We start from the raw sequence: 48,162 nt of genomic DNA, 5'->3' as shown, positions 1-48,162 counted from the left end.
TTCATTTTCGTGTCGGCCAACTGTTGTTCGAGCTGTTTAATACGTTGTTCCGGCGTCAACTCTGTTTCTTGCTCGCTCATGGTTGCTCCCCGTTTAAAAAACCTGGGTGTGCCTAAGGACCAATCTAGACGACCATGCCTGCGAAGCCAAACTAAAACTGTCGAACTACCCTGAATACCATACTTGTATTGAGCTTGTTGATACGTCAACTCTCCCTTTTCTACCTGATCAACAACTGCCAATTTAAAAGCGAGGGAATAATCACGCTGAGTTCGTCTATTTATTGAATGCATTACACTCTCCAAAAAAGGTTGGAAAAGTGTCAACGCTATTTAGGACGGGTCATCAGACACAAAAAAGGAGCGATAATCGCTCCTTTTTGACAACTCTCTGATGCTTAGTTGAACACTCTTACATCCGCGCGCGAGCGCATTGAGTCGATCATGTCGCTATACAAAGCCTGACTGCGGCTAGAGGCTAAACGCTGCTGCAGTGACGCCAGCGCATCATCCTGCGGCATATCAGCCTGATTAACGGCAGTGACCTGCACCAGTCCCACATCGCCAGAGCCAAGTTCAACGACCTGAGTATCTTGTCCTGCACCCGGCGCAAGCGTGAACAATGCTTCACTGAGGTTTGGCGGCAGCTGTCCTGAATAGCGCGCGACAGCACTTTGTTCCTGCCACTCGAGAGACTGCTGTTGCAGCAGTTCGCCGACGTCCTGCTGTTCATCAAGCTTGGCTTTAAGCTCCTGAGCCCAGGTTTTGGCGGCCTGCTGCGCTTTTTCTGCGATAAGCGTGGCGGTAATTTTCTCTGACACCTCATCCAATGTGCGTGTACGCTGTGGCTTATGCTCTACCACGCGGATAACAATCACATGCTCATCGTCAAGTTCAATCAGATCGCTGTTCAGGCCACCTTCCAGCACGTCATCAGAAAATGCCGCGGACAGCAATAACGGGTTATTCACCTGATTGGGTGGGGATTGTCTTGAGAACAGAGGCGTAGTCTGGATCTCTTTGTTTGCAACCGCAGCCACTTCGTTAAGGCTATCCGGCACTTCAAATGCGACCTCAGCCATGCGCTGCTGAATGTTATAGAACTCTTCTACCGCTTTGTTGGTCACAATGCGCTCGCGCAGCTCTGCGGCCACCTCTTCAAGCGGCGTGATCTGTTCGGGTTTCAGGTCAGTCAGTTTGATAATGTGAAAACCAAACTCACTGCGCACGACGTCAGTGATATCACCCACGTTTGACAATGCAAACGCTGCCGCTTCGAACGCAGGATCCATCATGCCTTCTGTCAACCATTCCAGGTCACCGCCATTTTCGGCACTGAAGGTGTCATCTGATTCAGCAGCAGCTACGTCAGCAAAATCTTCACCAGCAGTGATACGTTGCAACAATGCTTCAGCTTCAGACTGCGCAGCGTCTTCATCTTCACCAAATTCAACCAGAATATGTGATACACGGCGCTCCTCATCAGTGCGGAATTCTGCACCGTTAAGTTGGTAATACTCTTCAACTTCCTGCTCTGAAACCGTTTGATTCGGTTTCAGGTCGTCAGCGCGCAGTTCAACAAACGCCAGGCTCACCTGTTCCTGAGTATCAAACTGACTGATATTGTTCTGATAGTAGGCATTACGTTCTTCATCAGATACGTCCACCGATGCTGCAAACGGATCCGCAGGCACGATGACAAATCGTGCATCGCGAGTCTGCTGTTCAAGTGCGTGGGCACGTTTTGCCTCACCAGGCAACGTAAACTCACTGGCTGCCACCGCTCTTGCCACCTGCTCACGGGTCATTTGCGCACGTAAATAATCTCTGAATGCGCTAGGCTGATAACCTGCCTGACGTAAAATTGCCAGGTATCTCTCATTATTGAACTGACCGCCCAATTGAAATTCTGGCATTTGCAAAATGGCATCACGGATCTGCTCATCACTGACACGCATTCCGGCATCAGCCGCATATTGCTCCAGCAGTTTATCGGCGATCAGTCTATCCAATACGCCAGCCCGGAACGTCGCAAGATAATCTTCCTCGGCAAACAGTGCCGCAAAGCTCTCACCAAACTGCGATTCCATTCTGGCCCGCTCATTCTGATAGGCTCGCTCCAACTCGGATAAAGGAATCGGCTCACCGTTTACTTCTGCTGCTGCATCGTTACCGGAAGCAGTAAGGTATCCGCCAACGCCGGTAAAAATAAAGCTCAATATCACGAGCCCAAGCACTGCCAATGCCCAAAAACCCTTCGAGCCTTCTCTGATTTGTTCCAACATTATCGTTTAATAACTCCGTACGAATGTTTGCCAGTGGGTGGTAAAATTTTTGTCGCGGGATTATAGCGTATGCGAGGGCCCTATTACCATCTCGGCAAGCCCTTTAATACCATCGAGGAACCCCTAAGGAATCGAGTGCTGAGCGCGTCATGCTCAGATTATTACGCGGCAAACAGAAACAAAAAAGGCGATGCATGCATCGCCTCTTTCATGTTAGGACGTAATTAAGACATGGGTCTTAGTTACAGGCATCCTTTAGTGCTTTACCAGCTTTAAAAGAAGGTACTTTTGCAGCTGAGATTTGAATTGTCTCACCAGTCTGTGGGTTACGACCGCTACGAGCTGAGCGTTCGCGAACAGAAAATGTACCGAAACCGACAAGTGCAACTTGGTCACCATCCTTCAACGCTGCAGTTACTGCGTCAGTAAAGGCGTCAAGTGCTCTACCCGCAGCCGCCTTAGAAATGTCTGCACTCGCAGCAATTGTATCGATGAGTTGAGACTTGTTCACAATATGATCCCCTTCAATTGTTATTATATTGCGTGGCACGCAATGTTATTGTGCGCGACCGTTATAACAAGCTTGAAATTTAACTTCAAGCTAAGATTTACAATTTTTTAACTTCGTGTGAATCGCCGCCACCCCTTTACCGTCAATGGCTGGAAGCCTTGACACAAGTGCAATGAGAGAGCGAATCTGGTTTAAAGGCTACCACAACTATGCAGACTTGGAAGCCCCTAAATCTAAAAAAATGTGTTTTTTTAGTTAATCAGAACAATTTTTAACCAACTTGGCGCAAAAGCCCACAGGACGTGGGCTTTACGCACAATATGCGTGCAATTAACTGGCCAGATCTGACTTCACTGGTGCAAAACCTTCAGGCGGCTCCTGAAGTGCGATTTCCAGTACTTCATCAATCCACTGCACAGGATGGATTGCTAAGTCCTGCTTCACGTTGTCTGGAATTTCCTCCAAATCTCTCTCGTTATCCTTAGGAATAACAACCGTGGTAATGCCACCACGATGTGCCGCAAGCAGCTTCTCTTTCAGGCCGCCGATTGCCAACACTTCGCCTCGCAGGGTGATTTCGCCGGTCATGGCCACTTCACATCGCACAGGATTGCCGGTCAGACAGGACACCAGAGCCGTACACATGGCAATACCTGCACTAGGGCCGTCTTTAGGCGTAGCGCCCTCAGGGACGTGCACGTGGATATCGCGCTTCTCATAAAAATCGGCATTGATGCGCAACTTGTCGGCGCGACTACGCACGACTGTCATTGCCGTTTTGATGGACTCCTGCATGACGTCGCCAAGCGAGCCAGTGAAGGTTGTTTTACCTTTACCTGGTACCGCAGTGGTCTCGATAGTCAGCAGGTCTCCGCCAACCTGAGTCCACGCTAGTCCGGTAACTTGACCAATCTGGTTGTTCTTATCGGCTTTGCCATAATCATGGCGCTGTACACCAAGAAATTCTTTAAGATTGTCCTGTGTGACAACCACCTGTTGCGTAGAGCTTTTTAACAGAATTTGCTTGACCGCCTTGCGACAGATCTTGGAAATTTCACGTTCCAGACTCCGCACCCCAGCTTCACGGGTGTAATAACGAATAATACCGATGATGGCCGATTCCTGTATATCCAGCTCACCTTTCTTCAGTCCATTTCGCTCCATCTGCTTGCCGATCAGATGACGTTTGGCAATGTTCAGCTTCTCATCTTCGGTGTAGCCGGCCAGACGAATTACTTCCATTCTGTCTAACAAAGGACCCGGAATATTCATGCTGTTTGATGTCGCGACGAACATGACATCGGACAGATCATAATCGACTTCCAGGTAGTGATCGCTGAACGAGCTATTTTGCTCTGGATCTAATACTTCCAACAGCGCAGAAGCAGGATCGCCGCGCATATCGGATGACATTTTGTCAATTTCATCGAGCAGGAACAGCGGATTTTTCACGCCTACCTTAGCCATTTTTTGGATCAACTTACCCGGCAAAGAACCAATATAAGTACGACGGTGCCCTCTGATCTCGGCTTCATCGCGCACGCCGCCAAGTGCCATACGCACGTATTTACGCCCCGTTGCCTTAGCAACAGATTGCCCCAATGATGTTTTACCCACGCCTGGCGGACCAACAAGACACAAAATTGGCCCTTTAAGCTTCTTCACGCGCTGTTGCACGGCCAGATATTCAATGATGCGTTCTTTGACCTTCTCCAGACCATAGTGGTCGGCATCCAGAATCTGCTCTGCCTTAGCCAAATCTTTTTTAACCGCACTACGCTTCGTCCATGGCACGTTGGTCAGCCAATCGATATAGCTGCGCACCACCGTCGCTTCAGCCGACATTGGCGACATCATTTTCAGCTTTTGCAGTTCGGCCTCGGCCTTTTCTCTGGCTTCCTGAGGCATTTTGGCATCGGCGATTTTTTTCTTCAGCGTTTCGAACTCATCTGGTGCTTCGTCTAACTCGCCCAATTCTTTCTGAATCGCTTTCATCTGCTCATTCAGATAGTATTCTCGCTGACTTTTCTCCATCTGCTTTTTGACGCGAGTGCGAATTTTCTTTTCTACCTGCAGCAGATCGATTTCGCCTTCCATCAGCGCCATCAGATATTCAATGCGTTCGTTAACGTCGAGCATTTCCAGCACTTTTTGCTTCTCGGTTAATTTGAGAGGCATATGTGCAGCCATCGTATCAGCCAGACGAGCGGCGTCTTCGATACCACTTAACGAGGTTAAGACTTCCGGTGGTATCTTCTTGTTGAGTTTTACGTAACCTTCAAACTGTGAGATAGCCGACCGGATCAGGACTTCCTGCTCCTGCTCTGGCAGAGGCACATCGTCCTGACTATTGACCAGACCGACGAAATACTCTTCAGTTTGCAAAAACTTCTCTACCTGACCTCTTACGCTACCCTCGACCAACACTTTTACTGTGCCATCAGGTAGCTTCAAGAGCTGCAGAATGGTGGCGATGGTACCCACTTGATAAATGTCGTCAGTGGTAGGTTCGTCCACGCCTGCGTCTTTTTGTGCGACCAGACAAATTTGCTTGTCATTCTCCATTGCTGCTTCAAGACAGCGGATTGATTTTTCCCTGCCGACAAACAGCGGGATGACCATATGCGGATATACCACAACATCGCGCAGCGCCAACACCGGCATTTCAGCCTGGTGTGCACCGCTTTCAGATTGCTGAGCCTGTTGCTCTTTGCTCATACTTTTCTCTTTAGCCTGTCCGAATTAGGTTGTATATGGGGCTGAGCCGTCAAAGTTCAATCAGCAGATTACACGACTCAAAAATTGCGTCTGTTGACGCTAACGGAAAGAGGCCCGTGCGGGCCTCTTTGGATATTACTCTGAAGCAGCTTTTTTATCGCTGCTGTTATCGTAAATGAGAATGGGCTTGGACTCTCCCTTGATCACCGTTTCGTCAATGACCACCTTACTTACGTCTGTCATCGACGGTAAGTCGTACATGATGTCCAATAACACCGCCTCAACGATTGAACGCAGTCCACGAGCGCCGGTTTTGCGCTGCATTGCCTTGCGCGCTATTGCATGCAGAGCATCATCACGGAATTCAAGCTCTGTGTCTTCCATCGCAAATAACGCTGCATACTGTTTAGTGATAGCGTTCTTGGGTTCACGCAAAATCTGGATCAGCGCATCTTCGTTGAGCTCCTCAAGACAGGTTACCACCGGCAAACGTCCAATGAACTCAGGGATCAGGCCATACTTGACCAAATCTTCCGGCTCGACCTTTTTGAATAACTCACTGAGCGCTTCGCGATTGCTGCTGTTCTTCACTTCAGCACCAAAACCGATGCCTGTGCCGGTTTGAGCACGTTGCTCGATGACCTTATCCAAACCTGCAAATGCGCCGCCACAGACAAACAGGATCTTAGAGGTATCCACCTGCAGGAATTCCTGCTGAGGGTGCTTGCGACCACCTTGAGGAGGTACCGATGCGACCGTACCTTCAATCAGTTTAAGCAGTGCCTGCTGCACGCCTTCACCGGATACGTCCCGCGTGATTGACGGGTTATCTGACTTACGGCTGATTTTGTCTATCTCGTCGATATACACAATGCCGCGCTGCGCTTTCTCAACGTCGTAATCGCATTTCTGCAGCAGCTTTTGAATGATGTTTTCGACGTCTTCCCCGACATAACCGGCTTCAGTCAGCGTCGTGGCATCGGCCATAGTAAAGGGTACATCCAACAGACGTGCCAGCGTTTCGGCCAGCAATGTCTTACCACTACCGGTGGGGCCGATTAACAGAATATTACTTTTGCCCAGCTCAACGCCGTCATGCACATCGCCGTTTCTGAGCCGCTTATAATGGTTATATACCGCAACGGATAGTACTTTTTTCGCATGTTCCTGACCGATGACATAGTCATCTAGGTGACGATGGATTTCATGCGGTCTGGGTAGCGCGTCCTGCTTCTGCTTCGGCGCAATTTCTTTGACTTCTTCTCTGATGATGTCGTTACACAACTCAACGCACTCATCACAAATGAATACCGAAGGACCCGCGATCAACTTGCGCACTTCATGCTGACTTTTGCCACAGAACGAGCAATAGAGCAATTTGTTGTCGCCGTCGCTGCCTTGTTTATCAGTCATCTACACTTGCCTCATTACAACATTCGGGATTCAGATTTCACTACTACAGTGTTGACCCAAATGTGTTACTTCTCAACTTAATTGCTAGTTAGTTACCGCATCCAGGCGGCTAGTGAGTACCTGATCGATTAGACCATACTCTTTTGCCTCTGTCGCCGACAGAAAGTTATCTCTGTCTGTATCTTGCGCGACTTTTTCATAAGGCTGACCAGTATGTTCTGATAATAATCTGTTCAGCTTTTCTTTTATCGACAAAATTTCACGAGCATGAATCTCAAAATCGGAAGCCTGCCCCTGAAAACCACCTAATGGCTGGTGGATCATCACTCTGGCGTTGGGTAAACAATAGCGCTTACCTTTGGCACCACCGGACAGCAGGAATGCTCCCATGCTGGCAGCCTGACCTACACACACGGTGCTGACGTCCGGCTTGATAAACTTCATGGTGTCATAAATCGCCATCCCGGCAGTCACAGAACCACCTGGTGAGTTTATATACAGAAAAATATCCTTTTCTGGATTTTCCGCTTCCAAAAAAAGCATCTGTGCGACGATAAGGTTGGCCATATGATCTTCAACCTGACCGACCAGAAATATGACGTTTTCTTTTAATAAACGCGAATAGATATCATATGAACGTTCACCCTTGGCGGTCTGCTCAACGACCATTGGTACCAAGGCACTTTGTGGATCTAGTAATGAATGACTCATAGAAATGATGATGTTCCAAAAAAAATGCTCGGGGGATACCCGAGCATTTAATCAGTAGCTGACCCGTGAAGTCAATCAGCTTGGGCGCATTTACGCCTTTTTGTTCATGATATCGTCAAACGCTTTTGACACCTCGTTAACCTTGGCCTGAGTTAGTACCCATTCGATAGCCTGGTCTTCAAGCGCAACGTTTTGCATCTGCTGCATCATTTCCTGATTTGACTTGTAGTAGTCGATTACTTCCTGCGGATCTTCGTATGCTGAAGCCATACTTTCAATCAGCTCGTTAACCGCTTTTTCGTCCGGCTTAAGCTCGTTTTGCTTGATCACTTCACCGAGCAACAAACCGACCGATACGCGACGCTTGGCGTTGTCTTCAAACAGGTCAGCAGGCAGGTCAGGTACATCTTTACCACTCTGCTGAGAGAAACGCTGCTTCGCCTGTTCGCGAAGTTGATTAACTTCCTGCTCGACCAGCGCTTGTGGCAGGTCAATCGCATTCTTTTCAAGAAGACCAGCAATAACCTGCTCTTTCACGTTTGACTTTAACGTTTGATCAAGCTCGCGCTGCATGTTTTTGCGTACTTCTGCTTTCAGCTTTTCAACGTCACCGTCTTCGATACCGAACTGCTTGGCAAATTCTTCGTCCAGTTTAGGCAGAGCTTGTCCCTCTACCTTCTTAACTGTGATGGCAAACTTGGCTTCTTTACCCTTTAACGCTTCTGCGTGGTAATCTTCAGGGAACGTCACCTCTGCGACCACTTCTTCACCTTTTTTAAGACCAACGATTGGGTCTTCGAAACCGGGGATCATGCGATCTTTGCCCAGTTCCAGGGGGAAGTCTTCCGCTTTACCACCGTCGAACTCTTCTCCGTCGATAGTACCAACGAAGTCGATGGTCACACGGTCGTCTTTCTTCGCTTTGCGCTTTGCTTCTTTCCAGCTTGCATGCTGTTTACGCAGCGTTTCCAGCATGTTATCGAGGTCTTTATCAGAGATTTCAACAACGGGTTTTTCTACTTCGATCTTATCCAGGTCTTTCAACTCGACTTCTGGGTAGATTTCGAATTTAGCGACAAACTCTAAATCTTCACCGTCTTTATCTTTAGTGAGTTCAAAGCTCGGCATGCCTGCAGGTGTAATTTTTTCCTGAACGATCGCTTCGTAGAAGTTACGTTGCATCACATCGCCAGCGACTTCCTGACGTACGGCTTCGCCGAAACGCTTTTTGATAACGCTAACAGGGACTTTACCGGGGCGGAAGCCATTGATGCGCTGTGTCTTAGCCAACTGCTGGAGACGGCCTTTTACCGCAGTGTCAACTGATTCAGCGGGGACGGTAATCGTAAGACGGCGTTCTAGACCTTGAGTCGTCTCGATTGAAACTTGCATTTTATTACCTCAAATTGGACGCGCCCGGGCGCTTGTTTTAGGCGGATTGCTTTTAAAGGACGCCGGATTATACAGGTTGTATAAATGTGAGTCGAGCGCTTATGAAGAAAATACACACCCAACAGCGCTTGTGAATGCCAGAAACACACAACCGAACAGAAAAAAGTGCTGATTTATAGGGAGAAGAGAAAATGGGGTGGACGATGGGATTTGAACCCACGACAACCGGAATCACAATCCGGGGCTCTACCAACTGAGCTACGCCCACCATAGAAATGGTGCAAATCGTTAAACTACAACAATTCGGATACGTTGATTCGCTTACTACGGTGGACCTGTATTATGTGCTGACACATAACGGTTCTATTCCTGTCCGTCGCTGGCGCGTCCGGCAGGATTCGAACCTGCGACCCACGGCTTAGAAGGCCGTTGCTCTATCCAGCTGAGCTACGGACGCTCGGCGAATCCGACGTCAAGTGAAGTGGTCGGTGAGACAGGATTTGAACCTGCGACCCCTTGGACCCAAACCAAGTGCGCTACCAAGCTGCGCCACTCACCGAATTTCACTTTGTGCCGTAACGTGTGTACATCTCTGTACCGCTACGGGGGGCGCATATTAAAGAGTTTCCCTACCCTCGTCAAACACTTTTTCAGGGCATTTTTTTTACTTGCCGATTTTTGCAGCAGTACGGAATTACAGGCGTACATTTGTTCAACAATTATCGCTCAATTCCTCGACCGAACACCTTGTAATTGAATCAACGCTAAACCTTGTGGGACAATACCCCATTGTCCACTACTTCAATCAATCTGCCTCATGTCAGCACTACAGATCGACGGAAAGCTCATCGCACGTCAAGTCCGACAAAACGTTGCCACCCATGTTGAATCACTCATTCGCTCAGGAAAACGGGCCCCCGGTCTGGCGGTGATCCTGGTTGGCGGTGATCCTGCATCGCAGGTTTATGTGAAAAACAAGCGTAAGGCCTGCGAAGAAGTCGGCTTCGTTGACAAGTCATTTGACCTGCCTCCTTCTGTCACTCAGGAAGAGCTGCTGGGTTTGGTGGATGACCTAAATAATGACCCGACAATCGATGGGATTCTGGTTCAGTTGCCCTTGCCAGCCGGACTGAATGCCGAGCAGATATTGGAACGCATTCATCCGCATAAAGACGTCGACGGCTTTCATCCATACAACATCGGCAGATTGGCTCAGCGTATGCCTTCGCTAAGGCCCTGCACGCCGAAGGGCATTATGACGCTGATTGAGTCCACCAAGCGGCCAATTAAAGGCATGGATGCAGTCATCGTTGGTGCATCAAACATTGTTGGCCGCCCGATGTCACTGGAGCTGTTGCTGGCAGGCTGCACGGTAACAACATGTCACAAATTTACCCGCGAGTTACGTGCCCATGTCGAGCGCGCTGATTTGCTCGTGGTAGCGGTTGGTAAACCGAAGTTTATTCCGGGAGAGTGGATCAAGCCCGGTGCGATAGTGATTGATGTTGGCATCAACCGCAACGACAAAGGCAATCTGGTCGGTGACGTCGATTTTGATACGGCGGTCGAGAGAGCCGGTTGGATCACACCTGTACCAGGTGGTGTCGGGCCCATGACCGTCGCGACGCTGATTGAAAATACCCTCGAAGCCTACGTTAAATTTCATTCCTGAGGCGATCTTTTTGCATTCTGACGACAACATTCGCAAGGCTATCAATCGCTGGCTGGACGATGTTGTCGTGGGGCTAAATTTTTGTCCTTTCGCCAAAAAAGAAATCGTCAGCCAACGTGTGCGTACTGCCCTGGTCAAGATGACCGGTACTAAAGACGTACTGCATGCTCTGCTTGAGGAGATCTACCTACTTGATAACGATCCGCAGATTGCGACCAGTTTATTGGTGCTTTGCGAAGGTTTTGACTACTTCGATGATTATTTAGATGTACTGAGTATCGCAGAGCAGTTACTTGAGCAGAGTGGTTATCGGGGCGTCTACCAGCTCGCCTCTTTCCATCCGGACTATGTGTTTGCCGACTGTGATGAAGACGATGCAGCGAATTACACTAACCGTGCACCCTATCCCATATTACATGTGCTGCGAGAGCGGCAATTAAGTGACGTACTGGATCGTTATTTAGAGCCGGAACGCATTCCAGAGACGAATATTAAAAAAGCCAGAGAGCTTGGCGCGCAGCATCTTCAAACCTTACTACGCGCCTGTTTTGATGATTAGTTAGCTTGTGTATCGTCGCTACCTTGCTCGACTGGCTCGGCCAAAAAATCTTCTATTGATTTACTCAACTGCTGAGCAGTGAATGAGCTGATGGTGTACTGCCATTGCTGCCAGTATTCATTGCCAGTTGCCGAGGTCAGCTGCAAAAAGTGATTTTCTGCATCGTCTGTGGCAACCTCAACGGTGACTGACTGCCCATCAGAAAGGCTAACGTTAAGCGATGATTGCAGCGTGTAAGTCTGCCACATTGCGGGTTCAAACACAGCAAGCTCGGTAAATCGCAATGACGCCAATGTTGAGCTGACACCGTCAAGCACCGAATCGTATACAAGCTCTCGATTGGCTGGCATGTTCTGCAAGGCAAAACCGCCTTCCTCTGTGCGTTCCAACACCCAACCTTGATCTCCGGCACGTTCGATGCGAGTTATCGTTTCAGGCTCAACAGACCAGATAGGCTGTTGTAACCAGTCTACGCTGTCCTCAGGCAACGATAATGTACGATCAAGCAGCCAGCTCTGCAGCTTTTGTGGTTGTCGTACAAAATGACCGCTGCCATTGCTGGCACGATTGCCTACCAACAGATGCCAGTAGGCGTTACCTGCGGTCAATTCGATGCGCACTGACTGACTGTCTTGCGCATCGAGTCCTTCAACGCCAAGACGGGCATAGTTTTCCGCCCGTGCGGTTTTCATTTCATACAGTTTCGCATCAAGCAGCCCTTGCAGAAGTTCAGACAATTTTTGTTCAGCGACCGGGAAGCCATTGGATGACTGAGCAATGGATTGCCATTGGCCATTCTTTTGCTTGGCATGCAGAATGATGCCATTGGCATCGGCAATACGAATTTCATCCAGCTGTTGCGCGTTTTGTCTAAAGTCGCCCATCAGTTGTTCTGACTGCGTCTGTTCAGGTTGCTGCTGAAAAATAACGTAGGTGCCTGCCGCGACAGCAACAATGGTTGCTAATAATAACCAGGTTAATCGGTTACTCATGCTTTATTCTCCCCCATATTTCCCGCACGCAGACGAGTTAAACGGGCCAGTCCCATCAAAAGCAGTACCAGGATAATCGGTGCAGCGGCAATATTGATGAACTTAATCAGATTTCCCAGTGCATCAATATCCTTATCGAGCTGATAACGCACTTCGCGCAGCTCTTTGCGAATATCGATACGCTTCTGGATAAAGGCATCAATGGCCGCCTGCTGCTCATCTGATAATACCAGCGCGCCGCCCTCGCCCGGCTGTCCCTGCAATTGTGCAAGCTGTGCTTCGGTGTCACTGAGCTGCTGTTGCAGTACCTGCTCCTGTTCACGGAAAGCCTGCTCAGCGGCGACTTCCAGCTGTTGAACAACGGTGAATGGACGGGCAAAAGTACCACGACTGCGAACGCTGATTAGCGCATTGTTGCCGCCCAGGTTCTCTACCGCGTTAGTAAAAAAGTCACCATTGTTAGCAAACGGCGTGAATATTGTCTGGCCGAAGAAGTTTGCCTGTTGTACCCAGAAACGGTCAGCCAGCATATCAACATCGGCAACCACGATGACGTTGAGCTCACCAGTCTGCTGGATATGCTCAACCCCCTCAGCGAGTTCACCCGGGGCACTTTCAAACGCTGAATTGGCACCGCCTGACAAACGTGCTGCCAGCGTATATACCGTGTTGCTGTTCTGGTAGCTACGCGACAATTCTTCTGGGTCACGCATCATGGCATAGGCTGATGCATCCATCATGTCAGTATTCTCGGTCGATACGATCAGCGGCGTGAATTCCACTACGCTGTCAGCTTGCTTGCTAAGATGACCGAAACTTGCTCCATTGATAATCTCCAGGCTGGCACTGGTGACATCGTCACGATCCAGCTGCTCAGCTGCTAGTCCAAGGAAACCAAAGTGTCGGGTAACGCCACCAGCCTGAGTACGAATATCCAGTCCAGCTTGCGCATCTAGCACAATATTACTCAGGTCGAGGTCTACCCCCCAGCCGGATAACAGGTTACCGAGGTCTGAGGCATTGGGTCCCATTCCTCCCATCATCGCCATCTGGTCTGATTCGTAATGCGGGTCAACAAAGGCCAGCACACGACCGCCCTGCATAGCATACTGGTCGATATCATAGAGTAATGACTCGCTCAGGTTTTGTGGGTGAACCAGGATCAGTACATCAGTTTCCTGAGGTAGTTCTGCGGCATCGCTGCCAATCTGCTGTACCTCATAAAGCTGTTGCAACTGAGTGAAGAACGTCATGGGTGGGTCAAAACGTCCGGTCATCGGATTTTGCCCGCCAGACAGCGATAGGTCAGTCAGTAATGTAACGCGCACCGGCTCAGGATCGGTGAGCTGGTAAATCAACTTGCTGACTTCATATTCCAGAAAGCTCTCTTTCTGTGGGTCAAAGAAGCCAATAGTGAGCTGGTCATCCAGCGCATTTGTGCCTGCCAGTCCAAGATAAATAGCATCGCCAGCTGGTCCTATTGTCGCTGCTGTCAGGCCGAACTCTGTGGCCTGGTCCTCTGCCTCAGAGAAAGGCTCAGGGTCGATCAGATGCAGACGAATCTTGCCGTCAGCGGCTTTGCTGTATTCCTGCAACAGACTTTCAACTCTGTTCGCATAATTGCGTAAACTGGTCATCCCTTTAGATGCATCATCAGAGAAGAAAAAGTACAGATTGATAGGTTCGTCAATCTCATTGAGGATTTGTTCGCTGCCAGATGACAGTGAGTAAACCTGATTCTCAGTCAAATCCAGTCGCACGCCATCAAGAAACTGGTTATTCAAAAATACCAGGGCAAAAAACAATACGGCCAAAAGCAGACCGCCAAACCAAGCGATTGTTTTATTATTCATTCTTAGTCCGCCTTCTTTTGCTCAATGATCAGCAAGCCGGCATACAGCCAGGTTGCCATCACCAGTAAAAAGTACACTACGTCATTGGCTGCCAGCACACCTTTGGCCATCGATTCAAAATGGGTCAGGAAACTAAACGAGGCGATGGTGTCGAGCAGCACTGAAGGCGCCCAATCCTGAAACGCATCCAGCACAATATTGCTGCCGCTGACGACAAACAGGAAGCACACCACGATTGCCAGAATGAAAGCGACAACCTGATTTTTTGTGAGCGCTGACATGCACATTGAGATTGCCAGAAAGGCGCCAGACATCAGCCAGCTGGCCAGATACGCCGCAATGATAATGCCGTTATCCGGATTGCCCAGATAGTTCACCGTTAACCATAAAGGGAAGGTCAGTGTCAGTGCCAGACCCAGTACCAGCCATGCCGCCAGGAACTTTCCTAAGGTAGCTTGCCAGGTCGTGATGGGCAGTGTCATCAACAGCTCAATGGTGCCTGACTTACGCTCCTCAGACCAACTGCGCATGGCAATGGCCGGAACCAGAAACAGATATAGCCAGGGGTGAAAGTTAAAGAACGGCAGCAAGTCAGCCTGACCCCGTTCAAACAGTCCACCGATAAAAAAGCTAAAAATGCCGGATAAAATTAAAAAGATGGCGATAAATACATAGGCCACTGGGGTGGCAAAGAAACTGGAAAATTCTCGTTTGAAAACAATACTGGTCATGTTCATTAGCGCTGTCCCTCCTGCGTAATCTCTCTAAACACTTCGTCCAGCCTACCTTGTTCAATAAATAATGTATCCACCGGTAATTTGTGTCGCTGCACATGTTCTGTGACATGATGCAGGATCTCTTTGCCGGGCTCTGGAAATAACGTCACCTGGCCGCTTTCCTGCTCGACCTGCATATCGGCCACCCCATCCAGCTCAGCCAGACCGGTAATGTCGGCGCTATAGCTGAGTCGTAGCGACACCGCGCGGTAGTAGCGGGATTTCTGTAGCAGTGCATCAGGCGTACTATCAAACAGCAATTTGCCTTGGGCAATAATCATCACCCGGTTACACACTGCGGTCACTTCTTCGAGAATATGTGTTGAGATGATCACAATTTTGTCTTTCGCCAGATGGCGAATGAGCTCTCGCACCTGATGCTTTTGATTGGGATCCAGGCCATCAGTCGGCTCGTCCATAATCAGGATATCAGGGTCATGAATAATCGCCTGAGCTAGCCCCACCCGGCGTTTGAAGCCTTTCGACAGGTTTTCAATCGGTCTGTCGAGCACGCTATGCAATTCGACCTTAGCCACCACATCAGCAATGCGCTTTTGTTTTTCTTCCCCCTTGAGGCCTCTCACTTCAGCAATAAAGTTCAGAAACTGCAGCGGTGTCATATCACCATAGGCAGGTGCGCCTTCAGGCAGGTAACCGATTTTTTCCTGTATCTGCTTAGCAGACTGATCAATCGCCATATCGGCAACCCGTATCTCGCCGGCTGAAGGGTTGAGAAATCCGGTCAGCATTTTCATCGTAGTCGACTTACCAGCGCCGTTGGGGCCAAGAAATCCCACTACGTCGCCGGGCCTGATATCAAAACTCAGATTGTCCACGGCGACAAATTCACCGAAAGACTTAGACAGATTTTTTACCGAGATCATAGTATTCCCGTTATGATTCAGAGGTTGTTAGCGTTTAATTAAACCAGGGCATGTCCTGGTTACATCTGCGTGGGTATGGATATAGTGCCCTAATCCGCAATTTCAATAAGTATAAAATCGACAAACGACAAAATGTTTGTGAATCTTATTGCTAATCATCGACAATAGCGCATCAGGCAAGTTCCAAGATACACCGTGACAATTAGCATTCAACCCATCGGCCACATATCGACGCCGTTTGACCAGAAATTTGCCATTCCACGACAGGCCAATGCGCTCAGCTGTGCACGGGGCATTATTCATTTTGCTGATGACTACGCCGACCCTAACACCTGCCGGGGATTGGAGCAGTTCAGCCACCTGTGGTTGCTGTTTCAGTTTCACCACACCGTCGAAAAAGGCTGGACGCCGACAGTAAGACCCCCGCGCCTTGGAGGCAATCAGCGCATAGGGGTATTTGCCAGTCGCAGCACCCACCGTCCCAACGGATTAGGCATGTCAGCAGTGAAGTTGTGCCATATCGACCACCGTAACGGGCGCCCTGTCATTCATGTACAGGGAGTAGACCTGCTCAACGGTACCCCCATTATTGATATCAAGCCTTATATTCCCTATGCCGACGCCATCAGCGAAGCGAGTGGCGGTTTTGCACAAACCCCGCCTGAACACATTCCCACTGTATTTACAGACCACGCCAGTGCGCAGCTGCACAAATTGTGTAAAACCTTTGCAGACGCGCAAGATCTTATATGCAATGTGCTGGGACAAGATCCCCGCCCCGCCTACCGAAAAGCATCTCAGGACGACCGGGAATATGGTGTAAGTCTGTACAATCATGATGTTCGCTGGGTGGTAAAAGATAACTGCAATGTCGTGATCAGCATTACACCTAACGATTAGAGCGCGTTTGTTGCTTTAGCCCACGCAGATGTGCTGATAGAATGTCGCCCGCTGAAATTTAACCACAGGAAACTCCTCACTAATGCGTACCAGTCAATACCTGCTGTCTACCCAAAAGGAAACGCCCGCAGATGCGGAAGTTGTCAGCCACCAGCTGATGCTTCGCGCCGGCATGATCAGAAAATTGGCATCCGGGTTATATAACTGGCTGCCAACCGGTCTGAGAGTGGTCAATCGCGTGGCAGCTATCGTACGCGAGGAAATGAATAAAGCTGGCGCGATTGAAGTGTCTATGCCTGTTGTCCAGCCTGCCGACTTGTGGCAGGAGTCAGGAAGATGGGAAGAATACGGACCCGAGCTTTTACGCATAAAAGACCGCCACCAGCGTGATTTTGTACTCGGTCCGACTCACGAAGAAGTGATCACCGGGATCGTCAGAAACGAAATCAGCAGTTATAAACAACTGCCTATCAACCTGTACCAGATACAAACCAAATTTCGCGATGAAGTGAGACCTCGCTTTGGGATCATGCGCAGCCGCGAATTCATCATGAAAGACGCTTACTCATTTCACCTGACGCAGAAAAGTCTGGAAGAGACCTATCAGGCCATGTACCAGGCGTATTCGAATATCTTTGATCGCATCGGGCTGGAGTATCGCGCGGTTATAGCTGATACCGGTTCAATTGGCGGCAGTGCATCCCATGAATTTCACGTGTTGGCCGAATCCGGTGAGGACGCCATTGCCTTCAGTACCGAGTCGGAATATGCCGCCAACGTCGAGATGGCTGAAGCCGTCACTTTAGGTAACAAAGCTGACGCCACTGCTACTCAGCAAAAGGTGGCAACACCTGAGGTGCACAGCATTGACGAAGTATGTGACTTTCTAAACGTGACGCCTGAACAATGCGTGAAAACCTTGCTGGTGCTTGGCGAGGCGGATGAAAACGGCCAGCAAGGTCTGGTCGCACTGGTAGTACGTGGCGATCATCAGCTCAACGCCATTAAAGCGGAAAAGCTGCCCGGCGTATTTGCCCCACTGACCATGGCCACGGATGAGCAGATCCGCAACGCGGTCAATTGTTCGGTTGGCTCACTCGGTCCTATCGACCTGCCTTGTCCGGTGTTTATTGATCGCAGCGCGGCTATATTGAGCGACTTCGTTTGCGGTGCGAATGATGACGGTTACCACTTTACTGGCGCCAACTGGCCGGCAGAGTTGACAGACAATATTGTCGATATTCGTAACGTTGAGGCCGGCGATCCGTCGCCTGACGGTAACGGCGTGCTGGAGATTAAACGCGGTATCGAAGTAGGACATATCTTCCAGCTCGGCGATAAATATTCTAAGGCCATGAACTGTGGCGTACTGACCGAATCAGGTAAGCATCAAAACCTGACTATGGGTTGTTACGGTATCGGCGTTACCCGCATTGTCGCGGCGGCTATTGAGCAAAACCACGATAAATACGGCATTATCTGGCCAGACGCTATTGCCCCTTTCACGTTAGCCATCATCCCGATGAATATGCACAAATCCCATCGCGTTCAGGAAGTCGCCGAAGCCATTTATGCCAAAGCGCAATCACTGGGTATTGATGTGCTGTTTGACGATCGTAAAGAGCGTCCGGGCGTGATGTTCAATGACATGGAGTTGATTGGTATCCCGCATACCATCGTGATCGGTGAGCGCAATCTGGATAACAAACAGGTGGAGTATAAGTCACGTCGCAGCGGTGAAAAGCAGCTTCTTGATATTGATAATCTGGACGTTGCGCTGCCCGATTTGCTTGGCCTGACTGCATAAGTATGCGATCCGATTGCCGGATATTATTCGGCAATCGCTTTGTAGGGTGTAAAAAGTTGTATTTGCCGTTATGCTTGTAGCAGTGTCATAGAACTGATGGCCGTTACGGGCTAATGCAAATTACATGCAACTAACATTTTTTGGTGTCAGAGGGTCTATCCCTTCTCCAGGTCCCGAGTATGTACGCTATGGCGGTAACACCGCTTGTGCGCATATCGTCCTGAATGATGGCACTGATATTATTTTAGATGCGGGCACGGGGATCAAAAACCTCGGCCATGAGTTGCTTAAAAAACACACTGATATCCATCTGTTACTGTCCCACAATCACTGGGATCACATTCAGGGTTTCCCGTTTTTCTTACCCATTTATCAGCAAGGTAGAAAGATCATTATCACCCCAGGCGTGACCGATGCCGATGAGCCAGACGCCGTGCTTAAGCAAATGTCTGGCAGTGTGTTCCCTGTCGACTATAAAACCCTGCAGTCAGACGTAAAAGTCAATATCGTGCCACAGGGTACAGACAGCTGGACACTGAACAGTGCTAAAGTCAGCCGCTTCGCCATGAATCACCCCGGCGGCGGCAGTGCCTATCTGATCGAAGCGGATGGTGCGAGTATTGCCTACATCACTGATAACGAGCTATATCCGCCGTATGAAAAAGCCACGGATTTTCAGGAGTGGGTGACTTTCGCGCAAAATGTCGACCTGCTTATTCACGACGCGCAATATGTGAAGCAGGATATGCCACGCAAACTCGGCTGGGGACACTCAGTCGCAGAGGAAACCATAAAGCTTGCCATGGCCTGCAATGCCAAACAGCTGGCGCTATACAGTCACGATCACAATCGCACCGATGAAGAAATCGACGAAATCGTCGCTCACTGCGAAGAGTATGCAGATATTGTCGGCGCTACGGTGGATGTGTTCGGCGCCCGGGAGGGGCAGACCATTACCTTTTGAAGATAATGGTCTTTACGCACTTACTCCCACTCAACAAAATCAAATACCTAAATTGTTGTTTTTATTAGGTATTTTTTTGACTGTGAAACCAATGTGAAAATCCAACATCATTGTTAGTGCTCTAAACTCTTAATTAAACTTCGGATTTTTCACACTGTGAAGCACATGTGACACACGACTTTTTAGAGTATTCCCGTACGTCTTGGTATGTTTTAGAATAGAAATCACCGTCTCCTTGATTTTCTTCTTTTACTCAACAGCACAACAGACAACCCTAGCGCAGTAATGCTTCCGCTCTGATTGCGAAGCTCTTGAAGTCCATTACAAATCTCAATCAAAGCTCTACTGACATTATTTAACTGGTCCGGAATATCACCATTATTCCGGTGCAGGTAACTTTTTGCATTATTAAAGTGCTTGTTAGCCGCATCCCCATGCTTTTTGCTTTGCGAAGCATAAGCTATAGCTGCCCCTGTTCGGATAGTTCTTTCCTCTAATCGCTCTGAATTACCAAACTGCATTCTAAGTTGATTAAATGTTTTCATTACCAGTTGATGTCCACACCTGACTGATAAAAGAAGGGAGTGGGAGGTTCAATTTCATTATTCAATTTCTCAACCTTGGGGAATACTTCCGAGTTGAGATACGCGATGTATTCTCTTATTGCAGTTTCAATAAATTTTTTCTTGGAGATGCCATCAGCATGTAGCAGACCGACACCTTTTGTGCGGGCTTTCTCAATGTCTCTCCATAACCCCTCATCCAGCTTCAGAGTATATGCTATGAGCTTTTGCTCTCGGTTTATTTTCATTTTTTCTCCTACGCCAAATATAGTTCTAATATTTTTTGGCGATTCAATTTTTCTTGACGAACAACTGAGAGCAACCACTCGCGCTCTGTGTCATTCAGCCCTTCTTCGGCAGATAGAGCTGTACGAAGCGCTTTGTATTTAAGAACTTCCTCTCTGAACAATTCATTTGAGTCAGTTTCCACTAATGAAACCTCCTATTCTGTTAAGTTGCAGGCTAATCCAAGATAATGATTGTTAAGTTTTTATTTTGACGAATCAGCCGTTCTATCTGCTTTTGGGTTTCTTTTGCTTCCTTTAGCCTGACCGATAAGATTTCATCACTTGAAAAGTGAATAGCGTCAATGGCGTTACGCGACTTCAGTTTTAGTAGCGCTGCATGTTTTGTAAGCTGCATTATTGGATGCTCCGCCTGTTAGTTTGGTCTTTCTTCCGGGATGATTGAAAACAAGCGCAGTTAACGCTTCTTGTGAATCGTTTGAACCTAACTGCACTTGCTTAAGACAATAAGAGCTCCAACGATATTCGTCTGTGATTTTTCTGATACATACGCTACCAATTACGTTATTAAGACTGGTCAAACATTTTTCTCTGAATGCACATGTCGGTAACAAGAAATCTCCAGACGATTCTGCTTCAAAGCATGAAAGAAATTTATCTTGCCAATCATGGTGTATAGCAAGAGTCGCATGTATATGAGGAACGCATAGCTCGCGGACTTCACGTGACATGTGTTCAATCACGCCCCAAGACTTAATTCGCTGCTTATCGTAGGTATTCCTCTTGTAGTTCGGGCATATATAACTGCTAAGTCGGTGAATAAACGAGCTGTAATAATCACTACACAGTTCATTTCTAGCGTCATCGTCAAACCATATTCCCTCTTTATGAACGAATGATTCATTTGCGGTGAGCGTCAGAGCATAAAGTGAATGCTCATCAGGATGACGTTCAAGAGCCTGATGAAATTCTTTAGTCACTTCAGCGACAAGCTTTTTCTCCATCTCATCAATGAAATAACTCTTAGAAGTTTCAGCTAATAACCTATTAATTTCTTTCATGTAGACACACTAATCCTATTACTCATTACACTGAGCAAAACAAATTGGGTTTACGGAGTATCAAAGACATTGCTACCTGACCTTGTTGGTCTGGTGTTTGTATCTTTATCCACTTTTATTTATATCTTGAGGAGTCCCTGGACATACTTTTTTCACAAAAATATTTATATTTTTCATATTGTTGTGCGCCCCTCAAAGACAGGAGTATTATCTCACCAACAGGAAGGGGTATCATTTTAAAGATTTACACGACATATAATTTGCTACCCTTTAAAAATGAAAAAATTAATCCCTTTGAGCGAAGCTTCGTCTTATGAAACGCTCTACACACACAAGTTCTATTCCATCAACGATATTCAGCTTGAGTTTTCAAAGCCGATTAAGAAAGGTGAGCTGAGAGGTATTTATCCAGAACTAGGACGGGATAGTTCTTATTCTTCACGCGTCGGGGAAACGGGAGGTCTTCCCAAAGCTATTCAATATTACAGAATGTGGTTTTTATATCTAAAACTGGCTCTAGAATGTGAACAAAAGCAGATAGAAGTTGTAATCAAACCGAATACCTACACTAAGCGCGCAGGTGGACGAACTACGTTTCACGTACCTCGTGAGACAAAATATCTAACTGTAGACCGGGAGTTTTATAAGGATTGGAGTTTAGACGAGGTCTTGGTTCGCAGCTTTGACAGCTGGTGGAAAGATCATCGGTATCTATTTGAAGCATCAATTCCTGAAGTCATAACTGATAAGACAGTAGAAACTGATGACGATCACGTCTATCTAAAAATTGACAAGCGATTTAATTGGGATGATTTACACATTTTCTTAAACAAAGAAATTCGCCGTCGTATCAATCAACCACACAAATATCAAGTTGTTGGAAAAGCTCGTTATATTCAGCTTCTGAATAGATATAACGCCGTTGTGTGTTGTATGCATGGAATGAGTGCAAAACAGATTTTTACTGACAGAGCTTGCTATATGAGAGCGCCAGACGAAGCGGGTACGAGAGTTGACGTTGGCGGGTCACTCGCAGTCAGTGAAACGAAATCTGGGAAATTAAAATATTCAGGAGCATTTCGGAGGCAATACGACGGCGGTATTTTTCATCTTCTTGAAGTCTGTGAAGGTCGTTTTGGAGCGGGCTTCTCTAAACAAAACAAAACTGATTAGATAATCTGTGTTTCATAACGAGTTTGCGTAACTCATTGTTTTATATGGATTTATTTTTACTCTTGGTATTGACCTATAAATTGACTAATTATATTTTGTAAGTATTTGATGAAAACATAATGAGTTGTGAGTCATGGCACTGCAAAGACAAAGCAAAATACTAACACCAGCACAGGAAAAAGCGGTTCTGCACTACATAAGCGAAAAGCGGAACGCTATCCGAAATAGAGTTATCTTCCTACTGTCTGCCAAAGCGGGCTTAAGAGCGAAAGAGATTGCTTCCCTCACATGGGAAATGGTAGTTGACGCTAACGGAGAAGTAGGTGACTGCTTGCATCTTACCAATACAGCATCAAAGGGTAAAAACGGTGGCAGGGTAATTGCGCTTCATAGTCTTTTGAAAGCAGCTCTCAAAGAGCTACTAGCTAGACAGCGAAAGCAATACTCTTTCTCCTTTAGTTCGTCAGTAATAATGACCGAGCGTTCTAGGTCTACATCCCCTCAAGTAATCGTAAATACATTTTCGCGCTGGTATGGTGAATTAAGCTTTGTAGGTTGTTCATCTCACTCAGGAAGAAGAACATTCATCACGAATGCAGCAAAGAAAATCAGTGCAGTTGGCGGTTCTTTGAGAGATGTACAGTATTTGGCAGGTCATTCTTCGTTGCATACCACCCAGCGATATATTGAAGCTGATTCTGAAGCTAAAAAGAATGTAATCAGACTACTCTAGAGAGTGATGAATCGTCCCCAGTGCATGTGCATCATCCGTGCAATGCTCATTATGCTTCTTTACACTAGATTGCATGTGATTGCTTTAATGTGAGCAGAGAGCCTAATGAAAATTAAAATGCACGTTCTTTTTATATCTTTTATCTCATCTATTTTGTTGACTGGATGCGGCGGAGAAACTGGTGAAAAGCCTTGGCATCCATATTCATACAGTGACTCATATGGTGATTTTTATATATGGCTTGCATCTGAATCATATGAGGACAAGGATACTTGCATAAAAGCAGCAAAATATGCTCTTTCCGACTCTGAAGACCCCTCATTGGAAGACCCTCATGGGTGTATCTTTTACAGCAATAATTACATCTTAGCCGCTTACAACTATTGGTTTAACACCGACAGAGAACATATTTACTGTCTTTTTGAAACTTATAACCCTGACGCTGTTGAGAACAAATCCAGATATTACCCTCTACTTAAATCTACGAAGAGAGAAGATATCAAACCAGGAAGCGGAGAATGCATTACTGAGCCAGATACTTCTTCATTTTTGTAACGAGGGAATATTTTGAACTTTCTAGAATCGTTAACAGCAGAGTGGTATGGGTATCAAGGATACTTTGTCCGTACAAACATCAAAGCCAACCGGCGAAGTAATGGTGGTTACAACAACGAAATAGATATTCTTGCTTATATGCCCTCAACAGGTGAACTGGTGCATGCAGAAACATCATGGGATGCGATGACTTGGGAAAGGCGAGAAGAGCGATACATTTCAAAGAAGTTTATCTTCACCAATGAGCAATATGCCGAGATAGTTGGATCTGTTCCTTCAACAATTAAGAAAAGAGCAATAATTGGAACATCCAGAACGCAACCGAAGGAGATTTGGGGTGATGATATTGAAGTTACTACAGTACCAAACTTCATTTCAGAAATAACCAACGGATTAAAAGGGAAGCATCCAATGCGCGAAGTCATACCTGAGACATATCCGTGCTTGCGGTCATTTCAGTTTGTTTTGGCTTATGGTTGACGTAATTAAAGTTGCAATAATCAGAGATCAGCAAAGACATTTATAGTTTGCAAAAAGGTGCAATTATGCCTGCTAATGTTCAATCAACGATTTATAGATATCTAGACCTCGGAAATGCAGCGCATACCATTGAGCAGTTACTCTACGAACCCGATAGTATGATAAGGAATGACGAGGTAATCGCCGGACAAGGTAACCTTCGTTTTGCTGCTCTTTTGCTTTATATGTTTGAGTTTGATGGGTTTATCAACTGCGCATTACAAGAAAAAACAGGAGATGACAGCGCAGCGGACGAAAAACTTACCTTGAAAGAAAGAATTAAAAAGTTATATGAACTTAGTAACTTAAGTGCAAACGTTTGTGGTGAAGCCCCGTTTCAAAATATTTTAAATCTCTTCAAATTGAGAGATTCGCTAGTACACCCCAAGATTGAATACAGCGCATTTACTGACGAGCAATGTGATGGTCCTGTCTCAAATGAACAGCTAAGTGAATACTTAACTACGCAGTTACTCCAACTGGGGGAACCCTCAAGTTTCGCAATGCATAAAAAGTTGCTTGAAGATGCCAAAAACAAAATAGTAGAAGAATGTGACGTAAGCTCAGCTCATGCTAGCTATGTGACAGTTTCAAGCGGATAGATATGAAAGAGTCGGAGAGATGGTGTAACAATATTTCGCTCGGTTGGGCGCAATCCCATATGACAACATTCATCACGAATTAGATTGAATCTGACGAGCCGTTCTGCTCGTCAGGTATACCTTTGCACAATGCTATCGCCACATTCAAGATGAAGCGACTAACCTGTCTTAATGAAAAAATAGAGGAGAGAGCAAAATTAAAGTTCTATTTTGTTTATTGTCTTAATGTCATTTTGTGATGAAGCACTTCCCTATTGCCATCGTCGTCATAAAATCGCCGCCGCTAACAAGGTAAGCATCGTATATTTCGTCAAGCTCGGTTTCGTATAAATCAAGTAAATCACTAGAATCTCCGACTAGATTTAACTTCCCAGCAGCCCAAGGACCTCTATTCAACAAATACCAATTTTCGCTATTTGTCGCTCTCTCTATATCTGAACTCACTCCCGTTTTATCTGTCGTTTTACCATCTACAATTTCCAAATAAGCTCTTGTGTTTATCCATTCACTATTATTCTCTTGTAGATGCAACCAGCGATTATACTTCGTAAACTCGCACCTGAGGTCAGGAACTTTTGATAATGCGCCTCCAGCAAAAAAGAAGAAAATAAGAAAGAAATTTAGTCTCATCATGCTTAAACGTCCGTTACCATGTTACCCACTGGTAGCAAAACTCTAACAGCGCTGTTTTCATCAAAAAAGCTGACAGTCGCACCACATTCAAAACATGTTACCGCACGCCCCTTATCTAGACCCTCCTACCAGGTGATGCTTGAGTCCATTCTTCTAAGTGGTAGATCAGATATACGCCACTGCAATTTAACTGTTTTAATTTTGATACCGCTTTACGTCATTGTATTGATTTCTGAAGCTAGTCATTTCCTCTTTACTGAAAAAGCCTAAGCGTTGAATTTCATTTAAAGCTATTGAACCATCAAACACTCTTTTCCCGAAATGAACATCAGTCAATTCCTTCTCACAAGCATAAACGTCCTCCCCTAAATCATCAGGTTTGTATCCGTTTGCAATATCAAGCATACACTTATATGCACAGGCTTCTTCTGCCGATAAATGCGGATTATTTAGAAGAGGCATTGCCCACTTTTTTGACTCTTCAGTAAGGAATTCTCTCTTGACTGAAATCGGATCAAATAGCGCAGAGAGAATTCCATAAAGAAAAAACAAAACGCCTAACCATGATGTAAGAGACACCAGAATATTAAGCAGCATTATCTTCAGATGCCTGACAAAAAACGAATGCCCGTCACCAAGATACGGAGATACTTTTCTCAGGTTCTGATAATACGTATACACTCCACCTATTCGCTGGATAGCAGTTTCGGAAATTCTCTTTACATAAAACATGACAAAGCATGCGGCAACGCCTAGTAAATATAATTCCATCACCCTAACCTTAAAAATCAAATCAACTACTTGAGCTGTTTTGCACTCTCATCAACTTTAGAAAAGTTTTTAAGTGCACTGCGATACATGACCTCATCGTCAATATGTCTGTAATGAGTTTCAATGTACGCCACACTAGTTCCAGCAATAGCTGCAACATCAGCAATTGGAACCTCGCTTTTCATTCTCATAGTTATTCCGAAGTGACGAAGCGAGTAATAAGAAAGCTTTCTTTGCCTGTGATCAGGAATGCCAATTGCTTTCATTATTACGTCCCAATGTTTGTAAAGTTCACGAGTTCCAAGTGGATGTGTGCCTGACTTGTTCGTAAAAAGTAGATCATGGTCGTCTGTGAACGGTGAATAGGATTTCAGTCTTTTAATGTAGTCGCCACCACGAACCCAAATTGTTCTTCCTGATCGTACCTTACTGGTTTCTTTGCGTACTCTTAACTTCACAAGACAGACTTTTAGACCGTTTGCGTCAACACGGTCATCAAATTCAAGAACATCACCATAAGTTAGCTGGCGCAGCTCACCAGTTCGTAACAGCGTATTCGCTAATATTAAAATGTAATCACGAATTTTTTTTCTCTCTAACCTTTCTTCATCATCTGGACAATGCTTTTTACTTGTATAACTTCTGAGAAATTTGACCATTGCATCATATTCGTCAATCTCAAAAGTATCCCTTCTGCTTATCTCGTAACGGGACATTTTGGTCGGGCGAAAAAATAATTTTGGTATATGAGAAAATCCGTTTCTGTAGGCAAAATCAAAAAGCTGAGCTATGGTCGCTGTTTCGTTTCTGATTGTCACAAGCGAGATTGAGGGGTTGTCTTTAAGCCTCATCTGACGCCAATCATAGAAACTATTTTCATCTAGCTCCGATATTTTTGTAGTGGGAGATTTTACTCTCAAAAGAGCTTTACATTGAGACTTGATGGTTCCGTGACGAGCTTTTGTAATGCCACCCTCAACTCCAACATCACGCTCGCGCCACGCAAGGTATTTTTCCACCAGCTCCCCCAGGTTAATGCCAAACAGTTTCCTGCCAGATTTAACATCAGAATATGTTTTAAAAATTAGCTCTTCACCTCTGAGCTTTGCAGTTTCATAGTCTGACGTTTTAAGGGACCGGCGAAGATACTTTCTCTCGTCAGGAATCCAGATACGGCATTGATAGACAGAACCGCTTCTAGTCATTCTGTATATTTCGCCCTTACCACCTAAGAGCGATTCTGAATCGGTTTTCTTGTTAACAGACACAATAGTTCCTTACGACACGTAGTAGTGACGCTGGTGTGAAACTTTTTGTGAAAGTTTAGCCCCTAGCTGCTTAACAGACAAGGGGCTACAAAAAAGTGTGAAGGATGTGTGAAAGTGTTAAGATATTGATTTATATATTTTTTATGATTTGTTTTTACTCCCACTCGATCGTTGCGGGCGGCTTACCAGAGATATCGTACACAACCCGCGAAATACCATCGATTTCATTGATAATGCGATTAGACACTTTACCTAAGAAATCATAAGGCAGGTGCGCCCAATGCGCGGTCATAAAGTCGATGGTTTCCACTGCGCGCAGTGATACCACCCAGTCGTATTTGCGGGCATCGCCCATCACGCCGACCGAGCGGACAGGCAGGAACACGGTGAATGCCTGACTGACTTTATGATAAAGATCGGCAGCATGAAGTTCGTCGATAAAGATCGCATCGGCACGACGCAGCAGATCACAATACTCTTTCTTGATTTCGCCAAGCACGCGCACACCCAGACCCGGTCCCGGGAACGGATGACGATAAAGCATGTCATACGGCAAGCCTAATTCCAGGCCGATTTTGCGTACTTCATCTTTGAAAAGTTCACGCAGTGGCTCAACCAGTCCCATCTCCATATCCTCTGGCAGCCCGCCAACGTTGTGGTGTGACTTGATCACATGCGCCTTACCGGTTTTTGAGCCTGCTGACTCAATCACGTCAGGGTAGATAGTGCCCTGAGCCAACCATTTAGCATTGCTCAACTTGCCCGCTTCTTCATCGAATACTTCAACAAATACACGGCCGATAGTCTTACGCTTGGCTTCCGGCTCATCAATACCCGCCAACGCGTTAAGAAAGCGGTCTTCCGCGTCCACTTTGATGATATTCAGACCAAAGTGGTTGCCGAACATATCCATTACCTGCTTACCTTCGTTGAGGCGCAGCAGGCCATTATCGACGAATACACAGGTCAGCTGGTCGCCAATAGCGCGGTGCAGCAACATCGCCGTGACTGAAGAATCCACACCGCCGGACAGCCCGAGAATCACCTCATCACTGCCCACCTGCTGTTTGATGCGGCTCACTGCGTCGTCGATGATCGAAGCCGGCGTCCACAGCTTTTCGCATCCACAGATGTCGAATGCAAAATGCTCGAGGATGCGCTGGCCCTGGCGGGTATGGGTCACTTCGGGGTGGAACTGCACGCCATAAAAACGACGGGATTCATCAAACATCGCTGCGTACGGGCAGCTGGTAGTGCGAGCACCGGTCGTAAAACCTTCAGGCAGCGCCGATACTTTGTCTCCGTGGCTCATCCACACGTCCAACAGACCATTGCCATTATCGCCAATATGATCTTCGATATTGTTGAGCAGCGCCATATCTGCCACCACTTCAACCTGCGCATAGCCAAACTCGCGCTTGTCAGACCCTTGTACCGCGCCACCAAGCTGCGCAGCCATAGTTTGCATACCATAGCAAATACCCAGCACCGGCACGCCAGCTTCAAACACATAGTCTGGTGCACGAGGTGAACCAGGCTCAGGTACGGATTCCGGACCGCCTGATAATATGATCCCATTGGGGTTAAATTCGCGGATTTGCTCTTCCGTTACGTCCCACGCCCATAGTTCACAGTACACGCCAATTTCACGAATACGTCGTGCAATCAGCTGGGTATATTGCGAACCAAAGTCGAGGATCAATATGCGTTGGTCATGTATGTTTGCGGTCATGGAAGTGTTCCGTTTATCAAAACAACACAGGCTGACCACCAGGCCAGCCCGTTAAATAAGTGCAAAGCCTTAACCCAGACGGTAGTTAGGCGCTTCTTTTGTGATGCTCACATCATGGACATGAGATTCCCCCATGCCTGCCGCGGTCACTTTGACAAACTGCGGCTTGGTACGTAGCTCATCAATCGTCGCGCAGCCCGTCAGCCCCATCGCTGAGCGCAAGCCACCAACCTGCTGATGAATGATCGTGGCAATTGGGCCTTTGTAAGCAACACGCCCTTCAATGCCTTCTGGTACCAGTTTTTCAGCGCTGTTTGGATCCTGGAAATAACGATCTGATGAACCGTGGGCCTGATTCATCGCCCCCAAAGACCCCATGCCGCGGTACGATTTATAGTAACGCCCCTGATAAAGCTCTACTTCACCCGGCGCTTCTTCAGTACCCGCCAGCATGCTGCCAACCATCACGCAGCTTGCACCTGCGACTAGCGCTTTGGCAATGTCGCCACTAAAGCGGATACCGCCATCGGCAATAACGGGAATATCCCGGTCTTTTAATGCTTCGACAGCATCAGCGATGGCGGTGATTTGTGGCACGCCACAGCCTGTCACGATACGCGTAGTACATATTGAACCGGGGCCAATCCCAACCTTCACCGCATCAACGCCGGCGTCAGCCAGTGCAAGCGCGCCTTCTGCAGTCGCTACATTTCCAGCGATAAGCTGAACATCAGGATAGGCAGCACGAACCGCTTTCACGCGATCAATAACGCCTTGTGAGTGACCATGTGAAGTATCAATCAACAGCACATCGACGCCCGCTTCAACCAGCAACGCGACGCGTTCGTCAGTGCCTGGCCCAACGCCCACAGCGGCACCGACGCGCAGACGACCGAGGCTGTCTTTACATGCATTCGGCTTACTGGCTGCTTTTTTGAAGTCTTTCGATGTGATCAGTCCGGCCAGTTTAAACTCATCGTCAACGACCAGAATCTTTTCAATACGATGCTCATGCATCAGCTCCAGCACTTGTTCAGAGCTGGCGCCTTCTTTGACTGTCACCAGTCTCTCTTTCGGCGTCATAATCTGTGCAATGGGCTGATTGAGACGGCTTTCGAAGCGCAGATCGCGACCGGTAACGATACCGACAAGGTTATTGTCTTCATCCACCACCGGGAATCCTGAGTAGCCAAGACGCTGACCCAGCGCATTCACTTCGCCAATAGTGGAATTAACGGGTACTGTAACAGGGTCGGAGACCACGCCAGATTCGTACTTTTTAACCTGACGTACGTGTTCTGCCTGCTGTTCAGGTGTCATGTTTTTATGGATAAAACCGATACCGCCTTCCTGCGCTAATGCAATAGCCAGGCGCGCCTCAGTGACGGTATCCATTGCGGCTGATACCATGGGGATATTCAAACTGACGTTACGGGTCAGACGGGTTTTCAAGTCTGCCGTATGAGGGAGCACGGTCGAGTGACCGGGGACGAGTAGTACGTCGTCAAAGGTCAGGGCTTCTTTCGCGATTCGGAGCATGCAACAACACCTATGTATGGGGCCTTAGTTGCGGCGCAATTGTAGTGGTTTTTGGTTATCAGGTAAACTTAATCAATCAACAATTTTCAGGTCTTTTCATGTTTGGCAATTCGTCACATTCTCGTAACATTCTCAGCGTCTCCAAACTCAACCGATTGGCGCGTTCTGTATTGGAATCAGAAGTCGGTGCAGTGTGGTTGTCGGCAGAAATTTCGAACTTTGTGGCAGCCGCATCAGGGCACTGGTATTTCACGCTGAAAGACGAGCGCGCGCAAATTCGTGCCGCCATGTTTAAAGGAGCCAACCGACGTGTGCAAAAACGTCCGAAAGAAGGCGACAAGGTGCTGGTACATGGCAGCCTGGGACTGTATGAGCCTCGAGGCGATTATCAGCTCATCGTTGACAGCCTTGAACCTGAAGGAGATGGCCTGCTCAAGCAGCAGTTCGAACAACTGAAAATAAAACTGTCAGCCGAAGGTCTATTTTCCAACGAACGTAAAAAGCCCCTTCCACAACATATCAGACGCATCGGCATCGTCACCTCCCCAACCGGTGCGGCAGTGCACGACATTCTGACCGTACTCAAGCGGCGCAATCCAGCCATCAGCGTCATCATTTACCCAAGCCAGGTGCAGGGCGACATGGCAGAGCAACAACTCTGCCGTGCCATTGAAACAGCCAATCGTCGTAATGAAGTCGATGTATTAATTGTTGGACGCGGCGGCGGCTCACTCGAGGATTTATGGAGTTTTAATCTGGAGTCGGTGGCCCGCAGCATTGCCAACTCGGCGATCCCCTTGGTCAGCGCCGTCGGTCATGAAATTGATGTCAGCATCGCCGATTTTGTAGCCGATGTCAGGGCGCCGACCCCATCAGCCGCTGCAGAGTTGGTAAGTACAGACAGTGCGCAGTTGTCCGACGCGCTGCAGCAGACGCTGGTCAAGCTACAGACTCTGATGCAAAAAATCAGCAGAGAACACCACTATCGCCAGCAAGTGGCGTTTCATCGTTTACAGCAAAATCATCCACGCAGCCAACTCAACCAGCAAAGTCAACGTCTGGACAGACAGTTCTACGCGCTGAAGTCGGAAATGGCCAGAGTGATGACGACATATCAGAACGGTATTAACGCGTTTACGGCACGTCTGACAAAACAAGAGCCGTCACAAAGATTGGCATCGGCTCAGCAACATCAAACCTCACTTCTTAATAATCTGAGTCGTGCAATGCAATCCGTGCTTAAAACCCGTCAGGCTGAGCTCGGCGCCAAAAGCCAACTGCTGGATAGCGTCAGCCCTCTGGCGACGATGGCAAGAGGCTACAGTATTACCTTTCAGGACGGCAATATTGTGCGCTCTGTTACTGAGGTAAAATCTGGTCAGCAACTCACGACTCGCGTAGCGGATGGTGAGATCCATAGCAAGATAATGTAGTGCATCGCAAAATCATTGCATCCACTAACAATGTGCCCCAAAATAGCGCAGTTTTGATAGGGGGGCTGTGATGAGAGCAGTAAAACATGGTGCCAGTGCATCAGTCGGTGCAATTGCTTGCATCCTTGCACCCTTAATGCTGCTTGGCTGCTCTACGTCTCCCACTCTTGTTCACCAGCAGGATAACCCATCCATCGCAGTCAAGGCTGACTTACCGCCAATCAGCTTTTTTACTTCTTATCTGACTGATGAACAGCAGCAACAATGCGACGCCGTCAGGGCAGAGCATAGCGAGCAAGCTTGCCTGGAAGACCCCGTCGATCCGACTCTGTTATTACAGGCGCTGGAAAACGCCGGACGTTTTAATAAAGTGGCATTATCAGCAGACGGTTTTGATTACGAGTTACTGGTCTCGTCGAAGGCGACCCGCAATCAGTCTCTGGCCTCGTCTCTGCAAAACCTGCTGCATACATTATCGTTAGGCACGATTGCAGCGCCGCCGGCAAACTTCGATGCGCAGGTCAGCGTGACATGGCGCGGAATCGAACTTGGCAATGTGCAATATCAGACACAGCTGGAATTGGATAACCCATCTCAGCAGGCAGCATTGGCAGCACAGTTCAGTGAACATATCGTCGATGCGTTGACGACTAATGACGTATTTAGCGCAGAGCACTTGTACGCCACGCTGCAGGCCAGTGACTATCACCACGAAATGCAGCTTCCCAATAACATCGATGAATTTCAGATGTACGATATGCAACTTTTTCGTGACCCGTTTCAGGGCGCAATGGTGCGTTACTGGCACCCTTTGTATGCGGAAGAGAATATCGACGTATTCGTGTATCCCGTTGCACAGCAAGACCTAACCAATCAGGAAGGCTTGCTGTTGAATGAACTGGAACGTGAAAAGCGAGATATTACTTTGCTGGCCGAAGCCCGTAACATTGGCGAATTGAACATCAGCGACGTGCAGCCAATACAGTGGCAGACCGAAGACAAGAAGTTCAGCGGTTTCTATCAGGGGGTAGATGCCAGTCAGGACAGCGGCACTTTGTATGCCAGTACTTATCTGTTCCTGCTTGAGGATAAATTTGTCAAAGTCAGTGCGAACTTCCCGCCGCGTATCGCCACGCAGTTGGTTAAACAGGCCATCCCACAAATCAAGGTACCGAGCGAATCCAAACTGATGGCACAGTTACGAGGCGGCTGAGCCACCGAAGACTAAGCCCCACAGAACTGAGCGCACTACTTTTTCTTATTCTTTTTGTGGAAAGACAGCAGACGTTTACGCTTACGTTCCTGTGATAGCGTCAGCTGATTTTTCTTGCCTTCATAAGGATTATGACTTTCCTTAAACTCAATCTTGATTGGCGTGCCCATGGTTTTCAGCGACTTACGGAAGTAATTCATCAGATAGCGCTTATAGGCGTCCGATAGCTCTTCCACCTGATTACCATGAATGATGATCACCGGAGGATTGTAGCCACCCGCGTGGGCGTACTTCATTTTAACCCTGCGGCCACGCACCAGGGGAGGTTGGTGGTCTTCCTGGGCCATTTCCATAATGCGCGTCAGCATCGACGTATTGATGCGCCTGGTAGCCGATTCATAGGCTTCTTGCACCGACTCGAACAAATGCCCGACGCCAGTACCGTGTAAGGCGGATATGAAATGTAATCTGGCAAAGTCAATAAAGCCGAGACGTCGGTCCAACTCCCGCTTAATCTCGTCCTTCACGTCTTTATCCAGACCATCCCATTTATTGACCGCAACCACCAGCGAGCGGCCAGAGTTGAGGACAAACCCCAGCAAGCTGAGGTCCTGATCGGCAATCCCTTCCCTGGCATCAATCACCAGCAACACCACATTGGATTCTTCAATGGCCTGTAAGGTTTTTACAATAGAGAACTTTTCTACCGCATCAGAGACTTTCTTGCGCTTACGTACCCCTGCAGTATCAATCAATACATAGTCGCGCTCATCACGCTGCATGGGAATATAGATACTGTCTCTGGTGGTACCCGGCATATCAAACACAACCACCCGCTCTTCACCAAGAATACGGTTAGTGAGTGTTGACTTACCGACGTTAGGTTTACCGACAATGGCGAGTTTTATGGGCAAGGATTGCAGACGCTCACGATGGGCTTCGGCGCCCGCTTCGTCCATCTCATCTTCATGTTCATCCTGAGCCTGCATATCCGGAAAATCATGCTGAAGGGGCAACAGGCTGTTTGTCAGTAGCTGGCTAACACCACGTCCATGGGCCGCGGCGATTTGGTGCACATCGCCCAAACCTAATTTATAGAACTCGGCGCTCTCGCTGTCACCATCAATACCATCGACCTTATTGGCCACAAGATAAACACGTTTGTCCTGCTTACGTAAATGATTGGCAATACCTTCATCGGCAGGCGTCAGACCGGCACGCGCATCGACCAGGAACAACACCACATCCGCTTCTTCAATCGCCAGTAATGACTGTTCAGCCATTGCTGCATCGATACCCTGCTCATCGCCACTGATACCACCGGTATCAACAACGATAAAGTGCAGCTCATCGTAGCGTGCCTGTCCGTATTTGCGGTCACGCGTCAATCCTGGATAGTCTGCTACCAGCGCATCGCGGCTGTTGGTCAGTCTGTTAAAAAGCGTCGATTTACCCACATTGGGGCGTCCGACCAAAGCCACTACCGGCAACATAATCGTAAATTCCAGTTAACGTAGGTCAAGCTGATTAAATAGGTCAGCCTGACCATGGTGTTATTAGTTTGGCGTGTCAATTGCCACAAGTTTACCGTCACGAGTCTGCGTGTAGACGGTATTCCCATTCACAACCGGACCAGTAAAGATCGCTTCATCTTCATCGTCATCGCCAACGGCGAGACGCGCAACAACCTGGCCGTCGTCCTGACGCAACCAGTGCAGATAGCCGAAATTATCGCCGACGACTACATATTCACCAACCGGCGTTGCTGACGTTACGGTACGGCCTTTCAAGCTGCTGTTTGACCACAGTTCAACGCCGTTGCGTCGGTCCAACCCAAATATATTCGAATTGGTATCTACAACAAACAAGCGGTTGTTATCCAGACTGACGTTGCGGTATGAGCGATACTCACGATTCCACAACACTCGACCGCTGCGCAGCTCTACCGCAGCAAGAGAGCCATTAAATGACACGATATACACCGTGCCGGCAAATACCAGTGGTTTGGAATCCACGTCCACAATACGCTCAAGCTCGGTGGCACCTGAGGGTGACGTGACGGGCGATTCCCATGCAGTTTGACCTGATTCGAGAATACTGACACGCAGTCGCCCGGTTTCAGTACCCACGATTGCCCCGCCATTGGCCGCGGCCGGCGCTGAAATACCGCGCAGGGTCAGAGGTGGTACGTCAGATTCCATCAGCCATAGCTGCTCGCCAGTTAACGCATTGAGTCCGTACAACGTGCCAGAGGTGGTATTCACCACCACCACCTCACCGTCTATAGCAGGGCTTGCCAATACTTCACCCTTCACCTCGGCGTGCCACTTACGTTCGCCAGTAGCGGCGTCCAGCGCAAACACATCACCATTCTCAGTACCGAAATATAGGTTGTTATAGGCCGTTGTCAGGCCGCCTGCGATTTTCGCAGACTCGCCATCAGACCACAGCGATGACAGCACGCCACCATCACTGTATAAGGCAAAATTTTTCTGCCAGATGACATCGCCATCTTGCGGATTAACCGCCATAACGCGTCCGTGACGGTCTGCGGCATATACTCGCCCGTAGGCCACCGCAGGTTGTAGTCGGGAGAAGTAGTTATCAACACCGTCACCCACGTCACGCTGCCACAGTACGCGCGGTTCAAACTCTGCATTGATTGGCTTAAGCGTGCGTATTGCCAGCTCTTCTTCGTCTGCAAACCAATTTGAAACGGTTGTACAACCGCTTACGCTAAGTAGCGCAGGTATTAGCAGTGCAAAAAATGGTTTTCTCACTACCTGTTCCTTAACTGTTCGCAGCAACGGCAAGATTATCCAATTTCACTTTCAGTAAATTGTTGCCAGCGTTATCTTCCAAAGCAGAGCTGTACGCCGCACGTGCTTTATCGAATTGCTCCTGCTGTACATACACGTCGCCTTTGACTTCATCGACTACGGCACTGAATGCTTCATCTGTCACGCCTTCCAGCGTTGCCAGGGCGGCGTCAAGATGGCCCTGCTCAATCTGCACACGCGCTAAACGCACCGCTGCGACCGCTTTGATCGCTGGATCATCAGCGTTGCTTGACACAAACTGCAGACGTTCTGCTGCAGTGTCCAATTCACCATTTTGTGCCGCCTGCTGGGCCATAATTAACGATGCCATCAACGCATAACCGCTATCGCTGTTAGCACTGACGAAACTGTCTGCCTGTGCACCAACGGTATCACTCTCTAAGCTTTGCACCAGTTCCTGATAAGCATTAGACGCGGCTTCCTGATTGGCAATTTGCACATCAGTGTAATAACGCCAGCCCCACAAGCCTCCGAGGCCCAATACCGCGCCGACAATGATCGACACGCCATTTTCTTTCCAAAACTTTTTGATCGCCTCAACTTGTTGTTCTTCTGTGGCAAACTGCTCCATGATCCTTCCTCTGTAGCGGCACCTGTTTAGCAGTGCCGTCGTAAAACTGAATAATTGGTTAATCTAAAACTGTCGATAAAAGCGCACCCAGCTCTGCAACTGAGACGCTTTGTTGTTCATTATCGTGACGCAGCCACTTCACTGACACTTCATCACGCTGTGCTTCTTGTTCACCGATGACCAACGCCACGGCCGCTCCGCTCTTGTCAGCACGTTTGAGCTGCTTCTTAAAATTACCGCCACCGCAGTGGCTCTGGACGCGCCAGTGCAGATGCTGGTTACGCAGTAATTCTGCGACCTTGAGCGCAAAAGGCTGCACCGCATCACCCACAGCAGTCACGTAAATATCTACCGGCGCAGGCACCTGGTCAGTCAGACCCAGTGTCTGTAGCAGCAAGATCAGGCGTTCGATGCCCATCGCAAAGCCTACCGCCGGCGTTGCTCTACCGCCCAGCTGTTCCACGAGGCCGTCGTAACGACCACCAGCACACACCGTGCCCTGTGCGCCCAGACTGTCTGTGACCCATTCAAACACGGTCCGATTGTAATAGTCCAGACCACGTACCAGACGGGAATTGACCTGATATTGGATGCCGGCCTGCGTTAATCGTTCACACAGCTCGGAAAAATGCTGGCTCGATTCCTCATCCAGAAATTCCAGAAGATCGGGAGCATCATGAAGAAGTGCCTGAACCTGCTCATTCTTGCTATCCAGTATGCGCAGCGGGTTACTTTCCAGACGACGCAGACTGTCTTCGTCCAACGCTTCTTTATGCTGGCTTAAATACGCCACCAGCGCGTCTTTGTATGCCTGACGTGCTTCGTTACTGCCCAGTGAATTGAGCTGCAGGGTGACGTGCTCCTGAATGCCAAACAGCTTCCACAAGCGCGCGCTGAGCAAGATCACTTCCAAATCAATGTCGGGGCCGTCCAATCCAAATGCTTCGACACCGAACTGGTGAAACTGGCGATAGCGTCCTTTTTGAGGGCGCTCGTGCCTGAACATCGGCCCCATGTACCAGAGCCTTTGTTGCTGATTGTACAACAGGCCATGTTCGTTACCGGCGCGCACACAGCTGGCGGTATTTTCAGGACGCAAAGTCAGGCTATCGCCGTTGCGATCCTCAAAGGTGTACATTTCTTTCTCAACGATATCGGTCACTTCACCGATAGAGCGTTTGAAAAGGTCAGTGCTTTCTACGATAGGCGTACGGATTTCCTGATAGCCATAGCTGGCCACAACATTGCGTATCTGGGTCTCGGCCCACTGCCATATCGCTGAATCTGAAGGCAGACAGTCGTTCATGCCGCGGACGGCCTGGATTGTTTTGCTCACGACGGTTTCAATACCTGAACTGAATTAAGGCGCGCATTATAGGGATTTTGGTAGCAAACGTAAAACGCCCGTACCACTTCAATACGCTACGTTAGCTGCTACACAACTTGTTTAACATCAATGCGACGGGCTTGTTCAAGCTGTAACGCCTTTGCCCTTATACGCTTTTCCAGCTGATCGACCAGATCATCATTGGCCAGTCGCTCTTTCTGACGTTGACCGTCCAGGTAAAAGCCGCTCATATTGCGCGCGCCGGTCAGGCCAAGATCAGACACTTCTGCCTCGCCCGGGCCGTTTACCACGCAGCCGATAATCGAGACATCCATCGGTGTCAGAATATCATCCAGTCTTTCTTCCAGCGCGTTGACCGTGCCGATGACATCAAACTCCTGACGAGAACAGCTTGGACAGGCGATAAAATTGATACCACGAGAACGAATGCGCAGGGACTTAAGAATATCGAAGCCCACTTTTATCTCTTCTACCGGATCGGCAGCAAGGGAGATACGAATGGTGTCGCCAATACCTTCGGCCAGCAACATACCCAGTCCAACGGCGCTTTTTACTGCACCGGCGCGAAATCCACCGGCTTCGGTAATACCCAGATGCAGAGGCTGATCAATCTGCTTGGCCAATAAGCGATATGCGCCTACCGCCAGGAATACGTCTGACGCTTTGACGCTGACTTTAAACTGGTCAAAGTTCAGTTTGTCGAGAATATCGACATGACGCATGGCCGACTCGACCAGCGCTTCAGGCGTTGGTTCGCCATATTTTTCCTGTAGGTCTTTTTCCAGCGAGCCACCGTTAACACCGATACGGATAGGGATGTTTTTATCCTTGGCACAGTCAACAACAGCCTGCACGCGATCCATCTTACCGATATTACCGGGGTTAATACGCAGACAATCTACCCCGTATTCAGCGACTTTAAGCGCGATGCGGTAATCAAAATGAATGTCTGCCACCAGCGGCACATCAACCTGCTGGCGAATGTGTTTAAACGCTTCAGCGGCATCCATTGTCGGTACCGACACTCTGACAATTTCACCGCCGACTGCCTGAATTCGCTTTATCTGGGCAACGGTTGCCTCAACATCCGTGGTTTCCGTATTGGTCATCGACTGTACCGCGATCGGCGCACCGTCCCCTATCGGCACCTTGCCTACATAGATACGGGTCGATTTACGACGGGTAATGGGTGAATCTGCAAACATCATTCTTCCTCTAGCGGTAAACTAAAGCGCGCAGTGCGAGTCACATCGAAACCTGACATATCAATATTCTGTCCGGCATAGCTGATACTGACATTGGCGGGAGCGCCTAGCACGACTTCAAAGGGAGGCAACCCGCTCACGGTCATGACCCGGCCAGCACGTTTGACACCATAGGCGATGTCTTCACCGGTGGCATCAGTAAGGGTCATCCAGCAATCATCGCTGAAGGTGAACACCAGCTCGACCGGTTGCTCATCGGCTAGCGTTGTATTATCAGTGCTTTCAGGTTCGTCATCAATCTGCTGTGGTGCTTCAGCAGGAATCTCAGCGGCAGCGCCATCATCGTCTGCCGGTTGACTATCTGGCAGGGTTTGCTGCGCATTCTGTAAGACTTCTTCAACTCTTTCTAACATCTGTGACGCAGAATCACCGATTTGCTCTACCGCTTCACTATCTAGCGTTTCAGTCTGTTGAGACTGGCTGCTTGGCAACGGCTCAGTTGCCACAGGCGGAATAGTGGGTGCCGACAATGACTGCGAAAGCGTGGCATCATCTTCACTTTGTTGCCACCACCACCATAAAAACAGCACCAGCACCAGCGCCAGTATCAGGTAGGTCACCATCATCCAGCGGTCGTCGTTAGCCTGCTTGGCCACTCGCTTGGAAAAACTCTGCAGTTTGGCGGTTTCTTTGGGTTTACTCTGAAACGCGTCAAATGCATCCAGCACCTCATCAACCGGCACGCCGAGGTGCTTGGCATACAGCCTTAGATACCCTTTGGAAAACGTCAGTGACACACTGCTGTCGTAGATGTCGTTTTCCAAGTCTTCTATCGTTGTTGCTTTAAGATGCAGCGCACTGGCGACCTGATCAAGGGTCAGCCCGCGCCCCAGACGCGCAGTGCGAAGCTGCTCGCCAGGACCTTTGATGATGTCTTCCTGAATATCTGTTTCTTCGCTCATTGTCACTTACTGCTGCGTAGACGGGTCTACGACCCAAAGGGACATGCCCGTATAGATTGAAGACGGGTCGTCAAGGTTGTTCCATTCTACCAACTTGTCCATCTTGACGTTGTAACGCAGTGAAATGCGATACAGGTTTTCCTGTTTTTCAACGATGTGTTTGGTCACCACTGGCGCTACTGACGACTCCTCGTCAGGCTGCTGTGTATCCGCCACAGGTTCAGCTTCAGGCTCAGAGCTTTCCTGTGCAGCAGGTTCACTGACTGGTTGGCTTGCCGGCTCTGGCATGGGTTCAGGCTTTTGCACTGGCATTGTTGCAGGCTGGTTTATGGTAGGTGCCTTTTTCATGCGCTGTTTTGCTACCGCATCCGGGCTGCGATGTGTGGCCAGATAGCGTTGCGTATTAGGATGTTGTGGATACATCTGCAACAACATATCGCCATACCCTCTGGCAGCATCAATATTGCCCAGGCCATGCTCGATCTCGGCGGCCAGCCACAGCGATTCGGCAGAGACTCTAGATACCCGTTCGAAACGACGTAGCGTCTGACGCGCTTCTTCATAGCGCTCTGTTGCCGTCAGAAGTTCGGCTAATAAATACAGGCTTTTTCCACGGGTTGGCTGATGGTTGAGCGCATTCTGTAAATACTCAATCGCATCATCAATCTGGCCCTGACTTTGTGAACACAGCGCCATGTTTTCATAACTTTCTGCGGTATTGGCGTAGCGCTGATTGTTTATCGCTTTTAAGAAAAACTCTTTGGCTTTCGGATAATTTCCCTGCTGACACAGAAAGGCACCATAGCTGTTGGCAATGTCGGCATTTCTTGGTGCCAGACGCATGGCATCCTGATAGGATTCCTCAGCACGCTGCACTTCGCCTACCAGCTGGTAATAGTATGCTATGGAATAGTGGGCATCGGCCATACGCGGTGCGAACTCGAGTGCTCTATCGAGATTCATTTTAGCCTGCGTGTAGTTGCCGTTTTTCAGATAGGTCAGCCCTAAAGAAATACGGGTTTTCGCTGCGGCATCGGTATCAAAATCGTCAGGCGCTTCAAACCCGTCGGGCACTGGCTGACTGACACAGCCACCTAATAAAAACAGTATCACTAATATATAGCGTCGCATCATTCCCCTGACTTATTTTTAGGTAACCTGACCTGCAGAGATCTCTGCTTGAGCTGGTTACTTGTTGTTATTGGGCCATTTTTACCGAAATTGGTTCACCCTTCATCTGTTTTTTCAGCATTCGTTTGGTTCTGTCTACAACATCACCCACGAGCTGGCCACAGGCAGCATCAATATCATCACCGCGAGTCTTGCGCACAATGACAGTAAAACCATATTCCATCAGCACTTTTGCAAAGCGGTCAATGCGCGAATTACTCGAGCACGTATATGGCGATCCCGGGAAAGGGTTAAACGGGATCAGATTGATCTTGCTCGGCGTGTCTGCCAGGGTTTTCGCCAGTTGATGTGCCTGGTCGGTCGAATCGTTGATGCCATTTAACATCACGTATTCAACCGTCACTTTGCCCTGATTGGCGCGGGATTTACCCAAATAGCGTCTGACTGCTGCCAGAAATTCAGAGATAGGGTACTTTTTATTGATTGGTACAATTTCGTCTCGTAGCTTATCGTCTGGTGCATGCAGACTGATAGCCAGCGCTACGTCGATTTTATCGCCGAGCATGTCAAGCGCCGGCACCACACCCGAGGTGCTAAGGGTGACACGACGTTTGGATAATCCAAAGCCGAAGTCGTCCATCATCAGCTCCATCGCCGGCACCACGTTTTTCATATTCAGCAGCGGTTCACCCATACCCATCATCACCACGTTGGTAATGGGGCGTTTGGATGAATCAGAAGACAGGCCGAGGGTCGTTGCTACGCGCCAAACCTGCCCGATAATCTCAGCCACGGTCAGATTACGGTTAAAACCCTGCTGGGCAGTTGAGCAGAACGTACATTCCAGCGCACATCCTACCTGAGATGACACGCAAAGTGTGGCTCTATCACTTTCCGGGATCCACACGGTTTCCACTTCCTGACCGCCATCAAGCTGCAAGGCAAATTTAATCGTACCGTCAGTGGCATTTTGCTGATAGGCAATTTCGGGCGCACGGATCTCACAGTTCTCAATCAATTTGGCACGCAGCGCCTTGTTCAAATTACTCATTTGCTCAAAGTCTGACACGCCCTGCTGGTAGATCCATTTCATGACCTGATCGGCACGGAACGGTTTTTCGCCCATTTCAGCAAACAGATCGCGCAGCCCCTGACGGCTGAAATTTAACAGGTTAATTTTTGACGGCTGTTCACGAAGTGTGTCTGACATGCCGGATCCTCCCACAGTGGGCCAGTCAGAAGAACGACTGGCTGCGTGCGCATAGTGTAACGGGTTTCATTCGCATATACGAATGCGTACCAGAATTAGTGTTGTTAAGTCACATACAACAAAGGGAGCCGCAGCTCCCTTCATTCAATCTGATGTTGAGAGCCTTAGCGAGTGCGTGGGCAAATCTCATCGTCAGAGAAGAAGTAGGCAATCTCGCGAGCCGCAGATTCAGGCGCGTCAGAGCCGTGAACTGCATTCTCATCGATTGACACAGCGTAGTCTGCACGCAGTGTACCGGCTGCGGCTTCTGCTGGGTTAGTCGCGCCCATGATTTCACGGTTCTTAACAACAGCGTTCTCGCCTTCCAGAACCTGAACCATCACAGGGCCAGACGTCATGAACTCTACTAACGCGCCGAAGAAAGGACGCTCTTTGTGTTCAGCGTAGAAACCTTCAGCCTGTTCTTTGCTCATGTGCAGCATTTTTGAAGCAACAATGCGCAGACCTGCTGACTCAAAACGGTTGTAAATAGCACCGATGACATTCTTAGCAACTGCATCAGGCTTGATAATAGAAAAAGTACGTTCCAGGGCCATATCGCCACTCCCGAAATAAAGGTGAAAATCTGTAGGTTAAAAATTTGGCGCGGATTATATGCAAAAGTGCATCGAATTCATACCCCGCATTAAAATAATGCCGAGTTTGCAGAAAAACCGTTAACCGGCGCTATATTCGGGGGATAGGTGTTGCTGAAGATGCCTGTCTGAGACTGCTCACTACTTCAACCACTTTGTTCGCCGCAAACTCCACTTCTGCCCGAGTGGTAAAACGACCAAAGCTAAAACGTAGAGAACTGTGCGCCAATGCATCGTCCAGTCCTAATGCTTTGAGCACGTAAGACGGCGCCATACTGGCCGAGTTACAGGCCGAGCCGGAGGATACGGCCAGCTCATGCAATGCCATTATCAACGATTCACCGTCAACATCGTCGAAGCCGACATTGACCACACCCGCCACACTATGTGACAGATTGCCATTAACGACCACGCCTGGCAGTTGACCGACAATCTCCAGGAAGCGCTGACGCAGGCCGGCAAGACGCACGCGCTCCTGCTCAAGCTCCTGACCGGCAATCGCGAAGGCTTCCCCCATGCCTACAATCTGATGGGTTGGCAATGTGCCTGAACGCATGCCGCGCTCATGTCCGCCACCATGAATTTGCGCATGCAGATGAATTTTTGGCCGACGCCTGACAAACAGTGCGCCAATCCCTTTTGGCCCATAGGTTTTGTGCGCCGAAAATGACATCAAGTCAACCGGCAGTGTTTGCAGATCAATGGCTACTTTGCCGGTACTCTGCGCGGCATCGACATGAAACAGGATGTGCTTTTCCTGACATAGCGCCCCTATGGCTGCAATATCCTGAATGACCCCTAACTCATTATTCACATGCATTACACTGACCAGCACGGTGTCGGGCCTGATGGCCGCTTCGAGTTCCGCCAAATCCAACAGGCCATTGCTGCCCGGCGCCAGATAAGTCACCTCGAAGCCCTGCGTCTCCAGCCAGCCGCAGGAATCCAGCACCGCTTTATGCTCGGTACTCATGGTAATAACATGCTTGCCCTTGTCGGCATAAGCCATTGCCACGCCTTTGATTGCCAGGTTATCTGACTCCGTCGCGCCAGAGGTAAATACCAGTTCACGAGGGTCGCAGTTGACCAGCTCAGCAATCTGGCTACGAGCGAAGTCCACGGCTTCTTCTGCCTGCCAACCAAATCGGTGTGAGCGGGATGCCGGATTCGCGAAGTTGCCATCCATTGTCAGACAGGCTGTCATTTTCTCGGCGACACGCGGGTCGACCGGCGTGGTTGCGGCATAATCGAGATAAATGGGCGTGTTAATGTCAGTCATAACGGCCTATATATGCGGGTCAAACGACTCATCTTTATGGTTCATTTGCTGAATAATGGGGGACAATCCAGTGTCTTTAAAGTCCTCGATATCCAGTGCTTTGATGGATTTGCCACATACATCACCGCCAAGCTCCTGCACTGCGCCGCATAGTTCCTCAACTTTGAGGTCCATTTTGTGCACGTGTTCGAGCATAACACCTATAGCATTGGCGACCGGATCAGGATTGTCAGGTGCTACCGCGTAGGCGTCAAAGCCGTATTGCCTGGCGATGCTTTCGCGGTGCTCACGTTTGCCATCCTGCTCCGTTGCTTTATTCAGCACGACACGCCCCGGGATCCCCACTGCGGTTGCACCATCTGGGACATCCTTTACGACCACCGAATTCGAGCCAACCTTGGCGCCTTCTCCGATAGTGATAGGCCCAAGGATTTTTGCGCCGGCACCAATAACCACCTTATTTTTCAGGGTTGGGTGGCGTTTTCCTGCCTGCCAGGATGTCCCGCCAAGGGTGACACCATGATACAGGGTTACATCGTCACCAATTTCAGCCGTTTCTCCAATTACCACGCCCATGCCGTGATCGATGAAAAAACGCCGACCAATCTGTGCACCAGGGTGTATTTCTATACCGGTTGTCCAACGCCCAAAGGTCGATAGCATTCTGGCCAGCCATTTCAAGCCCCAGCGCCAGAATTTATGTGACAGACGGTGCAGCCAGATGGCATGTAACCCCGGATAGCTGGTCAGGACCTCAAAACTGTTGCGGGCCGCGGGATCACGGTCAAACACGCTTTTGATGTCTTCTCGAATACGCGTAAACATAAGCTCACTTTTGAATAGATTTGTCTATTGAGGTCAGAATGCCGCGCAAAATGTTTAACTCGACGGACTCGGGTCTCGCACGGTTAAACAGACGCCTAAGTTTGACCATCACCATACCCGGATGCTGCGGAATGATAAAATTCGTTTTCTGCAGGGTTTGTTCCAAATGCGTATAAAAACGTTCGAGATCTTCGCTCAATGGATAGGGACTATCCTGCTCTGGGTGCTGTTCACCACGGGCAAGAAAGGCCATACGAATCTCGTAACACAGCGTTTGCACCGCTGCGGCAAGGTTTAATGAGCTGTAATCAGGATTCGCCGGAATGTACACATGGAAATGGCAAAGCCTGAGTTCTTCGTTACTCAACCCGTTGTTTTCCCGACCGAATATCAAAGCGACAGGATAGCTCCCTACTTCATCGAGTAATTTTTCTGCGCACTCTCGCGGCACCATGGTCGGCACATCGTGAGAACGGGTTTTCATTGATGTGCCGATTACCAGACCGCAGTCGGAAATGGCTTCCTGCAGGGTAGGAACAATCTTAGCGTTCGCCAGCACGTCGCCTGCACCTGCCGCCAGCGCGCTGGATTTACCATCCGGCTCAGACACGGGGTCGACCAGCACAAGCTGGCTCAACCCCATGGTTTTCATCGCTCGGGCGGCCGAGCCGATATTGCCGGTATGTGATGTGTTAACCAATATGATGCGGATATTATCTAACATGTGTAATTTCAATAGTTCCATAGCAGAGCGCGGCGCGCAGTTTAGCACAGGCACAAGGTGGTTACAGCGAGGTTTCGATTGCGGTTCATGTAACGCTTTGCTAGACTTCGCGCGATTTTTAATCAGGGGCAACACGTAACGCTCCTGACGTTTTTGTTCTTTACACAATTGGTGGTTTACTTATGCATCCTATGCTGAATATAGCCGTACGCGCAGCGCGTACAGCCGGCAACATTATTGCTCGCGGGTTTGAAAACCGTGACGACCTTAAAACTGAATCGAAAGGCGCGAATGATTTTGTTACGCAGATAGACAAGGAAGCTGAGCAGGCCATCATCCACAAGATCAAGCAATCCTACCCAGACCACAGCTTCATTGGTGAAGAAGGTGGCAAAGTCAGCGGTGACGATGACTACACCTGGATTATCGACCCGCTTGATGGCACAACCAATTTTGTCAAAGGTATACCGCACTTTGCGGTCTCCATCGCACTGTTACACAAAGGACGTCTTGACCAGGGCGTTGTATTCGATCCCATTCGTGGAGAACTGTTTACCGCCAGTAAAGGGGCAGGAGCACAGCTGAACGGTTATCGCATTCGCGCCAGCAAGCCTAAAGATTTGGGCGGCACTGTGTTAGCGACAGCCCTGCCATTCAAGCACCGTGAACAAACAGAGCAGTATATGCAGTCTCTGAACAGCATTTTTGCCAAGTGCGGCGATATTCGTCGCTGTGGCTCAGCCGCATTGGACATGGCATACGTGGCGGCAGGTCGTTACGACGGCTACTGGGAGCGTGGTGTTAACGCCTGGGATATCGCTGCAGGTGAGCTGATGGTAAGAGAATCTGGTGGACTGGTCACCGACTTTAAAGGTAATAACGACCCATTGTATTCAGGCGAAATCGTGGCCGGCAGCCCTAAGGTTGTACAGGCATTGGTGAAGCACCTTAAAGGTTAAGGCACGCCCCATACGTCTTGCCCTACTACCCCACTCCGTCATGCCCGATTTAGTCGGGCATCTCGCTTAGATTGCCGCCTTCGCGATGTATGGACTCCTCCACTCCCTGAGGAGTAATTTGGTTTTTGCGAAATCAAAATAAGGAGTCCATACATGTCTGAAAATACCGTAATCGCAATCGACCTGGCAAAACATTCTTTCCACGTCTGTGTGCTTAGCACTGATAACAAAGTACTGACAGATAAAACCTTTACCCGCTCATCTTTAAAAACATGGTTGCTTAAACAGAAACCATCACTGGTTGCCATTGAAGCCTGTGGCAGCGCCCACTACTGGGCAAAGCTGTCTGAGCAATACGGTCATACAACAATGCTAATCTCTCCTCGCTTCGTTAAACGATTCTTGTCAGGTCATAAGACTGATAAGAACGATGCTTTGGCTATTGCCATTGCGTCAAGACAACCTGATGTCAAACCTATTCAGGTAAAGACTGACGAACAACTGGCACTACAAGCCAGTGAGCGTATCAGGGAGCACTATGTAGATGAGCAAATCGCCACGAACAATCTATTAAAAAGTATCCTGTATGAGTTTGGTATCACCGTAGCGAAAGGCAAACGCTCCCTGGTAAAAGCCATACCGGATATCCTGGAAGATGCTGAGAATGGCTTACCGGATGTGTTAAGAGGTGAGATACACCGGCTGTATCAGTTCTGGCTCGAGCTGGATGAGTTAATACAGACCTTAAGTAAACGTCAGCAGCAATCTATCAATGCACACCCCAAGTGTTCAATGCTGAAAGCGCTGGACGGTGTTGGCGATGTCAATGCTCTGGGACTGTATCTGGCATTAGGTGACACAGGCGCCTCATTCAAGAACGGGCGGGAGGCAGCAGCGTGCATTGGCTTAACGCCCAAGCAACACAGTACAGGTGGAAAAACTGTCATGCTGGGTATCAGTAAATACATCGCCAATAAAAAACTCAGGTCGAATCTGA

General features: G+C 48.5%; 45 protein-coding genes, 3 tRNA genes and 1 pseudogene. 14 read left to right on the top strand and 35 right to left on the bottom strand.

Annotation, left to right across the window (positions count from 1 at the left end):
* The 10 genes and pseudogenes from G441_RS0115870 to G441_RS0115825 form a co-directional block, all read right to left on the bottom strand.
* Positions 1 to 293 (bottom strand): annotated as a pseudogene (locus G441_RS0115870) (IS3 family transposase); the annotation flags it as partial.
* A gap of 104 nt (positions 294 to 397) precedes the next feature.
* A complete protein-coding gene (locus G441_RS0115865) occupies positions 398 to 2,284 on the bottom strand; it encodes a SurA N-terminal domain-containing protein (RefSeq protein WP_026377266.1) in 1,887 nt (628 codons plus the stop codon).
* A 238-nt stretch (positions 2,285 to 2,522) separates the two neighbouring features.
* Complete coding sequence (locus G441_RS0115860; protein ID WP_026377265.1) at positions 2,523 to 2,795, bottom strand: HU family DNA-binding protein; 273 nt, start codon at positions 2,793 to 2,795, stop codon at positions 2,523 to 2,525.
* Between the two features lie 330 nt (positions 2,796 to 3,125).
* On the bottom strand, positions 3,126 to 5,513 hold the full coding sequence (gene lon / locus G441_RS0115855) for an endopeptidase La (protein ID WP_051275661.1): 2,388 nt from the start codon (positions 5,511 to 5,513) through the stop codon (positions 3,126 to 3,128).
* Between the two features lie 135 nt (positions 5,514 to 5,648).
* Positions 5,649 to 6,926, bottom strand: coding sequence for an ATP-dependent protease ATP-binding subunit ClpX (gene clpX / locus G441_RS0115850; RefSeq protein WP_026377263.1), 1,278 nt, complete (start codon positions 6,924 to 6,926; stop codon positions 5,649 to 5,651).
* Between the two features lie 84 nt (positions 6,927 to 7,010).
* Complete coding sequence (gene clpP, locus G441_RS0115845) at positions 7,011 to 7,637, bottom strand: ATP-dependent Clp endopeptidase proteolytic subunit ClpP (protein WP_026377262.1); 627 nt, start codon at positions 7,635 to 7,637, stop codon at positions 7,011 to 7,013.
* Between the two features lie 90 nt (positions 7,638 to 7,727).
* Positions 7,728 to 9,029, bottom strand: coding sequence for a trigger factor (gene tig / locus G441_RS0115840; RefSeq protein WP_026377261.1), 1,302 nt, complete (start codon positions 9,027 to 9,029; stop codon positions 7,728 to 7,730).
* A 192-nt stretch (positions 9,030 to 9,221) separates the two neighbouring features.
* Positions 9,222 to 9,297, bottom strand: a tRNA-His gene (locus G441_RS0115835).
* Positions 9,298 to 9,409: 112 nt separating this feature from the next.
* Positions 9,410 to 9,486: transfer RNA gene (locus tag G441_RS0115830), tRNA-Arg, on the bottom strand.
* A 25-nt stretch (positions 9,487 to 9,511) separates the two neighbouring features.
* Positions 9,512 to 9,588: transfer RNA gene (locus G441_RS0115825), tRNA-Pro, on the bottom strand.
* Between the two features lie 258 nt (positions 9,589 to 9,846).
* Here G441_RS0115825 and folD point away from each other — a divergent pair.
* Positions 9,847 to 10,701 carry a bifunctional methylenetetrahydrofolate dehydrogenase/methenyltetrahydrofolate cyclohydrolase FolD gene (gene folD, locus G441_RS0115820; protein ID WP_026377260.1) on the top strand — a complete coding sequence of 285 codons (855 nt, stop codon included), beginning with the start codon at positions 9,847 to 9,849 and terminating at the stop codon, positions 10,699 to 10,701.
* A 10-nt stretch (positions 10,702 to 10,711) separates the two neighbouring features.
* Positions 10,712 to 11,260, top strand: coding sequence for a DUF1415 domain-containing protein (locus G441_RS0115815; protein WP_026377259.1), 549 nt, complete (start codon positions 10,712 to 10,714; stop codon positions 11,258 to 11,260).
* Here the strand turns inward: G441_RS0115815 and G441_RS0115810 are convergent.
* From G441_RS0115810 to G441_RS0115795, 4 genes are read right to left on the bottom strand one after another with little or no spacing between them, the layout of a single operon-like run.
* Complete coding sequence (locus G441_RS0115810; RefSeq protein WP_026377258.1) at positions 11,257 to 12,252, bottom strand: DUF4340 domain-containing protein; 996 nt, start codon at positions 12,250 to 12,252, stop codon at positions 11,257 to 11,259. The two genes, G441_RS0115815 and G441_RS0115810, sit on opposite strands and share 4 nt — an antisense overlap.
* Positions 12,249 to 14,105 (bottom strand): GldG family protein, encoded by a 1,857-nt coding sequence (locus G441_RS0115805; RefSeq protein WP_026377257.1) that lies wholly within the window; start codon positions 14,103 to 14,105, stop codon positions 12,249 to 12,251. Before G441_RS0115805 ends, G441_RS0115810 begins: the two co-directional genes overlap by 4 nt.
* 2 nt (positions 14,106 to 14,107) lie before the next feature.
* A complete protein-coding gene (locus G441_RS0115800; protein ID WP_026377256.1) occupies positions 14,108 to 14,842 on the bottom strand; it encodes an ABC transporter permease subunit in 735 nt (244 codons plus the stop codon).
* Complete coding sequence (locus tag G441_RS0115795; protein WP_026377255.1) at positions 14,842 to 15,765, bottom strand: ABC transporter ATP-binding protein; 924 nt, start codon at positions 15,763 to 15,765, stop codon at positions 14,842 to 14,844. The genes G441_RS0115800 and G441_RS0115795 overlap by 1 nt, the downstream gene beginning before the upstream one ends.
* A gap of 195 nt (positions 15,766 to 15,960) precedes the next feature.
* On the opposite strand from G441_RS0115795, the gene tsaA reads away from it, so the two are divergent.
* The 3 genes from tsaA (at position 15,961) to G441_RS0115780 (ending at position 19,436) form a co-directional block, all read left to right on the top strand.
* A complete protein-coding gene (gene tsaA / locus G441_RS0115790; protein ID WP_026377254.1) occupies positions 15,961 to 16,665 on the top strand; it encodes a tRNA (N6-threonylcarbamoyladenosine(37)-N6)-methyltransferase TrmO in 705 nt (234 codons plus the stop codon).
* A gap of 82 nt (positions 16,666 to 16,747) precedes the next feature.
* Positions 16,748 to 18,472, top strand: a complete 1,725-nt coding sequence (locus G441_RS0115785) for a proline--tRNA ligase (RefSeq protein ID WP_026377253.1) — start codon at positions 16,748 to 16,750, stop codon at positions 18,470 to 18,472.
* A gap of 124 nt (positions 18,473 to 18,596) precedes the next feature.
* Positions 18,597 to 19,436 (top strand): MBL fold metallo-hydrolase, encoded by an 840-nt coding sequence (locus G441_RS0115780; protein WP_026377252.1) that lies wholly within the window; start codon positions 18,597 to 18,599, stop codon positions 19,434 to 19,436.
* A 224-nt stretch (positions 19,437 to 19,660) separates the two neighbouring features.
* Here G441_RS0115780 and G441_RS0115775 read toward each other — a convergent pair whose 3' ends face one another.
* The 4 genes from G441_RS0115775 to G441_RS0115760 form a co-directional block, all read right to left on the bottom strand.
* Entirely contained in the window at positions 19,661 to 19,981 is a 321-nt protein-coding gene (locus G441_RS0115775; protein ID WP_026377251.1) for a hypothetical protein, read from the bottom strand.
* Positions 19,981 to 20,247: a hypothetical protein gene (locus G441_RS0115770; RefSeq protein WP_026377250.1), complete on the bottom strand. Its 267-nt coding sequence runs from the start codon at positions 20,245 to 20,247 to the stop codon at positions 19,981 to 19,983. Before G441_RS0115770 ends, G441_RS0115775 begins: the two co-directional genes overlap by 1 nt.
* Positions 20,248 to 20,255: 8 nt before the next feature.
* The gene (locus G441_RS19725) at positions 20,256 to 20,429 is read right to left on the bottom strand and encodes a hypothetical protein (protein ID WP_156896395.1); all 174 of its coding nucleotides are present in this window, start codon (positions 20,427 to 20,429) and stop codon (positions 20,256 to 20,258) included.
* 165 nt (positions 20,430 to 20,594) lie between these two features.
* Complete coding sequence (locus G441_RS0115760; RefSeq protein ID WP_026377249.1) at positions 20,595 to 21,305, bottom strand: hypothetical protein; 711 nt, start codon at positions 21,303 to 21,305, stop codon at positions 20,595 to 20,597.
* A 276-nt stretch (positions 21,306 to 21,581) separates the two neighbouring features.
* Here G441_RS0115760 and G441_RS0115755 point away from each other — a divergent pair, with 276 nt between their 5' ends.
* The 5 genes from G441_RS0115755 to G441_RS0115740 all read left to right on the top strand — a co-directional run bounded on the left by G441_RS0115755 (position 21,582) and on the right by G441_RS0115740 (position 24,887).
* A complete protein-coding gene (locus G441_RS0115755; protein ID WP_026377248.1) occupies positions 21,582 to 22,478 on the top strand; it encodes a hypothetical protein in 897 nt (298 codons plus the stop codon).
* Positions 22,479 to 22,611: 133 nt separating this feature from the next.
* Complete coding sequence (locus tag G441_RS0115750) at positions 22,612 to 23,211, top strand: site-specific integrase (RefSeq protein WP_026377247.1); 600 nt, start codon at positions 22,612 to 22,614, stop codon at positions 23,209 to 23,211.
* A 105-nt stretch (positions 23,212 to 23,316) separates the two neighbouring features.
* Positions 23,317 to 23,766 carry a hypothetical protein gene (locus G441_RS18895; protein ID WP_034475386.1) on the top strand — a complete coding sequence of 150 codons (450 nt, stop codon included), beginning with the start codon at positions 23,317 to 23,319 and terminating at the stop codon, positions 23,764 to 23,766.
* Positions 23,767 to 23,778: 12 nt separating this feature from the next.
* Entirely contained in the window at positions 23,779 to 24,246 is a 468-nt protein-coding gene (locus G441_RS19420) for a hypothetical protein (RefSeq protein ID WP_051275660.1), read from the top strand.
* Positions 24,247 to 24,311: 65 nt separating this feature from the next.
* The gene (locus tag G441_RS0115740) at positions 24,312 to 24,887 is read left to right on the top strand and encodes a hypothetical protein (protein WP_026377246.1); all 576 of its coding nucleotides are present in this window, start codon (positions 24,312 to 24,314) and stop codon (positions 24,885 to 24,887) included.
* Between the two features lie 228 nt (positions 24,888 to 25,115).
* Here G441_RS0115740 and G441_RS0115735 read toward each other — a convergent pair whose 3' ends face one another.
* From G441_RS0115735 to guaB, 5 genes are all read right to left on the bottom strand, one after another.
* Positions 25,116 to 25,520: a hypothetical protein gene (locus G441_RS0115735; RefSeq protein ID WP_026377245.1), complete on the bottom strand. Its 405-nt coding sequence runs from the start codon at positions 25,518 to 25,520 to the stop codon at positions 25,116 to 25,118.
* A gap of 195 nt (positions 25,521 to 25,715) precedes the next feature.
* Complete coding sequence (locus tag G441_RS0115730) at positions 25,716 to 26,291, bottom strand: hypothetical protein (protein ID WP_026377244.1); 576 nt, start codon at positions 26,289 to 26,291, stop codon at positions 25,716 to 25,718.
* Between the two features lie 26 nt (positions 26,292 to 26,317).
* Positions 26,318 to 27,559: a site-specific integrase gene (locus G441_RS0115725; protein ID WP_026377243.1), complete on the bottom strand. Its 1,242-nt coding sequence runs from the start codon at positions 27,557 to 27,559 to the stop codon at positions 26,318 to 26,320.
* 154 nt (positions 27,560 to 27,713) lie between these two features.
* Entirely contained in the window at positions 27,714 to 29,291 is a 1,578-nt protein-coding gene (gene guaA / locus G441_RS0115720; RefSeq protein WP_026377242.1) for a glutamine-hydrolyzing GMP synthase, read from the bottom strand.
* A gap of 69 nt (positions 29,292 to 29,360) precedes the next feature.
* Positions 29,361 to 30,830 carry an IMP dehydrogenase gene (guaB, locus tag G441_RS0115715; protein ID WP_026377241.1) on the bottom strand — a complete coding sequence of 490 codons (1,470 nt, stop codon included), beginning with the start codon at positions 30,828 to 30,830 and terminating at the stop codon, positions 29,361 to 29,363.
* Positions 30,831 to 30,928: 98 nt separating this feature from the next.
* Between guaB and xseA the strand changes: the two genes are divergently transcribed.
* Positions 30,929 to 32,263, top strand: a complete 1,335-nt coding sequence (gene xseA, locus G441_RS0115710; RefSeq protein WP_026377240.1) for an exodeoxyribonuclease VII large subunit — start codon at positions 30,929 to 30,931, stop codon at positions 32,261 to 32,263.
* A 70-nt stretch (positions 32,264 to 32,333) separates the two neighbouring features.
* On the top strand, positions 32,334 to 33,476 hold the full coding sequence (locus G441_RS0115705; protein ID WP_026377239.1) for a hypothetical protein: 1,143 nt from the start codon (positions 32,334 to 32,336) through the stop codon (positions 33,474 to 33,476).
* Positions 33,477 to 33,511: 35 nt separating this feature from the next.
* Here the strand turns inward: G441_RS0115705 and der are convergent, their stop codons facing one another.
* From der to trmJ, 12 genes are all read right to left on the bottom strand, one after another.
* Positions 33,512 to 34,969: a ribosome biogenesis GTPase Der gene (gene der / locus G441_RS0115700; protein ID WP_026377238.1), complete on the bottom strand. Its 1,458-nt coding sequence runs from the start codon at positions 34,967 to 34,969 to the stop codon at positions 33,512 to 33,514.
* A gap of 63 nt (positions 34,970 to 35,032) precedes the next feature.
* Positions 35,033 to 36,256 carry an outer membrane protein assembly factor BamB gene (gene bamB / locus G441_RS0115695; RefSeq protein WP_026377237.1) on the bottom strand — a complete coding sequence of 408 codons (1,224 nt, stop codon included), beginning with the start codon at positions 36,254 to 36,256 and terminating at the stop codon, positions 35,033 to 35,035.
* 10 nt (positions 36,257 to 36,266) lie between these two features.
* On the bottom strand, positions 36,267 to 36,887 hold the full coding sequence (locus G441_RS0115690; protein WP_026377236.1) for a YfgM family protein: 621 nt from the start codon (positions 36,885 to 36,887) through the stop codon (positions 36,267 to 36,269).
* A 58-nt stretch (positions 36,888 to 36,945) separates the two neighbouring features.
* A complete protein-coding gene (hisS, locus tag G441_RS0115685) occupies positions 36,946 to 38,223 on the bottom strand; it encodes a histidine--tRNA ligase (protein WP_026377235.1) in 1,278 nt (425 codons plus the stop codon).
* 98 nt (positions 38,224 to 38,321) lie between these two features.
* A complete protein-coding gene (gene ispG / locus G441_RS0115680) occupies positions 38,322 to 39,440 on the bottom strand; it encodes a flavodoxin-dependent (E)-4-hydroxy-3-methylbut-2-enyl-diphosphate synthase (protein WP_026377234.1) in 1,119 nt (372 codons plus the stop codon).
* Positions 39,440 to 40,402, bottom strand: coding sequence for a RodZ domain-containing protein (locus tag G441_RS0115675; RefSeq protein ID WP_026377233.1), 963 nt, complete (start codon positions 40,400 to 40,402; stop codon positions 39,440 to 39,442). The genes ispG and G441_RS0115675 overlap by 1 nt, the downstream gene beginning before the upstream one ends.
* Before the next feature lie 6 nt (positions 40,403 to 40,408).
* On the bottom strand, positions 40,409 to 41,536 hold the full coding sequence (gene pilW, locus G441_RS0115670) for a type IV pilus biogenesis/stability protein PilW (protein ID WP_026377232.1): 1,128 nt from the start codon (positions 41,534 to 41,536) through the stop codon (positions 40,409 to 40,411).
* A gap of 64 nt (positions 41,537 to 41,600) precedes the next feature.
* Positions 41,601 to 42,743: a dual-specificity RNA methyltransferase RlmN gene (gene rlmN, locus G441_RS0115665; RefSeq protein WP_026377231.1), complete on the bottom strand. Its 1,143-nt coding sequence runs from the start codon at positions 42,741 to 42,743 to the stop codon at positions 41,601 to 41,603.
* 164 nt (positions 42,744 to 42,907) lie between these two features.
* The gene (ndk, locus tag G441_RS0115660; RefSeq protein ID WP_026377230.1) at positions 42,908 to 43,339 is read right to left on the bottom strand and encodes a nucleoside-diphosphate kinase; all 432 of its coding nucleotides are present in this window, start codon (positions 43,337 to 43,339) and stop codon (positions 42,908 to 42,910) included.
* A 130-nt stretch (positions 43,340 to 43,469) separates the two neighbouring features.
* Complete coding sequence (locus G441_RS0115655; protein ID WP_026377229.1) at positions 43,470 to 44,657, bottom strand: IscS subfamily cysteine desulfurase; 1,188 nt, start codon at positions 44,655 to 44,657, stop codon at positions 43,470 to 43,472.
* 6 nt (positions 44,658 to 44,663) lie between these two features.
* Positions 44,664 to 45,482: a serine O-acetyltransferase gene (cysE, locus tag G441_RS0115650; RefSeq protein WP_026377228.1), complete on the bottom strand. Its 819-nt coding sequence runs from the start codon at positions 45,480 to 45,482 to the stop codon at positions 44,664 to 44,666.
* 4 nt (positions 45,483 to 45,486) lie between these two features.
* A complete protein-coding gene (trmJ, locus tag G441_RS0115645; RefSeq protein ID WP_026377227.1) occupies positions 45,487 to 46,206 on the bottom strand; it encodes a tRNA (cytosine(32)/uridine(32)-2'-O)-methyltransferase TrmJ in 720 nt (239 codons plus the stop codon).
* A 182-nt stretch (positions 46,207 to 46,388) separates the two neighbouring features.
* Here trmJ and suhB point away from each other — a divergent pair, with 182 nt between their 5' ends.
* Both suhB and G441_RS0115635 read left to right on the top strand, forming a co-directional pair.
* Positions 46,389 to 47,165 carry an inositol-1-monophosphatase gene (gene suhB / locus G441_RS0115640; RefSeq protein WP_026377226.1) on the top strand — a complete coding sequence of 259 codons (777 nt, stop codon included), beginning with the start codon at positions 46,389 to 46,391 and terminating at the stop codon, positions 47,163 to 47,165.
* Between the two features lie 153 nt (positions 47,166 to 47,318).
* The coding region (locus G441_RS0115635; protein ID WP_026377225.1) for an IS110 family RNA-guided transposase at positions 47,319 to 48,162 on the top strand (844 nt) is incomplete at its 3' end.

Origin of the sequence: Aestuariibacter salexigens DSM 15300 (assembly GCF_000429145.1) — a bacterium.
GTDB classification, from domain to species: domain Bacteria; phylum Pseudomonadota; class Gammaproteobacteria; order Enterobacterales; family Alteromonadaceae; genus Aestuariibacter; species Aestuariibacter salexigens.
The sequence above is the reverse complement of the archived record's forward strand: the minus strand, read 5'-3'. Positions and strand labels throughout refer to the sequence as shown.

Excerpts from the sequence above, each read along its gene's own strand:
- G441_RS0115865 (WP_026377266.1), bottom strand. The coding sequence starts at position 2,284 with ATGTTGGAACAAATCAGAGAAGGCTCGAAGGGTTTTTGGGCATTGGCA.
- lon (WP_051275661.1), bottom strand. The coding sequence starts at position 5,513 with ATGAGCAAAGAGCAACAGGCTCAGCAATCTGAAAGCGGTGCACACCAG.
- clpX (WP_026377263.1), bottom strand. The coding sequence starts at position 6,926 with ATGACTGATAAACAAGGCAGCGACGGCGACAACAAATTGCTCTATTGC.
- clpP (WP_026377262.1), bottom strand. The coding sequence starts at position 7,637 with ATGAGTCATTCATTACTAGATCCACAAAGTGCCTTGGTACCAATGGTC.
- tig (WP_026377261.1), bottom strand. The coding sequence starts at position 9,029 with ATGCAAGTTTCAATCGAGACGACTCAAGGTCTAGAACGCCGTCTTACG.
- folD (WP_026377260.1), top strand. The coding sequence starts at position 9,847 with ATGTCAGCACTACAGATCGACGGAAAGCTCATCGCACGTCAAGTCCGA.
- G441_RS0115810 (WP_026377258.1), bottom strand. The coding sequence starts at position 12,252 with ATGAGTAACCGATTAACCTGGTTATTATTAGCAACCATTGTTGCTGTC.
- G441_RS0115805 (WP_026377257.1), bottom strand. The coding sequence starts at position 14,105 with ATGAATAATAAAACAATCGCTTGGTTTGGCGGTCTGCTTTTGGCCGTA.
- G441_RS0115800 (WP_026377256.1), bottom strand. The coding sequence starts at position 14,842 with ATGAACATGACCAGTATTGTTTTCAAACGAGAATTTTCCAGTTTCTTT.
- G441_RS0115795 (WP_026377255.1), bottom strand. The coding sequence starts at position 15,765 with ATGATCTCGGTAAAAAATCTGTCTAAGTCTTTCGGTGAATTTGTCGCC.
- G441_RS0115785 (WP_026377253.1), top strand. The coding sequence starts at position 16,748 with ATGCGTACCAGTCAATACCTGCTGTCTACCCAAAAGGAAACGCCCGCA.
- G441_RS0115780 (WP_026377252.1), top strand. The coding sequence starts at position 18,597 with ATGCAACTAACATTTTTTGGTGTCAGAGGGTCTATCCCTTCTCCAGGT.
- G441_RS0115775 (WP_026377251.1), bottom strand. The coding sequence starts at position 19,981 with ATGAAAACATTTAATCAACTTAGAATGCAGTTTGGTAATTCAGAGCGA.
- G441_RS0115770 (WP_026377250.1), bottom strand. The coding sequence starts at position 20,247 with ATGAAAATAAACCGAGAGCAAAAGCTCATAGCATATACTCTGAAGCTG.
- G441_RS0115760 (WP_026377249.1), bottom strand. The coding sequence starts at position 21,305 with ATGAAAGAAATTAATAGGTTATTAGCTGAAACTTCTAAGAGTTATTTC.
- G441_RS0115755 (WP_026377248.1), top strand. The coding sequence starts at position 21,582 with ATGAAAAAATTAATCCCTTTGAGCGAAGCTTCGTCTTATGAAACGCTC.
- G441_RS0115750 (WP_026377247.1), top strand. The coding sequence starts at position 22,612 with ATGGCACTGCAAAGACAAAGCAAAATACTAACACCAGCACAGGAAAAA.
- G441_RS18895 (WP_034475386.1), top strand. The coding sequence starts at position 23,317 with ATGAAAATTAAAATGCACGTTCTTTTTATATCTTTTATCTCATCTATT.
- G441_RS0115740 (WP_026377246.1), top strand. The coding sequence starts at position 24,312 with ATGCCTGCTAATGTTCAATCAACGATTTATAGATATCTAGACCTCGGA.
- G441_RS0115735 (WP_026377245.1), bottom strand. The coding sequence starts at position 25,520 with ATGATGAGACTAAATTTCTTTCTTATTTTCTTCTTTTTTGCTGGAGGC.
- G441_RS0115730 (WP_026377244.1), bottom strand. The coding sequence starts at position 26,291 with ATGGAATTATATTTACTAGGCGTTGCCGCATGCTTTGTCATGTTTTAT.
- guaA (WP_026377242.1), bottom strand. The coding sequence starts at position 29,291 with ATGACCGCAAACATACATGACCAACGCATATTGATCCTCGACTTTGGT.
- guaB (WP_026377241.1), bottom strand. The coding sequence starts at position 30,830 with ATGCTCCGAATCGCGAAAGAAGCCCTGACCTTTGACGACGTACTACTC.
- xseA (WP_026377240.1), top strand. The coding sequence starts at position 30,929 with ATGTTTGGCAATTCGTCACATTCTCGTAACATTCTCAGCGTCTCCAAA.
- G441_RS0115705 (WP_026377239.1), top strand. The coding sequence starts at position 32,334 with ATGAGAGCAGTAAAACATGGTGCCAGTGCATCAGTCGGTGCAATTGCT.
- der (WP_026377238.1), bottom strand. The coding sequence starts at position 34,969 with ATGTTGCCGGTAGTGGCTTTGGTCGGACGCCCCAATGTGGGTAAATCG.
- G441_RS0115690 (WP_026377236.1), bottom strand. The coding sequence starts at position 36,887 with ATGGAGCAGTTTGCCACAGAAGAACAACAAGTTGAGGCGATCAAAAAG.
- ispG (WP_026377234.1), bottom strand. The coding sequence starts at position 39,440 with ATGTTTGCAGATTCACCCATTACCCGTCGTAAATCGACCCGTATCTAT.
- G441_RS0115675 (WP_026377233.1), bottom strand. The coding sequence starts at position 40,402 with ATGAGCGAAGAAACAGATATTCAGGAAGACATCATCAAAGGTCCTGGC.
- pilW (WP_026377232.1), bottom strand. The coding sequence starts at position 41,536 with ATGATGCGACGCTATATATTAGTGATACTGTTTTTATTAGGTGGCTGT.
- rlmN (WP_026377231.1), bottom strand. The coding sequence starts at position 42,743 with ATGTCAGACACACTTCGTGAACAGCCGTCAAAAATTAACCTGTTAAAT.
- ndk (WP_026377230.1), bottom strand. The coding sequence starts at position 43,339 with ATGGCCCTGGAACGTACTTTTTCTATTATCAAGCCTGATGCAGTTGCT.
- G441_RS0115655 (WP_026377229.1), bottom strand. The coding sequence starts at position 44,657 with ATGACTGACATTAACACGCCCATTTATCTCGATTATGCCGCAACCACG.
- cysE (WP_026377228.1), bottom strand. The coding sequence starts at position 45,482 with ATGTTTACGCGTATTCGAGAAGACATCAAAAGCGTGTTTGACCGTGAT.
- trmJ (WP_026377227.1), bottom strand. The coding sequence starts at position 46,206 with ATGTTAGATAATATCCGCATCATATTGGTTAACACATCACATACCGGC.
- suhB (WP_026377226.1), top strand. The coding sequence starts at position 46,389 with ATGCATCCTATGCTGAATATAGCCGTACGCGCAGCGCGTACAGCCGGC.